Source organism: Actinoplanes flavus (assembly GCF_017592555.1).
Lineage (GTDB): Bacteria > Actinomycetota > Actinomycetes > Mycobacteriales > Micromonosporaceae > Actinoplanes > Actinoplanes flavus.
Genome location: NZ_JAGFNS010000012.1, coordinates 111,952 through 169,211 on the forward strand (window position 1 = coordinate 111,952; position 57,260 = coordinate 169,211).

At 71.0% G+C, this 57,260-nt stretch carries 50 protein-coding genes (2 of these 50 only partly in view); 25 read left to right on the forward strand and 25 right to left on the reverse strand.

Annotated elements, in window-relative coordinates:
- Nucleotides 1-570, reverse strand: partial view of a sulfatase family protein gene (locus J5X75_RS19620; protein ID WP_238488536.1) — the start only. It extends 972 nt beyond the left edge of the window; 570 of the gene's 1,542 nt are visible here — the first part of the coding sequence; its start codon is at nt 568-570; the stop codon falls past the left edge of the window.
- Nucleotides 571-749: 179 nt separating this feature from the next.
- Here J5X75_RS19620 and J5X75_RS19625 point away from each other — a divergent pair, with 179 nt between their 5' ends.
- From J5X75_RS19625 to J5X75_RS19635, 3 genes are all read left to right on the forward strand, one after another.
- Entirely contained in the window at nt 750-908 is a 159-nt protein-coding gene (locus J5X75_RS19625) for a hypothetical protein (protein WP_208468852.1), read from the forward strand.
- Between the two features lie 69 nt (nt 909-977).
- Nucleotides 978-2,159, forward strand: a complete 1,182-nt coding sequence (locus tag J5X75_RS19630; protein WP_208468853.1) for a cytochrome P450 family protein — start codon at nt 978-980, stop codon at nt 2,157-2,159.
- Nucleotides 2,160-2,184: 25 nt separating this feature from the next.
- On the forward strand, nt 2,185-2,781 hold the full coding sequence (locus tag J5X75_RS19635) for an FIMAH domain-containing protein (protein WP_208468854.1): 597 nt from the start codon (nt 2,185-2,187) through the stop codon (nt 2,779-2,781).
- A 1-nt stretch (nt 2,782) separates the two neighbouring features.
- On the opposite strand, the gene J5X75_RS19640 is transcribed toward J5X75_RS19635, so the two are convergent.
- Nucleotides 2,783-3,448 (reverse strand): DUF305 domain-containing protein, encoded by a 666-nt coding sequence (locus J5X75_RS19640; RefSeq protein WP_208468855.1) that lies wholly within the window; start codon nt 3,446-3,448, stop codon nt 2,783-2,785.
- Nucleotides 3,449-3,583: 135 nt separating this feature from the next.
- Here J5X75_RS19640 and J5X75_RS19645 point away from each other — a divergent pair, with 135 nt between their 5' ends.
- Nucleotides 3,584-5,014 carry a hypothetical protein gene (locus tag J5X75_RS19645; RefSeq protein ID WP_208468856.1) on the forward strand — a complete coding sequence of 477 codons (1,431 nt, stop codon included), beginning with the start codon at nt 3,584-3,586 and terminating at the stop codon, nt 5,012-5,014.
- Nucleotides 5,015-5,044: 30 nt separating this feature from the next.
- Here the strand turns inward: J5X75_RS19645 and J5X75_RS19650 are convergent, their stop codons facing one another.
- A complete protein-coding gene (locus tag J5X75_RS19650) occupies nt 5,045-6,190 on the reverse strand; it encodes an RsbRD N-terminal domain-containing protein (protein WP_208468857.1) in 1,146 nt (381 codons plus the stop codon).
- Between the two features lie 88 nt (nt 6,191-6,278).
- On the opposite strand from J5X75_RS19650, the gene J5X75_RS19655 reads away from it, so the two are divergent.
- From J5X75_RS19655 to J5X75_RS19665, 3 genes are all read left to right on the forward strand, one after another.
- Nucleotides 6,279-7,505, forward strand: coding sequence for a YncE family protein (locus tag J5X75_RS19655; RefSeq protein WP_208468858.1), 1,227 nt, complete (start codon nt 6,279-6,281; stop codon nt 7,503-7,505).
- Between the two features lie 56 nt (nt 7,506-7,561).
- On the forward strand, nt 7,562-7,951 hold the full coding sequence (locus tag J5X75_RS19660) for a hypothetical protein (RefSeq protein ID WP_208468859.1): 390 nt from the start codon (nt 7,562-7,564) through the stop codon (nt 7,949-7,951).
- Nucleotides 7,952-8,099: 148 nt separating this feature from the next.
- A complete protein-coding gene (locus J5X75_RS19665; protein ID WP_208468860.1) occupies nt 8,100-8,879 on the forward strand; it encodes a hypothetical protein in 780 nt (259 codons plus the stop codon).
- 261 nt (nt 8,880-9,140) lie between these two features.
- Here the strand turns inward: J5X75_RS19665 and J5X75_RS19670 are convergent, their stop codons facing one another.
- Together J5X75_RS19670 and J5X75_RS19675 are read right to left on the reverse strand one after the other, a co-directional pair.
- Nucleotides 9,141-9,359 (reverse strand): DUF397 domain-containing protein, encoded by a 219-nt coding sequence (locus J5X75_RS19670; protein WP_183224977.1) that lies wholly within the window; start codon nt 9,357-9,359, stop codon nt 9,141-9,143.
- A gap of 40 nt (nt 9,360-9,399) precedes the next feature.
- Nucleotides 9,400-10,248 carry a helix-turn-helix domain-containing protein gene (locus tag J5X75_RS19675; protein ID WP_208468861.1) on the reverse strand — a complete coding sequence of 283 codons (849 nt, stop codon included), beginning with the start codon at nt 10,246-10,248 and terminating at the stop codon, nt 9,400-9,402.
- Between the two features lie 248 nt (nt 10,249-10,496).
- On the opposite strand from J5X75_RS19675, the gene J5X75_RS19680 reads away from it, so the two are divergent.
- Genes J5X75_RS19680 through J5X75_RS19690 form a run of 3 tightly spaced genes read left to right on the forward strand, consistent with a single transcriptional unit; the run spans nt 10,497 to nt 13,368 of the window.
- Nucleotides 10,497-11,138 (forward strand): GOLPH3/VPS74 family protein, encoded by a 642-nt coding sequence (locus J5X75_RS19680; protein WP_204297309.1) that lies wholly within the window; start codon nt 10,497-10,499, stop codon nt 11,136-11,138.
- On the forward strand, nt 11,135-12,730 hold the full coding sequence (locus tag J5X75_RS19685) for an APC family permease (protein ID WP_208468862.1): 1,596 nt from the start codon (nt 11,135-11,137) through the stop codon (nt 12,728-12,730). The genes J5X75_RS19680 and J5X75_RS19685 overlap by 4 nt, the downstream gene beginning before the upstream one ends.
- A 23-nt stretch (nt 12,731-12,753) precedes the next feature.
- A complete protein-coding gene (locus J5X75_RS19690; protein ID WP_208468863.1) occupies nt 12,754-13,368 on the forward strand; it encodes a GNAT family N-acetyltransferase in 615 nt (204 codons plus the stop codon).
- Between the two features lie 22 nt (nt 13,369-13,390).
- Here the strand turns inward: J5X75_RS19690 and J5X75_RS19695 are convergent, their stop codons facing one another.
- Nucleotides 13,391-13,945 carry a hypothetical protein gene (locus J5X75_RS19695; RefSeq protein ID WP_208468864.1) on the reverse strand — a complete coding sequence of 185 codons (555 nt, stop codon included), beginning with the start codon at nt 13,943-13,945 and terminating at the stop codon, nt 13,391-13,393.
- Nucleotides 13,946-14,501: 556 nt separating this feature from the next.
- Here J5X75_RS19695 and J5X75_RS19700 point away from each other — a divergent pair.
- The 3 genes from J5X75_RS19700 to J5X75_RS19710 all read left to right on the forward strand — a co-directional run bounded on the left by J5X75_RS19700 (nt 14,502) and on the right by J5X75_RS19710 (nt 18,191).
- The gene (locus J5X75_RS19700; RefSeq protein WP_208468865.1) at nt 14,502-16,178 is read left to right on the forward strand and encodes a cellulase family glycosylhydrolase; all 1,677 of its coding nucleotides are present in this window, start codon (nt 14,502-14,504) and stop codon (nt 16,176-16,178) included.
- A 115-nt stretch (nt 16,179-16,293) separates the two neighbouring features.
- Complete coding sequence (locus tag J5X75_RS19705) at nt 16,294-16,836, forward strand: SigE family RNA polymerase sigma factor (protein WP_208468866.1); 543 nt, start codon at nt 16,294-16,296, stop codon at nt 16,834-16,836.
- Nucleotides 16,833-18,191 carry a TolB family protein gene (locus J5X75_RS19710; RefSeq protein ID WP_208468867.1) on the forward strand — a complete coding sequence of 453 codons (1,359 nt, stop codon included), beginning with the start codon at nt 16,833-16,835 and terminating at the stop codon, nt 18,189-18,191. Before J5X75_RS19705 ends, J5X75_RS19710 begins: the two co-directional genes overlap by 4 nt.
- Here the strand turns inward: J5X75_RS19710 and J5X75_RS19715 are convergent, their stop codons facing one another.
- The 3 genes from J5X75_RS19715 to J5X75_RS19725 form a co-directional block, all read right to left on the reverse strand.
- Nucleotides 18,192-18,827, reverse strand: coding sequence for a LysE family translocator (locus tag J5X75_RS19715; RefSeq protein ID WP_208468868.1), 636 nt, complete (start codon nt 18,825-18,827; stop codon nt 18,192-18,194).
- A 29-nt stretch (nt 18,828-18,856) separates the two neighbouring features.
- Nucleotides 18,857-21,685 carry a glycoside hydrolase family 3 C-terminal domain-containing protein gene (locus J5X75_RS19720; RefSeq protein WP_307798163.1) on the reverse strand — a complete coding sequence of 943 codons (2,829 nt, stop codon included), beginning with the start codon at nt 21,683-21,685 and terminating at the stop codon, nt 18,857-18,859.
- Between the two features lie 205 nt (nt 21,686-21,890).
- Nucleotides 21,891-23,096, reverse strand: a complete 1,206-nt coding sequence (locus tag J5X75_RS19725) for an ROK family transcriptional regulator (protein ID WP_307798164.1) — start codon at nt 23,094-23,096, stop codon at nt 21,891-21,893.
- 210 nt (nt 23,097-23,306) lie between these two features.
- On the opposite strand from J5X75_RS19725, the gene J5X75_RS19730 reads away from it, so the two are divergent.
- From J5X75_RS19730 to J5X75_RS19740, 3 genes are read left to right on the forward strand one after another with little or no spacing between them, the layout of a single operon-like run.
- The gene (locus J5X75_RS19730; RefSeq protein WP_208468870.1) at nt 23,307-24,980 is read left to right on the forward strand and encodes an extracellular solute-binding protein; all 1,674 of its coding nucleotides are present in this window, start codon (nt 23,307-23,309) and stop codon (nt 24,978-24,980) included.
- Nucleotides 24,977-25,984 carry an ABC transporter permease gene (locus J5X75_RS19735; RefSeq protein ID WP_208468871.1) on the forward strand — a complete coding sequence of 336 codons (1,008 nt, stop codon included), beginning with the start codon at nt 24,977-24,979 and terminating at the stop codon, nt 25,982-25,984. Before J5X75_RS19730 ends, J5X75_RS19735 begins: the two co-directional genes overlap by 4 nt.
- A complete protein-coding gene (locus J5X75_RS19740) occupies nt 25,981-26,916 on the forward strand; it encodes a carbohydrate ABC transporter permease (RefSeq protein ID WP_208468872.1) in 936 nt (311 codons plus the stop codon). Before J5X75_RS19735 ends, J5X75_RS19740 begins: the two co-directional genes overlap by 4 nt.
- Before the next feature lie 409 nt (nt 26,917-27,325).
- Here the strand turns inward: J5X75_RS19740 and J5X75_RS19745 are convergent, their stop codons facing one another.
- Nucleotides 27,326-29,467, reverse strand: a complete 2,142-nt coding sequence (locus tag J5X75_RS19745) for a glycosyl hydrolase family 95 catalytic domain-containing protein (protein ID WP_208468873.1) — start codon at nt 29,465-29,467, stop codon at nt 27,326-27,328.
- Between the two features lie 47 nt (nt 29,468-29,514).
- Between J5X75_RS19745 and J5X75_RS19750 the strand changes: the two genes are divergently transcribed.
- Nucleotides 29,515-31,425, forward strand: a complete 1,911-nt coding sequence (locus J5X75_RS19750; RefSeq protein ID WP_208468874.1) for a beta-galactosidase — start codon at nt 29,515-29,517, stop codon at nt 31,423-31,425.
- On the opposite strand, the gene ftrA is transcribed toward J5X75_RS19750, so the two are convergent.
- Nucleotides 31,410-32,354, reverse strand: a complete 945-nt coding sequence (gene ftrA, locus J5X75_RS19755) for a transcriptional regulator FtrA (protein ID WP_208468875.1) — start codon at nt 32,352-32,354, stop codon at nt 31,410-31,412. The two genes, J5X75_RS19750 and ftrA, sit on opposite strands and share 16 nt — an antisense overlap.
- 71 nt (nt 32,355-32,425) lie before the next feature.
- Between ftrA and J5X75_RS19760 the strand changes: the two genes are divergently transcribed.
- Nucleotides 32,426-32,848, forward strand: coding sequence for a rhodanese-like domain-containing protein (locus J5X75_RS19760; RefSeq protein ID WP_208468876.1), 423 nt, complete (start codon nt 32,426-32,428; stop codon nt 32,846-32,848).
- Here J5X75_RS19760 and J5X75_RS19765 read toward each other — a convergent pair.
- Nucleotides 32,814-33,917 (reverse strand): low temperature requirement protein A, encoded by a 1,104-nt coding sequence (locus J5X75_RS19765; RefSeq protein WP_208468877.1) that lies wholly within the window; start codon nt 33,915-33,917, stop codon nt 32,814-32,816. The two genes, J5X75_RS19760 and J5X75_RS19765, sit on opposite strands and share 35 nt — an antisense overlap.
- 13 nt (nt 33,918-33,930) lie before the next feature.
- Nucleotides 33,931-35,169, reverse strand: a complete 1,239-nt coding sequence (locus J5X75_RS19770) for a D-arabinono-1,4-lactone oxidase (RefSeq protein ID WP_208468878.1) — start codon at nt 35,167-35,169, stop codon at nt 33,931-33,933.
- A 337-nt stretch (nt 35,170-35,506) separates the two neighbouring features.
- Here J5X75_RS19770 and J5X75_RS19775 point away from each other — a divergent pair, with 337 nt between their 5' ends.
- Both J5X75_RS19775 and J5X75_RS19780 read left to right on the forward strand, forming a co-directional pair.
- Nucleotides 35,507-36,418 carry an MHYT domain-containing protein gene (locus tag J5X75_RS19775; RefSeq protein WP_208468879.1) on the forward strand — a complete coding sequence of 304 codons (912 nt, stop codon included), beginning with the start codon at nt 35,507-35,509 and terminating at the stop codon, nt 36,416-36,418.
- Nucleotides 36,419-36,538: 120 nt separating this feature from the next.
- On the forward strand, nt 36,539-37,561 hold the full coding sequence (locus J5X75_RS19780; RefSeq protein ID WP_307798165.1) for a 3-oxoacyl-ACP synthase III family protein: 1,023 nt from the start codon (nt 36,539-36,541) through the stop codon (nt 37,559-37,561).
- 49 nt (nt 37,562-37,610) lie between these two features.
- Here the strand turns inward: J5X75_RS19780 and J5X75_RS19785 are convergent, their stop codons facing one another.
- The 5 genes from J5X75_RS19785 to J5X75_RS19805 form a co-directional block, all read right to left on the reverse strand.
- The gene (locus J5X75_RS19785; protein ID WP_208468880.1) at nt 37,611-37,961 is read right to left on the reverse strand and encodes a PRC-barrel domain-containing protein; all 351 of its coding nucleotides are present in this window, start codon (nt 37,959-37,961) and stop codon (nt 37,611-37,613) included.
- 584 nt (nt 37,962-38,545) lie between these two features.
- The gene (locus J5X75_RS19790; RefSeq protein WP_208468881.1) at nt 38,546-41,140 is read right to left on the reverse strand and encodes a lipopolysaccharide biosynthesis protein; all 2,595 of its coding nucleotides are present in this window, start codon (nt 41,138-41,140) and stop codon (nt 38,546-38,548) included.
- Nucleotides 41,141-41,386: 246 nt separating this feature from the next.
- Nucleotides 41,387-42,532, reverse strand: a complete 1,146-nt coding sequence (locus J5X75_RS19795) for a magnesium and cobalt transport protein CorA (RefSeq protein WP_208468882.1) — start codon at nt 42,530-42,532, stop codon at nt 41,387-41,389.
- A gap of 67 nt (nt 42,533-42,599) precedes the next feature.
- Nucleotides 42,600-43,349 (reverse strand): ABC transporter permease, encoded by a 750-nt coding sequence (locus J5X75_RS19800; protein ID WP_208468883.1) that lies wholly within the window; start codon nt 43,347-43,349, stop codon nt 42,600-42,602.
- A 2-nt stretch (nt 43,350-43,351) separates the two neighbouring features.
- Entirely contained in the window at nt 43,352-44,284 is a 933-nt protein-coding gene (locus J5X75_RS19805) for an ABC transporter ATP-binding protein (protein WP_208468884.1), read from the reverse strand.
- 61 nt (nt 44,285-44,345) lie between these two features.
- On the opposite strand from J5X75_RS19805, the gene J5X75_RS19810 reads away from it, so the two are divergent.
- Nucleotides 44,346-45,299 carry a helix-turn-helix transcriptional regulator gene (locus J5X75_RS19810; RefSeq protein WP_208468885.1) on the forward strand — a complete coding sequence of 318 codons (954 nt, stop codon included), beginning with the start codon at nt 44,346-44,348 and terminating at the stop codon, nt 45,297-45,299.
- Nucleotides 45,300-45,417: 118 nt separating this feature from the next.
- Here the strand turns inward: J5X75_RS19810 and J5X75_RS19815 are convergent, their stop codons facing one another.
- Genes J5X75_RS19815 through J5X75_RS19830 form a run of 4 tightly spaced genes read right to left on the reverse strand, consistent with a single transcriptional unit; the run spans nt 45,418 to nt 48,054 of the window.
- Nucleotides 45,418-46,407, reverse strand: a complete 990-nt coding sequence (locus J5X75_RS19815; protein WP_208468886.1) for a hypothetical protein — start codon at nt 46,405-46,407, stop codon at nt 45,418-45,420.
- Complete coding sequence (locus J5X75_RS19820; protein ID WP_208468992.1) at nt 46,404-46,955, reverse strand: RNA polymerase sigma factor; 552 nt, start codon at nt 46,953-46,955, stop codon at nt 46,404-46,406. The genes J5X75_RS19815 and J5X75_RS19820 overlap by 4 nt, the downstream gene beginning before the upstream one ends.
- Nucleotides 46,956-47,009: 54 nt before the next feature.
- A complete protein-coding gene (locus J5X75_RS19825) occupies nt 47,010-47,516 on the reverse strand; it encodes a GNAT family N-acetyltransferase (RefSeq protein WP_208468887.1) in 507 nt (168 codons plus the stop codon).
- Complete coding sequence (locus J5X75_RS19830) at nt 47,509-48,054, reverse strand: GNAT family N-acetyltransferase (RefSeq protein ID WP_208468888.1); 546 nt, start codon at nt 48,052-48,054, stop codon at nt 47,509-47,511. The genes J5X75_RS19825 and J5X75_RS19830 overlap by 8 nt, the downstream gene beginning before the upstream one ends.
- A 25-nt stretch (nt 48,055-48,079) precedes the next feature.
- Between J5X75_RS19830 and J5X75_RS19835 the strand changes: the two genes are divergently transcribed.
- Nucleotides 48,080-49,483 carry a beta-N-acetylhexosaminidase gene (locus tag J5X75_RS19835; protein WP_307798166.1) on the forward strand — a complete coding sequence of 468 codons (1,404 nt, stop codon included), beginning with the start codon at nt 48,080-48,082 and terminating at the stop codon, nt 49,481-49,483.
- Here J5X75_RS19835 and J5X75_RS19840 read toward each other — a convergent pair.
- Nucleotides 49,446-50,708 carry a cytochrome P450 gene (locus tag J5X75_RS19840; protein ID WP_208468890.1) on the reverse strand — a complete coding sequence of 421 codons (1,263 nt, stop codon included), beginning with the start codon at nt 50,706-50,708 and terminating at the stop codon, nt 49,446-49,448. The two genes, J5X75_RS19835 and J5X75_RS19840, sit on opposite strands and share 38 nt — an antisense overlap.
- Before the next feature lie 91 nt (nt 50,709-50,799).
- Between J5X75_RS19840 and J5X75_RS19845 the strand changes: the two genes are divergently transcribed.
- Both J5X75_RS19845 and J5X75_RS19850 read left to right on the forward strand, forming a co-directional pair.
- Entirely contained in the window at nt 50,800-52,761 is a 1,962-nt protein-coding gene (locus J5X75_RS19845; RefSeq protein WP_238488538.1) for a M48 family metallopeptidase, read from the forward strand.
- A gap of 150 nt (nt 52,762-52,911) precedes the next feature.
- Entirely contained in the window at nt 52,912-53,361 is a 450-nt protein-coding gene (locus J5X75_RS19850; protein ID WP_208468891.1) for a hypothetical protein, read from the forward strand.
- Between the two features lie 49 nt (nt 53,362-53,410).
- Here J5X75_RS19850 and J5X75_RS19855 read toward each other — a convergent pair whose 3' ends face one another.
- Together J5X75_RS19855 and J5X75_RS19860 are read right to left on the reverse strand one after the other, a co-directional pair.
- Complete coding sequence (locus tag J5X75_RS19855) at nt 53,411-54,154, reverse strand: hypothetical protein (protein ID WP_208468892.1); 744 nt, start codon at nt 54,152-54,154, stop codon at nt 53,411-53,413.
- Nucleotides 54,155-54,166: 12 nt separating this feature from the next.
- On the reverse strand, nt 54,167-54,748 hold the full coding sequence (locus tag J5X75_RS19860; protein WP_208468893.1) for a hypothetical protein: 582 nt from the start codon (nt 54,746-54,748) through the stop codon (nt 54,167-54,169).
- A 326-nt stretch (nt 54,749-55,074) separates the two neighbouring features.
- Here J5X75_RS19860 and J5X75_RS19865 point away from each other — a divergent pair, with 326 nt between their 5' ends.
- A protein-coding gene (locus tag J5X75_RS19865) for a sensor histidine kinase (protein ID WP_208468894.1) crosses the window boundary here: on the forward strand, nt 55,075-57,260 show its 5' portion. Its footprint extends 628 nt past the window's final position; only the first 2,186 of its 2,814 coding nucleotides appear in the window; it begins with the start codon at nt 55,075-55,077; the stop codon falls past the right edge of the window.

Sequence of the window (57,260 nt, forward strand, 5' to 3'; positions counted from 1 at the left end):
GAAGTTGTCGTAGGCGTTGCCGCCGCCGAACCACTGGTCCCAGCCCGGCGGCACGTAGGGCTTGCCGGTGCCCATGGTCTTCTTGGGAAAGTACTCGTTGAGGTACTTGCCGAGGAACGCGGTGCGGTAACCGGCCGCCTGGAGGTCGGTCGCGACCGTCGACGTCTCCTCGCCGCGGCTGTGGAAGAGCCGGAAGCCGCCGTCCGACCCGTGGTTCTTCACGATGCCGGTGTTGTGCGGGAACTGTCCCTTGAGGATCGAGGCGCGCGACGGGCAGCAGAGCGAGTCGGTGACCGTGTAGTTGGTGAAGGTGGTGCCGTCCCGCTGCATCCGCTGCACGTTCGGCATGTACTGCACGAGGTTCATCGACAGGTCGTCGACCAGCACGAAGACGATGTTCGGCCGGGTCGGGACACTCTCCGTGGAGTTGCCCGGCCCGGCCGCGGACGGCCCGGAGGCCGCCGGATGGGCTTCGGCGGGGTCTCCGGCGGGTGCGGCGGGAGAGCCGCATCCGGCCATGGCCAGCAGCGACGTGACGGCGGCGAGAACGCCCAGGGTGCGGAAGGACATGGTGGCGCGGCTACTCCATCTACGAGTGGTCCCAAGGAGGGTAATCGGCCGGTGCCCACCCGTCTTGCGGTGGTTGCTTACCTCTTTCTCAGATGATCTTTAAGAAAGTCTGAACAGCCGGGAGCCGATCGTCGTACCGGCGGATAGTGGACACCTTCCCCTGGAGGTGATCCGTACCAGTGGCCAGTACCACCGAACCGCACCGGGCGTACGTCGTCATCGTGGTGGCGTCCCCGGAGCCGCGACCGCGCCGGTTGCGGCGCCCCACCGCCCGCCGCCCGCACCTGCCGATCCGCCCGCCCCGCGCGCCCCGGGTGCCGCGCCGCCCCGCCGCCTGACCGGGGCTGCCGGGAACCTCATCGACACGTATTGTCGGAATTCGGTTCCCGGCGGCCTGGAGGGGCGAAATGATCGATTTCACCGACCCGGTGTTTCAGAACGACCCCCATCCGACGTACGCCGAGATGCGCCGCACCGGCCCGGTGCGCCGCGTCCGCCTGCCCAGCGGCACGGACGCCTGGCTCGTCACCCGGTACGAGGACGCCCGCCGTGCGCTGACCGACCCCCGGCTGTCCAAGTCGGTGGCCGCCCTCGGCTCCTCGCCGGCCGCGGCCGGGCAGTCCGCGGCCGGCGGCCCCCTGTCCCGGCACATGCTGGCCGTCGACCCGCCCGACCACACCCGGCTGCGCCGCCTGGTCTCGGCCGCCTTCACGGTCCGCCGGATCGAGGCGCTGCGCCCGCGGATCGAGGTGATCGCCACCGAGCTGCTGGACGCCCTCGACGGCCGGGACCGGACCGACCTGATCGACGCCTTCGCCTTCCCGCTGCCCATCCAGGTGATCTGCGAGCTGCTCGGGGTGCCGGCCGCCGACCAGGGCTCGTTCCGGGCCTGGTCCAACGTCATCGTCGCGGGCACGATGTCCGGCGACCGGCTGGGCCCGGCCATCGAGGCGATGATCGGCTACATCCGTAGCCTGCTCGCCGAGCGCCGCGAGCACGGCGGCGACGACCTGCTGGCCGGGCTGATCCAGGTCCGCGACTCCGGGGACGGGCTGACCGAGGAGGAGCTCACCTCGATGGTCTTCCTGCTGCTGCTGGCCGGCCACGAGACCACCGTCAACCTGATCGGCAACGGCGCCTACCTGCTGCTGCGCGACCGCGAGCGATGGGAGCGGCTGCGCGCCGACCGCGCGTTGCTGCCGTCGGCCATCGAGGAGTTCCTGCGGTACGAGGGACCCGTCGAGACGTCCACCTTCCGGGTCGCCACCGAGGACCTGGAGATCGGCGGGGAGAAGGTGGCCGCCGGCGACCCGGTCGTGGTGGTCCTGCTGTCCGCCAACCGGGACGACGACCGCTTCCCCGGCGCCGGCGAACTGCGGCTGGACCGTCCGCAGAACCCGCACCTGGCCTTCGGGCACGGCATCCACTACTGCCTGGGCGCGCCGCTGGCCCGGCTGGAGGCGCAGATCGCGTTCACCGCTCTGCTCGACCGTTTCCCCGCCCTGCGGCTGGCCGTCGAGCCGGGCGAGCTGACCTGGCGGCCCGGCACCCTGCTGCGCGGGCTGACCGAGCTTCCGGTCCGCCTCTGACCCCGGGCCTGGCATGATGGCCGCCGTGCCGGATCCTCATGACCTCTACCAGCCGACGGCCCCGATGCCGGTGGTGGAGCAGCAGCGCGGCGTCTACCGGGCCGCCGACCATCGCCGGATGGCCCTGCTCGCCGCCGCGGGCTCCGCGGTCGTCCTGCTGGCGTTCGTGGTCTGGCTGTTCTCCGGCGACGACGAGAGCCCGGCGCCGGTGGCCGCGCCGCCCGCGGTGGTGGTGACCTCGGCGGCGCCCACCGAGGAGCCGTCCCCCACTGAGCAGGCCCCTTCCGAGGAGGCCCCCTCCGAGGAGGCCACGACGACGGCTCCGGCGGTCACCGTGCGCCCGGCTCGGCCGGCCGAGCTGATCGCCGCCCTGCGGACCGTGGTCGACACGCTGGAGGATCAGGGCGAGATCGACGACGACGGCGCCGAGGCGCTGGACCGCCGGCTCAAGTCCGCCGCCGACCGGCTGAAACGGGGCAAGGCGAAGGACGCCGCCCGCAGGATGGACGAGTTCGCCGAGAAGCTCGTCGACCTGCGCGAGGACGACGACATCAGCCGGTCCGCCTTCAACGCCCTGGCCGCCGGCGCCGGTCAGGTCAGGGCGGCTCTGCCGGCCCGCTGACTCAGCTCACGCCCAGCTCGGCCATCCGCTGGATCTCGATCACCTGCTCGATCGCCGTCTCCTTGGCCATCTTGGCGAGCCGCTCCTCCGACCCGGTACGCAGCAGATCGCCCACCATCGTCTCGGCCCCACGGTGGTGTTCGGTCATCATCGCGACGAACCGGCGATCGAAGTCGGCGCCCCGGGCCGCGGCCAGATCGGTGAGAGCGGACTCGGACTGCATGCCGGGCATCGCGGCGTGGTCGTGGGCCGGGTCCGACTCCGGCTCCCCGCGGTCGGCCAGCCAGGTCCGCAGCACCGAGATCTCCGGCCCCTGCGCGGCGGTGATCCGCCCGGCGAGGTTCTTCACGCCCTGGTTCGCGGCCCGGTCGGGCGCCAGATCGGCCATCCGCAGCGCCTGCGCGTGGTGGGCGATCATCATCTGGGCATAGGTGACGTCGGCCCGGTTGTAGGTGGACGCGGCGGGCGCCTGCACGTGATCGGAGTCGGTGACACCGGCCGACTCGCCGGGGCGGCCCGGCACGACGACGCGGACCGCCGAGGCCGAGGCGGCGGGCGCGCTCACCGGATCGGCCGGGCCGGACGCCCGGGCGGCCAGCACCGCGCCCACGGTGCCGAGAAGGACCACAGTTGCGGCGGTCAGAGCCCATGCGCGTCGGTGTTGCATGTATTTCCTTTCCGGCAGGCGACCCCCACGGTCGGGCTTCGACGGTTATCGTAACGACCGACATCGCTGTCACCGATAGTGCGGACGACACGACTCGCCGTGCGTCATCGGTGCTCCGAAACCGGAAGGAGCTTCATGAAGCATCCTGCCTCACGAGGGCGGTTCAAGCGCCTGGCCTGTATCGGGGCGGCGGCGGTCCTGTCCACCCTGGTCGTGGCCGCGCCGGTCCAAGCGGACCCAGCCGGCATCCCAGCCGTGGACCAGATCGTCAGCAGCCCCAACATCAAGCAGATCGCCAACGAGCCGAAGGTGGGCCCGTTCGCCGCGGAGAGCGCGCTCAACAGCGACCTGGCCTTCCAGGGGAAGTACGCGTACGCCGGCAACTACAACGGCTTCAGCGTCTACGACATCAGCAGGCCGAGTGACCCGGTGCCGGTCACCCAGGTGCTCTGCCCCGGTTCGCAGAACGACATCTCGATCTGGGGTGACCTGCTCTTCCTGGCGACCGACTCGATCCGCAACGACGACTCGTGCAACAGCGTCTCGGTCCCGAACGCGGAGCCGTCCACCGCGCCCCGCTGGGAAGGCGTCAAGATCTTCGACGTCAGCGATCCGCGCAACCCGAAGTACGTGAAGGCGGTCAAGACCGACTGCGGCTCACACACCCTGACGCTGGTTCCGGGCAAGGGCCACGATCGCTCGGTGTACGTCTACGTGTCGTCGTACAACCTCGACGTGGTGGACCTGCCGAACTGCGCGCAGCCGCACGACAAGATCTCGATCATCAAGGTGCCGCTGCGGAAGCCGGACACCGCGAGCCTGATCGCCGCGCCGGTGCTCTTCCCGGACGGCGGCTTCCCGGGTGACGCCGACAGCCGGCGGACCACCGGCTGCCACGACATCACCGCCTACCCGGCCAAGGACATCGCGGCCGGCGCGTGCATGGGTGACGGCGTCCTGCTGGACATCTCCCGCCCGGCGTCGCCCAAGGTGATCACCACGGTGCGGGACGCGGAGAACTTCGCGTTCTGGCACTCGGCGACGTTCAACAACGACGCCACCAAGGTCGTCTTCACCGACGAGCTGGGCGGCGGCGGTGGCGCGGAGTGCCTGCCGTCCATCGGCGCGAACAAGGGCGCCGACGCGATCTACGACATCACCGGCAAGGGCCGGCACCGCAAGCTGGAGTTCCGCAGCTACTTCAAGATCCCCCGGGAGAACGCCACCACCGAGAACTGCGTGGCCCACAACGGCTCGCTGATCCCGGTCAAGGGCCGCGACATCATGGTCCAGGCGTGGTATCAGGGCGGCATCTCGATCTGGGACTTCACCAACTCGCGCAAGCCGGTGGAGATCGCCTACTGGGAGCGCGGCCCGCTCAGCCTCGACCGGCTGATCGTCGGCGGTTCCTGGTCGGCGTACTGGTACAACGGCCACATCTACTCCAACGACATCCAGAAGGGCTTCGACGTCCTGGAGGTCAGCGACCGCCGCATCGACAAGGCGGAGCGGGAACGGACGTGGCAGTTCAACGCGCAGACCCAGACCGACTACCGCAAGTGGTGATCGGCTAGAGAGGCCCGGTGTGACCGCCCATCACACCGGGCCCCGCCATGTGTGTAGCGCCCACCACCAGCGGACGGTCTCCAGCACGGTGAGCCGTTCGCCGAACCCGGTCAGCTCCCGCAACCGCCGCAGCCGGTAACGCACCGTGTTCGGGTGCAGGTGCAGCGCACTCGCCGTGAGGTCCAGCCGCTGTCCGTGGTCCAAATAGGCCAGTGCCGTACCGGCCAGCTCCCGGTGGAAATCGTCGGCCGGGTCCAGCGCCGCCAGCAGCCCGTGCCGCAGGAATCCGGCCAGCATCGGCTGCGCCGCCAGCGCCGTCTCCCCGGCCAGCTCGGTCACCTCGCACGGCCCGGTCACACCCCGGGCGCGAGCCGCGTGCAGCGCCAGGCGGGCGAGGCGGTGCGCCTCCGTCGCCTTTTCCAGGGGTACGGGCGGAGTCGTCACCAGCACGGCCGGAGCCACTGTGGTCAGTTCCGGCAGTCGTGGCGTGAGCCCGCACAGCCGGCCCCGTACCGGCCCGAGGATCCCGCCGCACCGGGCGAACGCCTGCTCCAGTTCCCGCACCCGGCCCGGCTCGGCCACGTCCGAGACGGCGCAGTGGTACCGGCCGCCGGGAGTGAGCCCGAACCGGGCCGGATCCACGCCGTCGCTCTCCTCGTCGAGCAGCAGGTGCCGCAGCAGCCGCACGCGGGCGGCCCGCCGGTCGCTGCCGAGCTGCCGCTCCGCCGTCCGGTAGCCGTCCAGCACGTGCCGTTCCAGCGCGCTGCCGTACCGGTCGAGCCGGAGCAGCCCCTGGAGCAGCACGTCGTCGGGCAGGCCGGCGGCCCGGCCGCGGGTGATCGCGATCTCCAGGATCCGGCTGCGGCCGGCGTGCACCCCGGACAGCAGCGCCGCCATCGGCACGCCGAGCGCCGCGCCCTCGGCCCCGAACCGCGCCGCCTCGGTGAAGTCCCCGTCGTCCGGCTCGCCGGGGCGCAGGAAGGTGGCGCACCCGGCCCGGATCAGCGCGGCGACGGACCGGCGGCTCTCCGTCTTGGGCAGCCGGGCGGCCTCGGGGGACTGGGCGCGGGCCGCGGCCACCACGTCGTCGACCAGCCGGGCGTCGTCGGCGAGCCCGTGCACCAGCGCGGCGAGCGGGTCGGGTTGTGTCCGGGCGACAACGGGGAGCGTCCGCATTAGGTCTCACAACCTATCGATGTGAGTCATCCTCTTGTTCTCCTGGTGTTACCGAAAAGTAACAGGCCACGATATCGATGGGAATCACATGAAGACTCATCTCGTACCCCTCGCTCTCGGCCTCCTGCTCGCCGCGGGCACGGCCGTCGCGCCCGAGCCGGCGGCCGCCGCACCCGCTTTGCGCCAGGTCATGTTCGTCGGCAACAACTGGGACGGCACCGTCGACGTCATCGAGGCCGGTGGCTCCTACGGTCGCGTCGGCCGGCTCAACGTGGTGCCGGACCGCACCCAGCGGCTCACCGAGATCTACCTCAACCCGATCCGGCTGGCCTTCTACCTCGGCATCCGGCAGGGGCCGGGGGAGGGGCACGACCAGCTCGTCGACGACATGTACACCACCCCGGCCGGCGACGCCCTGGTCATCTCCCGGCCCAGCTTCGCCGACGTGGTCTCGATCGACCTGGCCACCGGAAGGCTGCGCTGGCGGTTCCCGGTCAGCGGCTTCCGCTCCGACCACATGGCGGTCAGCCCGGACGGCCGCTCGGTCGCCGTCTCCGCCTCCACCGGCAACACCGTGCACGTGCTCGACATCGTCACCGGCCGGCAGCTCGGCTCCTTCGCGACCGGCGACAAACCGCACGAGAACATCTACACCGGCGGCGGCCGCCACCTGTGGAACATGTCCATCGGCGAGGTCAACACCGACCTCGACGACCCCTGGCTGGACTTCACCAAGGGGGACCGGAAGATCACCGTCGCCGACACCGGCACCTTCCAGGTGGTCCGCACCATCGACATGCGCAACCGCCTGGACGCCTTCGGCCGCAACGACCTCTCCGACGCGGTCCGCCCGGCGGTCTTCACCCCGGACGAGTCCAAGCTCTACTTCCAGGTGTCGTTCTTCGCCGGCCTGATCGAGTACGACGTGGCGGCGGACCGGATCACCCGGGTCCGGGAGCTTCCCCAGAACCCGGCCACCGACCCGGACCGCACAACCTGGGTCAACGACTCCCGGCACCACGGCCTGTCGATCAGCCGGGACGGCGCCAAGCTCTGCGCCGCCGGGACCATGGACGACTACGCCACCGTCGTCGACCGGGCCACCCTCACCCCGGGGCCGCTGGTCACCGCGATCAAGCCGTACTGGGCCACGGTGAGCGCGGACGGCCGGGACTGTGTGATCTCCGAGGCCGGCGCCGACAAGGTCACCGCGATCAGCTTCGCCACCGGACAGGCGGTCGCCTCGGTGCCGGTCGGTGACCATCCGCAGCGCGTACGGATCGGCTTCGTCCCGGTCGGCTGGACCGCCCCCTGAGCCGGTGCACGGCGCGCCGAAACGGACTTAAGATCACAATCAGGTACTTTCGGGATATGGCAACGATCCGACGCAGTGCGCTGCTCCGGTCGTTGCCATTCCTGTTCGCGCTCTTCCTCGCCCTGTTCACGGCGGCCGGCCACGGTGCCGGCGCGTCGTACCCGCACTCGGCCCCCGCGGTCCACACCATCGACACCGCGTGCCCGGCTCAGACGACCGGCCTCGTCGCGGATCCCGCCGCCGGTCCGGCCCACGACGCGCGCCCGAACGCCGGCGCCGGCGCCGTGACGCCCTCGGGCCAGGATGCCTCCTACGTCGACGCGGAGCTCGTACGGCGTACCGCTGAGGAAAGCGCGACCCACCGCGTGCCGGACCGGACCGGCACGCCGGCCACCCGGCACGCCGCCGGGATCCTCACCTCCCGCGCGCCGCCCGCCGCCGTCTGACGATCCGTCTCTCCGAGGTCGCGGAAGATCCCGCTGCCATTGATCGTTTCCGGGCAGATCGTCCCGGCGATCCGTGGGCCCGCCACCTCTCGACCGCCAGCTTCGCCCCGATTCACGCCGCGCACCGAGCCGAACCGAACGGACCATCGTGAACATTCTCGCCGACATGCTGCTGTCCGAGCCCGCACCGATCGCCGTCTGGGCCGTCCTGATGGTCCTCGCGCTGCCCGCCCTGGTCGTCCTGGCCAGCCCGGACGGCGTCCGCAACCCGCGCCTCGAGCTGATCGAGACGATCACCTGGGTGCGCCTGACCGGGCGGCGGCGAGCGGAGCGGCGGGCCCGGCGAGCGGCGGAGGTGGCGCACGCGCTGCGGTTCGCCGGAGAGGTGCGGGTGGCGGCCACCCAGGCCGGTGAGGCGGTCGACCGGTGGCAGGGGCACTGGCAGGCGGCCGCCGACCGGGTGGACGCGGCCCTCGCGGCGTGGCAGGCCGCGGACGCGCGCTGGGCTCGCTGCCGGGCGACAGCGGCCTTCGGCACGCCCTGGACCCCGCAGAACCCTTCGGAGTACGCGTCTCGCGAGCGTTTCCTGCACGATGCGGTCCGGGCCGCCGCCGACCGGGGTGAGCTGCCGGCCGCCGCCGTGGTCGGCGCGCTGACCGGCGGCGGCGGGTGGGACGCCTGGCTGCACCCGGCGGAGCAGGAGGTGGCGGTGTCCCGGGCGTCGGCCGCGCACCTGGCTCGGGTCTACCGGGCGGCGGTGGCCGCGGAACGGGCCGCCTGGCACGACGTCCAGCTGGCCCGCCGGAGCCGGGACAGCCTGCGGCGGGAGGCGGCGCTCGCCGAGGCCCGGGCCACCACGGTCCGGTCGGCCGCGCCGCCGGCCGGGGCGGGTCAGTTGCGGCGGTCGGCCTTCGCCCAGGCGGCGTGACCGCGGCCGCTCACGCTCAGTGGTGTGCGATCAACCCGGTGTCAGTGATGCTGGCCGATCCTCATCAGTAACGAGAGAAGCCTTCACGAATAGCCGGGAATGGAAGTGTGAATGGTGATGGCCCTGCCACGGAAAGTGGCAGGGCCGTGCCGATGCCGCGGCGCCCGCGCGAGCGAATCACCGCGATATCCCTCAAGGTGCAGATGACGAAAGTCGACCTTGGCTCAGGCCTTCCATCGGCTCGCACCTATCGGTAGGCTCTCACGAAACGATGTCGAATTCGCCGTCCTTGGCAGAGTCCACGAAGGCGGTCCACTCCGCTGGTGTGAACATGAGGGCCGGTCCACTCCGGTCCTTGCTGTCACGGACGGCAATTCCACCACCGTCGAGGAATGCGACCTCGACGCAGTTGCTGCCGCCTGTACCGTTACTACGGCTGCCCTTCTTCCAGACGGCCCCGTTGATTTGGTGCGCAAGCAACTCAAGCACCTCCCTTCGATGTGATTGTTCGTCGGGAGTGCTAAGCGACGAGCAGACTCTCGATCATCTTGATGGTCGTGCGATGGTCAAGCGCCATGGCGCTCAATCGCTCGAACTCCTGCCGATACCAGTCAACCATGTCTGGTTGTTCCTCGTACAAGTCTCCCGCAAGGCCTTCCATGTAAACAACATCCAAATGGGTGGTCTCTCGGAACTCCAAAAGCGCTGCCGGGCCGCTCAGGAAGGGGTGCCCACCAGCGGTGAAGGGCAGTATCTGCAGGAAAACATTCGGTAATTTAGCTACCTCGATTAAATGGCGAAGCTGCTCCGCCATGACCTCCGCGCCACCGATCACATGGTGCAGTACGGCCTCGTCCATGAAGGCCGACAACTCCAGCGGGCGCTCACTGGTCAGCCGGCCCTGACGGGTCAGGCGCAACTGGATCCGCCGGTCGATGTGCTCCTCGGGATCGGTCGGGCGTCCGCTTCTCATCAGTGACCGCATGTAGGCGGGAGTCTGCAGGAGACCGGGCACGAGCACCGGCTCCCACGTCCGCATCGCCGAAGCGGCGGCCTCGAGACCCACGAAGTTCCCCGGCCGCATGATGTCGCGGTAGTCGGTCCACCAGGTCCGCTCGCGGGACTGCCGGGCCAGCTCGACCAGCGCCTCGCGATAGCTCTGCTCCCGCACGTTGTAGAGAGTGAGCAGGTCACGCACGTCTCGCGGGGTGACCGCCACCCGCGCGGTCTCGATGCGGGTCACCTTGGCCGAATGCCACTCGAAGTGGCGTGACACGTCCTGCTGGGTGAGGCCCGCGGCCTCCCGGCATCGTTTGAGCTCCGCCCCCAGCCGGCGGCGACGCAGCGTCGGACCCTCGATATCGGACACCTGGACTCCCCTACGGTCCTGATGGAGTCGATATTACGACCGCTCCCTGACGATCCGGTAACCCATTCATGATCGCTATTTCGAAAAGATCAATAAAGTGGACCTCGGCACCGAGGACTGAATAAGAAGTCTAGTACTTCTTGTATTGACCTTGGTGTTGGGTACATGATGCTCCGGACATCGAGTTCTGTCTTGTTTCCTACATAGGTAAAAGATCATTGGAACTTGCGTCTAAGGGGCGTGACGCAGTGTTGGCTGACCAGTACTACCTGATCGCGCACGAGGACCGGACCGGGCGCTCCCGCCTCCACCCTCGTGCGACCGGCCTGGGACTGGCCGCCGCATTATTGGCTGAGCTGGTCCTGGAAGGCCGTATCGGAGTAACCGACGGCGACCTCTTCATCGTCGACCGCCACCCACCGCGCGACGCTCTCGGCCACGACATCCTGGACCTTCTCGTCGCGCAGCCGCAACACCGGGACGTTCGGACCTGGCTCGCCTTCCTGTCACAGGACGCGGCGTTGCGGGTGGGCGAGAGGCTGGTGCGACTCGGCGCCGTGGAGCCGGTGACGCGGCGGCGGATGCTCGGGACCAGTCACACGCTCTACATGCCGAACAGCGCCCAGCAGCGCAACGCCGCGGCGTGGGCCTCCACCCGGCTGGCGAACCTGCTCGTCCGCGGCATGGAGCTGAGCATCGTGGACCGGATGCTGGTCAGTCTCGTCTCCGCGACCGGCCTGACCCGTCACGTGCTCTACGGATTCGAGAACTATCCGCACGCGTTCCAGTTCCTGCCGAACGCGGCCGCGTCCCTTCCCAGCGATCTGCGGGAGATCGTCGACTACACCGAGGCCTCGATCGGCTCGGTCGTGACCGTTGGCCGCCGATGACCTCCGGCCGACACGCGCTGCGCCACAACAACCAGGACCAATGGGCCGGACGGCTGCTGATGGACCGCAAGCCGGCCATCGAACCGGACATCATCACCAGAGCCCTGGCCAGTAACCGGATGGGCGTCGCCTCCGTGGTCTTCTTCGGAGTCGCGGGCGCCGCGCCGCTCACCGTGATCATCGGATCCATCTCGGCGATCTACGCCATCCAGGGCAGCACCGCCGTTCCGGTCGCCTACCTGGTGGTCGCCGGCATCCTGTCGCTCTTCACCGTCGGATTCGTCGCGATGAGCCGCCACATCGTGAACTCCGGCGCCTTCTACTCCTACATCAGTCACGGGCTGGGCAGGGTGGTCGGTGTCGGGGCGGCGTTCGTCGCGCTTCCGGCGTACTCGCTGATGCAGATCGGGCTCTTCGGCCTGTTCGGCTCGGCGGCTTCCGGCATCCTCGGCGCGATGGGTCTCCAGGTCTCCTGGTATGCGTGCGCCCTCGTGGCCTGGGTCCTGGTCACCGTGCTCGGCGTGCTCTGGGTCGACCTGAGCGGCAAGGTGCTGGCCGTCCTGCTGGTCGCCGAGATCAGCATCGTGCTCCTCTACGACCTGGTCATGGTCGCGAACCCGGCCGGCGGATCGATCTCGTTCGAGACACTGTCGCCGGCGCCGATGGTCACACCGGTGGTGGGTTCGTTGCTGGTGCTGGCGATCGCCGGCTTCGTCGGCTTCGAGGCGACGGTGGTCCTCTCCGAGGAGGCACGCGACCCGAAGCGGACGATCGCGCGGGCGACGCATCTCGCGGTCATCCTGGCCGGCCTGCTCTGCGGCGTCTCGGCCTGGGCGATGTCGGTGACCACCGGGCCGGACAAGATCCTCTCGGTCGCCGCCGAGCACCAGACGGATCTGGTCTTCACCCTGGTCGGGCCGCATCTGCCGGCCGTCCTCGTGGACATCGGCTACGTGCTGTTCATGACCAGCGTCTTCGCGGCGCTGCTGGCCTTCCACGCCGCCGTCTCCCGGTACCAGTTCTCGCTCGGCCGCGAGGGCGTGCTGCCGTCGGCCTGGGGTTACACGCATCCCCGGACCGGGGCGCCGCTGCTCGGCTCGATCACCCAGAGCGTGCTGGCACTCGGTGTGATCAGCGCCTATGCCTGGGCCGGGGCCGAGCCGCTGCTCTACCTGTTCGCCTGGCTGACGACCATCGGGGGGCTGGGGGTCCTGGTCCTGATGTGGGCGGCGTCCGCATCGGTGATCGCGTTCTTCCAGCAACATCGCCGGGGGGAGAACCTCTGGCGTGCCTACGTGGCGCCGTTCCTGGCGTTCCTGCTGCTCTCCATCGTGCTGGCCGCGACGATCATCGGCTTCGGCGACCTCCTGCAGGTCCCGGCCGGGTCCCCGTTCCGCTGGGTGTTCCCGGTCGCCTACCTCGGGATCGCGGCGCTGGGCTTCGGCTGGGCACTGATCATGCGGACCGTCCGTCCCGAGGTCTACGCGGCGATCGGCCGCGGCGCCGACGTGCGGGTCACCGCACTCGTCGAGAACGACTTCCCACCGCCGTTGCCGCCGACCCCCGTGGGCACGCACGGCTACCGCTACTGAACTTCAGTCCAGAAAGGAAACCGATGACGTACGCCATCCAGGAACTCGTCATCCGGGATGTCACCCCGGTCGACACCGACGAGATCACCGACCTCGTCGCCGAGGCGATGCGCGACGGGCCGGTCGCCCGGTGGCTGCACTCCGATCCTGACGTTCGTCGCCGGGAGGCGCCCGCCTACTTCTCGATCTTCGTGGAGCACGCCACGCGGCACGGCGAGGTCTACGCCACCGCCGACGCACAGACCGGTCGCCTCTCCGGAGTGGCCCTCTGGTTCCCGCTGACGTCACTGATCCCGCCGCCGATCGACTACGAGCGCCGCCTGAAGGAAGCGGCGGGCGATGCCTTCGACCGCGCCTGCCGGCTGGACGCCGCGATCGAGGAACACCACCCGCTCGAGCCACACCACTACCTGGCGTTCCTCGCGGTCCGCCCGGACGAGCAGAACCGCGGCATCGGCAGCGCCCTGCTCGACCGTCACCACGCCCGGCTCGATCACGCCGGCATCCCGGCCTATCTGGAGGCCAACGACCCCCGCAACCGTGACCTGTACCTCCGGCACGGCTACCAGGTGCGGTCCGTGATCGAACTACCCGACGGGCCTCCGCTCTGGACGATGTGGAGGGCGCCTATGGCTTGATGACGACGATGAACAGCCGCGCCTATGCGGCTGAGGGGAACTCGTACAGCCAGAAGGATTGTTGATCGATCTGGTTGAAACGCATGTTGTTGTTGCAGAGGCGGCCCACCATCAGGCGGAACCGCTTCGACATGCGCTTGACCTCGTCGTTGTAGGTGCAGATGTCCAGGCCGACCATGCCGTTCTGGGTGGCTGCCACGAGGTACATCTGCTCGACGATCTGCGCGAACGCGTCTCTGCCCTTCCCTAGCGGGTTGGCGGCGACGAAGACGATGTACCAGATTCGCCTCGCCGCGAAGTGCTCGGGCCAGTGCCGCTCGAAATACTGTGGCGAGATCAGTGGGATCGCCTCGAGGACGTTGGTGTAACAGGCGATGCCGGACAGCGTGCCATCGGCTTCCAGGGCCAGGTACTTGTCTATCCGGGTGTCCCGCATGACCTCGTCGAACTCGGAGCGGTACATCAGGTGCCGTTGGGCGGCGAGGGCGTTCAGCTCCTCGAACGCGTCCAGGTACAGAGTCCAGGCGGCCTCCAGCAGATGGTCGTCGGTGATCTGGTCGAGCACTTTGACAAGCATGGCTGCTCCCCTCCGGGCCCCGTGACAGCCGGCCCGCTGCATCGTACTTACGAAGGTCGATTGCAGTTGACCATCAGAGTACGAACTGTAATAGGGCTACGACAATGCGTTGCCGAGAATTCGACGTGCCAATTCCAGTTAGGAGGGATGGTTATCGGATGATCTTGTGCAACTTGCAAAGTTGCAGGTAGCAGCGCTGGACGAACCCGCCGGAGTTCTGGTCGGCAATTCTTGCGAGAGTGGCTGGAATCGGTTGTGGAAAGTGCATGATTCCGTGAGTCCGCCTTTCTGCGGAATGCACCGAGTACTAGCCTCCGTGCAATTGGCGTCGTGTTGACGCCTCGCCGCCGGGACATCCCTTCGACGACGCGGCGGGCATCTCCAGCGAGTCTGCGGGCCACCGCCGGGCGAGGAGCGCATCCCCCGCTCGCCCCGGGTGGTCCGCAGTCATGTGTGGACATCGATTGACATAGTTTGGCGTTCATACATAGTCTGCCGAGGTGAAGCGGGAGCGCTCCCATTCCCCGTCCTCCCGCGCGTCCTAGCTAGGAGCGTCATGACGCGACTGTTCGGCAGGCTGCTCGCGCTCGTCCTGATCCTCGGTGGGATGACGTGGGCGAGCCCGGCCCAGGCGGCGCCCACCGCCGCCGCCATCACGAAAGCCATGCAGCCGGGCTGGAACCTCGGCAACACCCTGGACGCCACCGGCGCCGACGAGACCTCGTGGGGCAACCCGCGCGTCACCCGGGAGCTGCTGAGGGGCATCCGCGCCCAGGGTTTCAAGAGCATCCGCATCCCGGTCACCTGGGGCCAGCACCAGGGCCCCGCCCCGGACTACACGATCGACCCCGCCTACCTGGCCCGCGTGCGGGAGGTCGTCGGCTGGGCACTCGACGAGGGCCTCTACGTGATGATCAACATTCATCACGACTCGTGGCAGTGGATCAACACCATGCCCACCGACCACGACAACGTGCTGGCCCGCTACAACGCCGTCTGGACGCAGGTGGCCGGCGCCTTCCGGGACGCCTCGCCCAAACTGCTCCTGGAGAGCGTCAACGAGCCGCAGTTCTCGGGCAGCTCCGGCGACACCGAGAACTACGCGCTGCTCGCCGAGCTGAACGCGTCCTTCCACCGGATCGTGCGCGGCACCGGCGGCGGCAACGCCAAGCGGTTCCTGGTCCTGCCGACCCTGCACACCAACGCCGACCAGGGCCGCCTCGACGCGCTGGCCGGCGAGTTCACCGCGCTGAACGACCCGAACCTGATCGCCACCGTGCACTACTACGGCTACTGGCCGTTCAGCGTCAACGTGGCCGGCGGCTACCGGTTCGACGCGACCGCGCAGCAGGACCTGCTCGGCACCTTCCAGCGACTCCGCGACAGCCTGATCAGCAAGGGCATCCCGGTGATCCTGGGTGAGTACGGCCTGCTCGGTTTCGACCGGCACACCGGCACCATCGAGCAGGGCGAGAAGCTCAAGTTCTTCGAGCTCTTCGGGCAGCAGGCCGCCGCGTCCGGCGTCACCACGATGCTCTGGGACAACGGCCAGCACTACGACCGTACGGCCGGGGTCTGGCGCGACACCGAACTGTTCGGCCAGATCTCGTCGAGCTGGCGCACCCGCTCCGGCACCGCGGCGAGCGACCTGGTGTTCGTCCGGCGATCCGCGCCGGTCACCGCGCAGACCATCACGCTCAACCTCAACGGCCTCGGCTTCACCCACGTCCGCCTCGGCGGGAGCACGCTGCGCCGCGGCCCCGACTACCAGGTCTCCGGCGATCAGCTCACCCTCACTGCCGGGTTGCTCCAGCGTCTGACCAGGACCGAGGGGTACGGGGTGAAAGCGTCCCTGTCGCTGCGGTTCTCCCGCGGCGTTCCGTGGCGGCTCGACGTGGTCTCCTTCGACACGCCGCGGTTGGCCGCCGCGACCGGGGAGACCGGTGCGTTCGCGATCCCCACCACGTTCGACGGGGACCGTCTCGCCACCATGACGGCCACCTACGTGGACGGCGGTAACGCCGGGCCGCACGGCTGGACGCCGTACAAGGAGTTCGACCGGGCCTTCGCCCCCGACTACCCGGCCGGCGTGATCAGGTTGACGCCGGACTTCTTCGCCGAGGTCACCGACGGCGCCCCGGTGAACCTGCGGTTCTACTTCTGGAGCGGGGCGACCGTGACGTACCAGGTCACCCGTACCGGAACCGTGGTGAGCGGAACGCTCGCCGGGTGAGAGATCGTCCGGGCGGCGCGGTGGTTGGGCCACCGTCGCGCCGCCCGGCGCTGAAATACCGGCCGCCGGCCCCCAACCAAGGGGCCGGCGGCCGGCGTTCAAGAAGAATGTGAATGTGGAAGCCGGTGAGGATCGGTATCCGGGCTTCCGGGACTTCGTCTCGGCGCGCGGGCCGGCCCTGTCGCGTGCCGCCTATCTGCTGACCGGCGACCACCATGCCGCCGAGGACCTGGTCCAGTCGGCACTGGCCCGGGTGCTCCGGCACTGGCGACGGGTCCGCGACGGCGATCCCGAGGGTTACGTCCGCCGGACCATGTACCACCTCCAGATGTCCTGGTGGCGCCGCCGCCGGGTGCCGGAACGGCTGGCCGCCGCCCCACCCGATCACGGTGGCCCGGATCCACACCGCACCACCGCCCTGCGGATGACCCTGGACCAGGCCCTCGGCGGGCTCAGCCCGAGGCAGCGCGCCGTGCTCGTGCTGCGTTTCTACGAGGACATGACCGAGGCGCAGGCGGCCGCGATGCTCGGCTGCTCGATCGGCACGGTCAAACGGCACACCCACGACGCCCTGGCCCGGCTGCGGACCACGGCGCCACATCTGGTCGACGAGGATCGGCCGGCGCCGGCCGGACGAGCCGTGAGGGGACGATCGTGACAGCCCGGTTGCGGGGAGCCCTGCGGGAGCGGGCCGACCAGGTCGAGCCCTACGACCTCTACCGTGGCGCGATCGACCTGGCCCGGCGCCGTCGCCGCCGGGGCCGGATCCTCGCCGCGGCGGCAGCCGTCCTGGCCGTCGCGCTGACCGTGATCGCCCCGCTGAACCGGCCCGGACGTGATCTCCCGGCGGCGCCGGCGGCCGCACCGGGCTCCCTGCCGGACCGGGTCGGGGTCCCGCTCTGGGGCACCTCCGAAGTGGAGGACCGGCCGATCGGTGCGGCGAGTGTGGTGTTCGGCGCGCCGGACTGGTGGCTGCCCGGCAGCAAGGACGATCTGGCTCTGGTCGGCGCGCACGAGGACGTCTACGGCATCTCCCACGATCCCGGGGTTCTCCGGTACGCGGGGGAGCAGGCGGTGCTCTCCCCTGACGGGACCCGGCTCGCCACCGTCGGCTCGGTGATCGATCTCGGCACCGGCGACCACACGGCCCTGCCGGGTCTCGGCGCCGACCGGGTCGTGCCGCAGGCCTGGTCACCGGACGGCCGGTTGCTGGCGGTGACCGCCTACACGACCGACGGCGAGACTCTCACGAGCGCCTCTCTGTACCTGGTGGATCCGGGGGCCGGCACCTCCCGGGTGATCAGCGACCTCGACCCGCGAACCGACCGGGACGGCTACACGGTGGCGTTCTCCCGCGATGGCGGGCGGCTGGCCTTCCAGTCGGGCGCCATCGTCACGGTCATCTCGATGGACGGGCAGGTGATCAACCGGTTCACGGCGGCCGACGGCAGCCACCTGGCGGGGAAGGGCGCTTGGACCCCGGACGGTTTCGGCCTCACCCTCCTCCGGCAGAGCCGCTGCTGCGACGGCGCTGACTACCCGTCCCGATGGAAACTGATCATGGTGGATCCGGCCACCGGCGCGGAGCGGTCCACCCCCGCCATCCGTGAGCTGACCGACCTGGTGGCGGTTCGGCTGCTCGGCTGGTCGCCCACCGGGGAGGCGGTGGTGACGGCGTCGCACCCGTTCGCGGGAATCGACGTCACCGGTTTCGAGACCGGCGGCGCACGTCTCGGGGAAGGGCACACCGCATACGAGTGGATCCGCTCGACCGAGGTGTGGGCGGTCGGCCCGTTCACCGCTCCACGAACCCTGCTCACCGGCCCCGACCTGCACATCCGCTCAGTCGACGTGGCCGACGACGTGATCAGTGCGGGGGTGGTCCGCGCCGCCCGTCCCCCGAGCGGCCTGGGCCCCCACCTCCGTCACGCCCTGCTCGTCACGATCGCGACCATCCTGACGCTGATGGTGTTCCGCCTCCGAGGGCGGCGGCTCGGCCGACCCCGGCCGTGATCACGGGGCGGGGGAGACGGCGAGGCGAATGCCGATCGTGACCAGGACGGCGCCGGTGACGGCGTCCAGGGCGCGGCGCACCACCGGCCGGGACAGCACCCGGCGCAGAGCCGCGACCAGGTTCGCCACCACGGCGAACCAGGCCACCGTCACCGCGACCGCCACCACCGAGAGCAGCAGCACGTCGGCGGCGGCGCCGTCCACCGGCGCGAACTGCGGCAGCACCGCCACGAAGAACACGCCGCACTTGGGATTGAGCACGTTCGTCACCAGCCCGTCCCGGAACGACACCCACAGACGCTTCTCCGGACGCCCCTCCGCTGCCGGTTCGATCCCACCGCCGCCGCGCCGGGCCGCGAGCAGCGCGCTCACCCCGAGCCAGAGCAGGTACGCCGCACCGGCCAGCTTGACCACGGTGAACGCCACGGCTGACGCGGCGAGAATCGCGGCCACCCCCATGGCGGCGGCCACCGACCAGACGAACACCCCGGCCGCCACCCCGGTGGCCGCGGCCATCCCGTGCCATCGCCCGGCCGCCACCGACCGCCGCACCACCACCGCGAAGTCCGGCCCCGGCGACACCGCCGCCAGCCCGATGACCCCTGCGAACGCCAGCACCTGCCCCAGATTCGTCATCGCCCCATCCTCACACCCGGCCGGAGAGGTCAGCGGTCGAAAGTGATGGTGGTGACTGTGGTGTCGGGGGTCTGGTAGAGGACGAACAGGTTGTGGGTGCCGGTCACCGGGGGGATCGGGGCGGCGGAGTCGGCTGCCGTACTCAGGGTGGCCAGGATCGGGCCGGAGAGCGGGTCGTCGAGGCGGAGGACGATCTCGCCGGGAGCGTCGGCGGCACTGAGAGCGGCGCGGACCCGGGACGGGCCGGTGACGCCGAAGTCGACCTCGTCGAAGACCGCCCACGCGCCGGGACGGTCACCACGCAGGGCCTCGCCGGGGTGCTCCGGCACGGCTACGGGAGTCGTTTCCGCGTACCCGTCGTTGTCGATCAGATGGAGCGGTGACCAGGGTGAGCGGGCCGGGATGCGCTCGCCGTCGACGCGAAGCGTCCCGGTCAGGCGCCAATCGATGCTGGACCGGCCGACCGCGATGGTGTGGGTGGCCTCCTCGATCACCCAGCGGGAGCGGGTCACGTCCCAGAACGCCAGTTCGGCGGCGGGCAGCAGGAACTCCACGGTGGAGCGTTCGCCGGGGGCCAGCCGGACCTGGCGGTAGCCGCGCAGGCGCCGCAGCGGCTGCTTGACCCGGGAACGCTGCTGGCGGGTGTAGAGCTGCACCGTCTCGACACCGGGGCGGTGCCCGGTATTGATCACGTCGACGGTGACCGTGACCTCGCCGCCGGGGCCGGTCGACGCCGCGCTGACGCGCAGATCCTCGTAGCGGAACGAGGTGTACGACAGCCCGTGCCCGAACGGGAACAACGGCGTGCCCCGGTAGTAGAGGTAGGTGGCGTCGGTGGCGATGATGTCGTAGTCGAGCAGCTCAGGAAGGTCGCCGGCGCTGTCGTACCAGGTCTGGGTGAGCCGCCCCGCCGGATCGACGGGCGCGCCCGACGGGTCGCTGCCGAAGAGCACGTCGGCGAGGGCGGTGCCGTGCTCCTGGCCGCCGTGCGACGACCACACGATCGCCGGCAAAAGATCAAGAGCATGACCGATCGCGTACGGGTACCCGCTGCTCAACACGAGCACGGTCCGCGGGTTGGCGTCCCGGGCGGCGCGCAGCAGATCGTCCTGGGTTCCGGGCAGCGCCAGATCCCGGCGGTCGGCGGTCTCCCGGCCGGTGACCAGCGGATGGTTGCCGAGCGCCAGCACCACCACGTCGGCCCCGGCGGCCACCGTGGCGGCCGCCGCGACCCCGTCGATCAGCAGGTCGACGGTGAAGACGGTGGCGTCCGCGGCCCGGGCGGCGCCGGTACGGACCAGCCCGTCCCCTCCGGCGAGCAGGTACCGCCCGCTCTGCACGTGGAACAGCACCACACCGTCGCCGGCCGGCTCGAAGCGGAACGTCTCCCGCACCTCCCAGCCGTTGGGGCCGGGCCGGTCGTTGATCAGCAGGTGCGCCTCGGGGCCGAATCCGTCGGCGCCGACGCACCGGCCGTTGACGACGGCCCGCAGCGAGAACGTCTCCTCACCCCAGTCCAGCACGTCGAACAGCGTGGTGTCCGCGTCCTCGCCGACGCGCAGCGGACCGCCCGCCGGGTCCGCCGACAGCAGGCCCGCCGGGCAGCGCAGCGCCACCCGGTCGGCGCCCTCGTGGAAGACGACCGCGTCCGCGCCGACCCGCTCGACGAGGGCGTCGCGCAGTGTCCGGCGGTACGGCGGGGTGCCGCTGTACCAGTCGTCGAAGGTGGTGTCGCCGAGCGGGCCGAGAACCGCGATCCGCCGGGTGGCCGCCGGGTCGAGGGGGAGCAGGCCGTCGTTGCCGAGCAGCACCACCGAGGCGCGGGCCGCCTCCCGGGCCAGCGCGCGGTGCTCCGGGCAGTCGATCACCTCGGGGCCGGTCTCCCGGTACGGGTCCTCCTCCGGGTTGAACTCGCCGAGGCGTACGCGTACCGACAGGATGTGCCGGACCGCGGCGTCCACGTCGGACTCGGTGATCAGGCCGCGGTCCAGGGCGGTGGTGAACGACTCCTCGGACAGCGGCCCGGGTTCGGTGACGCAGTCGATGCCCGAGCGCAGCGCGGCCGCGAACCCGGCCGGGTGGTCCTCGAACAGGTTCTGGTCGCCGGCCAGGTTCTGGACCGCGTACGCGTCGCCGACCACCATCACGTCGTCCTCGGCCCAGCCGCGCAGCACCTCGTTGATGAGCGGGCTGAGATGCGTGGGCCGGCCGTTGATCAGGTTGTAGGAGGCCATCACGGCGACCGCGGCGCCGGCGGCCAGGGCCGGTCGGAAGGCGGGCAGTTCGTACTCGTGCAGCACCCGTGGCGGCAGGTTGCTGGAGGTCAGGCACCGGTCGGTCTCGTTGTCGTAGGCCAGGAAGTGCTTCAGCGTGGGTGCGGTGCGCAGCCAGCGGGGGTCGTCGCCGCGCAGCCCGTTCGCATACGCCGTGCTCAGCACTCCGGTGAGCCAGGGGTCTTCGGCGTACCCCTCCTCGTTGCGGCCCCAGCGCGGGTCGCGCAGCAGGTTGACCACCGGTGCCCAGACGTTGAGGCCGACGTTCTCCGGGTCGCGGTGGTGCATGGCGCGGACCTCGGTGCCGACCGCCGTGCCGACCCGGCGGAGCAGGTCCGGGTCCCAGCTGCTGGCGAGCCCGACCGCCTGGGGGAAGGCGGTGGCGACGCCGAGCCACGCGACGCCGTGCAGCGCCTCGGTCCCGGTGCGGAAGGAGGCGACGCCGAGCCGGGGGACGGCGGCCTGGTGCTGGTGCAGAAGGGCGATCTTCTCCGCCAGGTCGAGCCGCCCCAGAAGGTCGGACACCCGGTTGGCGAGCTTCTGCTGCGGGTCGCGAAAGACGATGCGAGAGGGGGATGCGGTCACAACGTGTTCCTTCGGGCCAAGCCGGTCGTCGAAGCGCTTCGACTACGCGGCGAAAGAAGCCTCCGCGAGTGGTTTCGCGAATGTTTCGAACGGAGTTCCCTGAGGCTCGCACCACAGTCACGCCTCGGTCAAGGCGCGCGGGGCATGTTCGGTCATCGATTGTTACGTGTAGATCCGCCCGGGGTGCGGCCCCGGGCGGATCCGGTCACCGCTTCGGCGGCAGGCTGCCGGTGTCCACCCGGTCCAGGTGGGACACCGCGCCACCGAGAGCGGCGGCGTGCAGGCCCAGACCCGAGGCGGTCAGCCGGACCCCGCCCGCGTCCGGCGCCAGGGTGTTGCGGGTCAGCTCGGCCTCGGCCGCCGGGATCAGCCACTCGGCCAGTGCCGCGTAGTGGTCGCCGAGCACGATGAGCTCGGGGTTCACCAGGTTCGCCAGCAGCGCCAGGCCCTGGCCCAGATGGCGGCCGGTGTCGCCCAGGGCGGCCAGCGTGCCCGGGTCACCGGAGCGGGCCTGCGTGGCCACCTGCTCGACGGCCGGCGCCAGGTCGGTCAGCGACTCCGGGTCGAAGCCGGGCAGGGCGCGCCGGACCAGCGGCTCGACGCCGGCCAGGTCCTGCAGCGTGGGCGAGCCGGCCGCGCCGAGCGCGAAACGGCCGATCTGGCCGGTGAAGCCACGGGAGCCGTGCAGCAGGCGGCCGTCGACCACGATGCCGGCCTCGACCCCGGCCGCGCCGGAGACGTACGTGAGATCGAGCTCGACCTGATGCCCGCCGTAGCGCAGCTCGGCGACGGCGGCCAGGCCGGCGTGGTTGGCCACCGCGACGTCCAGCCCGGGCTGGCGCAGCGAGCCGGAGAGCAGGCCGCGCAGGTCGACGTCGGACCAGCCGAGCGGCGGGGAGAGGCGGACCGTGCCGCCGTCGGCGACCAGGCCGGGCACCGCCACGGTCAGGCCGAGCACCTGACGGCCCTGCCGGCGCACCCGGGTCGCGGCGCGCTGGGCCAGGGCGGCGATGGCGCTGACCGCCCGGCCCGCCCCGGTGGTGGCCGGCTCGCCGTCGAACGCCCGGTGCCACAGCAGCAGCTGGTCGCCCGCGAAGTCGACGGCCAGCGCGGTGAGCCGGTCGGCGGAGACCTGGAGGCCGATCGCCGCGTACGCCGAGCCGTCGAGGGCCAGCGCCGTCCCGGGGCGGCCGATCCGGTTGCCGCTCAGGCCGGTCTCGCGCAGCAGCCGCTGCCGGATCAGGTCGCCGGTCAGGCTGGACACGGTCGCCTTGTTGAGCCCGGTCGAGGCGGCGATCGCGGCGCGCGAGCTGGGGCCGTGGGCGCGCAGGTGCCGCAGCACCACGGCCAGGTTGGTCGCACGCACATCGGTGAAGTCGGCCGGTTGTGGATCGGCCCGGGTGGTCTTCACATCAAGCTCCGCTCTCGGCCGGGCGCCTGCTGTCCGCCTGGTCATCTTGCCGCATCACCGCGGTTCGTCGTCTCCCCTGATCGGTGCCCGCCGGATGGGTGCGCTCCCATTTGCTTCTTGTCGGGCCGTCACCGTGTCGGTTAGCTTGTCTTCGATGTACTTAGTTTAGACGCTAACCAAACTAAACCCATAACGGAAGGGTGGTGCGCCGTGGCGAATACGCTTCCGGGCGCGTCGACGAACAGGCGGAACTTCCTGGGGCTGGTCGGCCTCGGCGCGGCCTCGCTCGCCGGCGGCGGGATGCTGTCCGGGTGCAGCAAGGAGCCGGGCACCAGCGGTTCGGCCACCAACGCCGAGCAGGCCGCCGGGCTGGTCCCGACCTTCAAGGACTCCACCCTGGTGCAGCCCGACGTCAAGGGCGTGCGGCCGATGGCGGACGGCTACCTCAAGTACCCGACCTCGCTCGCCGACGCCGTCTCCGAGAAGGCGATCACCAGCGGCAAGCCGGTCACCGCCAGCACCCCGTGGTGGGGCCCGGCCCCGCCGACCGCCAACAAACTGGTCGAGGCGGTCAGCGCCGACATGGGCGGCACGATCCAGTTCAGCATCCAGGACGGCAACACCTACGGCGACAAGCTCAACACCATGCTCGGCGCCCGCGACGTTCCCGAGCTGACCTGCATCCCGGGCTGGGAGGTCGACAAGCTGGCCCGGTTCTCCGAGGGCGTGCACGCGATCTTCGAGGATCTGACGCCGCACCTGGCCGGGGACAAGGTGAGCGCCTACCCGCTGCTCGCCGGCCTCGACTCGGTCGCCTGGCAGGAGTCGGTGTGGGGCGGCAAGCTGATGGGCGTCCCGTTCCCGGTCGACGCGCCCTTCCCGTCGGTGCTGTTCTACCGCAAGGACGTCGCCGACGAGCGTGGCATCGCGGCGCCCACCACGCTGGCCGAGCTCCACGAGTTCGGTAAGAAGTTCACCAACGCCGACAAGGGCGAGTGGGCCTTCGGCGACATCTGGCTTGAGGTGCAGCAGATCTGCGGCGCCGGCGGCTCGGAGAACGGATGGCTCAAGACCGCGGACGGCAAGGTCGTCCACCGCATGGAGCTCCCGGAGTACAAGCAGGCCGTCGAGTTCATGGCCAAGCTCTACGCCGAGAAGCTGGTCCACCCCGACATCGCCAGCAGCAAGGGCGGTGACGTCACCACCCTTTTCAAGGGCGGCAAGGTCTTCATGTACGCCACCGGCGGCGGCTCCTGGAAGGAGACGTGGCGCCCGGCCGTGCAGACCAACCCCACGTTCAACATGCAGGCCGTCAAGGTGTTCGGCGCGGAGCAGGGCAAGGCGCCGGTCCGCTGGAAGGCCCGTTCGGCGATCATCTGGACCTTCATCAAGAAGGGCCTCGGCCAGGAGCGCACCCAGGAGCTGCTGCGCGTGCTCAACTACACCGCGGCGCCGTTCGGCACCAAGGAGTGGGAGCTGCAGAACTACGGCGCCGAGGGCACCCACTTCAAGCGGGACGCCAACGGCACCCCGGTCACCAACGACCTGTGGGTCAAGGAGTTCGCGAACCAGTACATCTTCCTCGGTGGGCGCCCGCCGGTCGTGGTCGGTGGCCCGGACATCCCCACCTACGCCAACGACTTCGTGACCTGGGGCAACGACGCCACGCAGTACCTGGAGAAGAACCCGTGGGAGGGCATCAAGGTGGAGACGCCGAGCTCTCAGGCGGCCCTCGCCAAGCCCACCGAAGACAAGATCACCGACGTCCTGCGCGGCCGGACCCCGGTGAGCGAGTTCGACAAGATCGTCTCGGACTGGCGGGCCGCCGGCGGCGACGCGGCCCGCGACTTCTACGCCAAGGTCCTGGCTGACAACGGACGATGAGCGCGCCACCGGTCGCCGCTCCGCAAGCACAGGTGGAGAAGGCGAAGAAGAAGGCGAAGCCGGTCTCGCGGCAGCGGCTGTCCTTCGGGCAGCGGCTGCGGCGGGACTGGCCGCTACTGCTCATGTGCCTGCCGGCGATGTTGTTGCTGCTGGTCTTCCACTACATACCGGCGCTCGGCAACATCATCGCCTTCCAGGACTACAACCCGTTCGTCGGGGACGACCCGCTCGAGGCGTTCCTCTACAGCGAGTGGATCGGGTTCGGGAACTTCGAGTACCTGTTCAAGAACGCGGCCTTCTGGGACTCGGTGGTCAACACCCTGTCGATCACCGCGTTCCAGCTGGTGTTCTACTTCCCGATCCCGATCTTCCTGGCCATGCTGCTGAACAGCATCATGTCGCCGCGCATCCGGTCGCTGGTGCAGAGCGTCGTCTACCTGCCGCACTTCTTCAGCTGGGTGCTGGTGGTCTCGCTGTTCCAGATGATGATCGGTGGCGCCGGCCTGCTCGCGCAGACCCTGCGCCACGCCGGGTACACGCCGCCGGACATGATGACCAACCCCGAGACGTTCATGTTCCTGATCACCTCGCAGGCGCTCTGGAAGGACGCCGGCTGGGGCATGATCGTCTTCCTGGCGGCGCTCGTGGCCATCGACACCTCCCTGTACGAGGCGGCCGCGGCCGACGGCGCCGGCCGCTGGCGGCGGATGTGGCACATCACCCTGCCCGGTCTGCGGTCGGTCATCATCCTGCTGCTCATCCTGCGCCTGGGCGACGCGCTCAACGTCGGCTTCGAGCAGTTCGTGCTGCAACGGGAGATGGTCGGGCGGGAAGCCGCCGAGGTCGTCGACACCTACGTCTACTACCAGGGCATCGCCGTCCAGCAGTGGGGCGTCGGTGCGGCCGCCGGCCTGTTCAAGGCGGTGGTCGGCATCCTCCTGATCGTGGGCGCCAACAAGCTGGCACACCGGTTCGGCGAGCAAGGGATCTACTCCAAATCATGAGCGCAGACACCGCGATCCGGCCCCGCCGCACCTCGCTCCGCCCGGCATGGGAGGAGAAACCCACACTGATCGGCCAGTTCGGCAAGGGCACGATCCTCACCCTCGTGGTGGCGGCCGTGCTGATTCCGCTCTGGACGGTCCTGGTCACCAGCCTCTCGTCGGAGAAGACGATCAACGAGGCCGGCGGCTACGTCTTCATTCCGCGTGAGTTCAACCCCTCAGCGTACGTGGTGATCTTCTCGGGTGGGCAGGTCACCGACGCGATCCTGGTCAGCACGTTCGTCACGGTCGTCGGCACGGCCCTCAGCCTGGTCGTCACGGTGCTCGCCGCCTACGGCCTGTCCCGGCCGGGCACCCTGTGGCACCGGTCGATCCTGTTCTACTTCCTGCTGACGTTCCTGATCTACCCCGGCATGATCCCGAGCTACCTGGTGGTCACCGGCCTCGGCCTCAAGGACAACCTGCTCGCCCTGATCCTGCCGACCGCGATCAGCGCGTTCAACCTGGTGGTGCTGCGGGCGTTCTTCATGAGCATCCCCGGCGAACTGTACGACAGCGCCCGCATCGACGGCGCCGGCGAACTGCGCATCCTGTGGCGGATCGTGCTGCCGCTCTCCAAAGCGGTCACCGCGGTGGTCGGCCTGTTCTACGCGGTCGGCTACTGGAACGCGTTCTTCAACGCCATCCTCTACATCGACCGCAACGACCTGCAACCGGTCCAGCGGGTGCTCCAGCAGTTCATCCTGGCCGGCCAGTCCCCGACCAGCTCCGGCACGGCGGTCGCCATCCCGGGCCTCGGCTCGACGATGCCACCCAGCCTGGCGATCAAGATGGCCGTCGTCGTCGTGACGATCGTGCCGGCCCTGATCATCTACCCGTTCATCCAGCGCCACTTCACCAAGGGCGTGATCATCGGCGCCGTCAAGGGCTGAGTTGTGCCTGATTGCTCAGCTGTGCTTGATTGCTTCGCTGTGCTTGATTGCTTCGCTGTGCTTGATTGCTTCGCTTCGCTCCGCGGCAAAACGCCTTGTAACCGGTGACGAGGCAGCTGGTTTTCCGCCACCGCAAACCCCGCGGCGTCGGAAAACCAGGTGCCTCGTCACCGGCGGCGTTTTGCGGGGTCGTCCCGTGACTACTACCTCGCGTTGACTAGGGGCTTGAGGTTGTTTCGTGACTACGACCTCGCGTCGACTAGGGGCTTGAGGCTGTCCTGTGACTATGGCCTCGCGTTGATCAGGTGCTTGGGGTTGTTCTGTGGCTGCGGCCTTGCGTTGGCTAAGGGCTTGGGGTTGTTCTGTGGCTGCGGCCTCGCGTTGATCGGGTGCTTGAGGTGTTCTGTGGCTATGCAGTCGCGTTGGCTGTGTGGTGGGGGTGACCGGCCCGGAGGTGGATCGTCTTCGTGCCGGTCGGGCTGCCGAGGTGGACCGTGCGGTCGGTGGGGGAGGTGAGGGTGGCCTCCCAGCGGGTCGGGGACCAGGTCAGGTCGATGGTGACCGGGCCTCGGGCGATCAGGCCGTGGATGCTGCCGGAGGGCCAGGACGAGGGCAGTGCGGGGAGCAGGTCGATGTGGGCCGTCCCGTCCGGGCCGACGTCGCGGCTGCGCAGGAGCATCGCGACCACCAGGGCCGGGAGGCCGCCGGCCAGGTCCACGTTGAACATGTGGTCCCGGTTGTGGGTGGGCACCCGGTTGGCCCGCCAGTACGCCTCGGAGATCCGTTCCAGGGCCGCGTACGCCTCCTCGCCGAGCCCCAGATGTGCCGCCGCGACGCCGAGCAGCGCGAGCCCGTACCCCATCTCGTCGGAGGCCTCGCTCAGCCACCACCGCAACCGGGACCGCACGGCCCGCACCGCGGCGGCGCGCAGCGCCGGATCGTCCTCGAACGCCGGATCGCCGCCGTAGAGGAACGGGAACAGGTGGCTGCAGTGCCGGTGCTCGTGGTTGTCCGGAAAGCGCGGGTCGATCCATTCGGCGAGCTCACCGGCGTCGTTGACGCGGTACGACGGCAGCGCGGCGAGCAGCCGCCGCCAACGACCCTCGTCCGGGTCGTGGACGCCCAGCGTCTCGGTGATCGCCAGCAGGCCGCGGAGCAGGGCGGACACCGCCTGCACGTCCAGGGTGGCGTCCACCGAGGCCTGGTGACGGCCGTGGCCGGGGTCGTTCTCCGGGGAGTAGGACGGGCTGAACCGGGCCCGCCCGTCGACGATCTCGGCGAACCCCAGGTGGAACTCGGCGACCTCGCGCAGGAACGGCAACGCCCGGTCGGCCAGAAACGCGCGGTCGCCGGTGTGTTGCCAGTGCTCCAGGTAGAGGCGACCCAGCCAGGCGGCGCCGGCGATCCAGAACGTGAGGCACCAGACCGGGCCGAAGTGGTTCTGCCGGCCGTGCGTGCCGAGGTGGGCGGGCGCGTACAGGCCGGGCTGACCGTAGAGCCGGCGCGCGTTTTCCCGGAAGTCCGCACGCAGGCTGTCCAGCAGGTCGAACAGCGGTGGCATCAACTCGGGGACGCCGGTCGGGTGGACCGCCAGCAGGGCCGCCTGGAGGTTGCCGTCGATGGTCCAGCCGCTGCGCCAGGGCGGCGACCAGGTGCCGCTCCAGACGCCCTGGAGCGTGGGCGGGCGGGTTCCGGTGCTGCTGATGATCGCGTACCGGCCGGCGTCGAAGAGGTGTTGCGCCCGGATTCCGCCAAGGTCCAGGGAGACCCGCTCGAACAGGTCACGGTGGATCGCGGCGTGCTCGCTCAGCAGGTCCTCGAAACCACGGTCGGGCAGTGCGGCGAGGGCCTCGGCGGGCGAGCGCGAGCCGGGTGCCACCCGGGCCAGGATCAGGACCGATTCCGGGGTACGCCGTACGCGTACCGCCACGGTCCAACCGGCCGGCGCGCCCGGCCAGAGGTCGCCGCCGAACCGTCCGGTGAGGACCAGGTCCTCGCCGCGGTGGTCGACGGTGAACGCGATCGGGCGCTCCGGGACGCCGTCGACCGGGGCGATCCGGACCGTGCCGCCGGTGCCGGTGATCCGGACCGCCAGCACGTCCGCCGACCGGGCGACGACCGCGTCGGCCACCACCCCGGACCATTCCTGCCGCACTACGCCCGTAGTGAAGTCGGTGCCCCGGGTGTAGCCGTCGCCGGGCCGGTCCGGGACGAAGGTGATCGTGCCGGCGCCGATGAGCGGATCGATCCAGCGCGTCTCGGCGTACCCCGGATGGTCCTGAACGGCGAGGTCGCAGACCGCCCGCGCCGCGTCACCGAAGCGCCCGGTGGCGAGCAGCTCGCGTAGCCGTGGCAGGGCCGCGGCGGTGGCCGGGGCCGGAAGCGGTTCGGTGACCGGCTGGAAGAGGTCCTCGTGGGCGAGCGTGAAGCGCAGCGCGGCGGGCGAGCCGTAGCAGAGCGCGCCCTGGCGCCCGTTGCCGCTGATCAGGGCATGTTCCCAGTCCTCGGTGCACGTGCTGTCACGGAAGGACGGATTGACTTGGCTCTCCACGAGTGAATACTTTGTTTAGACGTCAAACTAATGTCAAGGGTGGTGCGATGCTCTTCTTCGGCGGCGACTACAACCCGGAGCAGTGGCCGGAGGAGGTCTGGGCGGAGGACGTCGCGCTGATGCGGCAGGCCGGGGTGAACATCGCCACGGTCGGCGTGTTCGCCTGGTCCAATCTGGAGCCCGAGCCGGGGCGCTACGAGTTCGGCTGGCTGGACCGGGTGCTGGACCGGCTGCACGAGGGCGGCGTCCGGGTCGCGCTGGCCACCCCGACCGCCTCGCCGCCGCCCTGGTTCACCCTCGCCCATCCGGAGGCCCTGCCGGTGAGCGCCGACGGGGTCCGGCTCACCCACGGCAGCCGGGACACCTACTGCGTGTCGGCGCCCGCCTACCGGGCCGCGGCCCGGAACATCGCGGAACGCCTGGCCGAGCGGTACGCCCACCATCCGGCGCTGGCCATGTGGCACGTGCACAACGAGTACGGCACCGACTGCCGCTGCGACACCACGGCCGCGGCCTTCCGGACCTGGCTGGCGAAGAGGCACGGCGACCTGGACACGCTGAACGCGTCCTGGACCACGGCGTTCTGGAGCCAACGCTACTCGGACTGGGCGCAGATCACGCCGCCGCGGGCCACCCAGTACCTGCCGAACCCCGCGCAGGTGCTCGACTTCCGGCGATTCCTCTCCGACGAGCTGCTCGAGGCGTACGTGGAACAGCGCGACCTGCTGCGCGCCGCCAACCCGGACGTGCCGGTCACCACCAACTTCGTGCAGGGCGGCTGGGTGAGCGTCGACCACGCGCGCTGGGCGGCCGAGGTGGACGTGGTCGCGGTCGACCACTACCCGGACGACGCCGGCCCGGGCGCCGAGGAGGAGACCGCCTTCGCCGGCGACCTGGCCCGTGGCTGGGGCGGCGGATCGTGGCTGCTCATGGAGACCGCGCCGAACCTGATCTACACGCGCGGCCGGATGCACGCCAAGGAGCCGGGGCGGCTCACCCGGCACAGTCTCGGCTACGTGGCCCGGGGATCGCGCGGCGCCATGTACTTCCAGTGGCGGCAACCGCGCGGCGGGGCGGAGCTGTTCCACTCGGCGCTCGTCCCGCACGCCGGCCCGGACAGCCCGGTCTTCCGGGAGGCGGTCGGGCTCGGCCGGACCCTCGAGCGCCTCGCGCCCGTCGCCGAAGCCCCGCCACCCGTCGCGCGAGTGGCTCTGACCTGGGACGCGCCGTCCTGGTGGGCGTTGCAGGCGCCGGCCCTGCCGTCCGCCGACATCGACTACCCGGGCGCGGTCCGGCAGGCGCACCGGGCACTGTTCCGCGCCAAGATCCAGACCGATTTCGTCTTCCCGGGGGTCTCCACCGACCTCGGCGGCTACCGGCTGATCGTCGTGCCGCATCTCTACCTGGTCTCGGACGAGGCGGCGGGCGCCTTCCGCGACTTCGTGGCGGCCGGTGGGCATCTCGTGGTGACCCACCTGAGCGGGATCGCCGAACCCGACACGCGGATCCGGCTCGGCGGATACCCGGGCGCGTTCCGTGAGGTCCTCGGCGTCCGCGTGGTCGAGTGGCATCCCCAGCCGGCCGGAACGGTCTTCGCACTGGACGACGGCACACCGGTGAGCCGCTGGATCGAGCGCGTCGAGACGGCCGGGGCGCACACCGTCCACCGGTACGCGGACGGGCCGATGGCCGGCGCGCCCGCGATCACCCGCAACCGGTACGGCGAAGGCGCCGCCTGGTACGTGTCCACGGCGCTGACGGACGACGGTCTCCAGGCCCTGCTGAGCCGGATCGCCGCCGAGGCCGGGGTGAAACCGGTGCTGCCCGCCCTGCCCGGCCAGGTGGAGGCGGTGCGCCGCGGCGACCTGGTGTTCCTGTTCAACCACGGGATCACCCCGGCCCGGGTCGGTGCGGTCACCATCCCGGCCGGCGGCGTGACGTTCTACTCCGGCGCGTGAAAGGCCCGCCGGTAGGCCGACGGTGACGTGCGCATCGTCTGTCCGAAGTGGTGGCGGTAGGTGACGGCGGTCTCGAAGCCGACCGTCGTGGCGATCGCCTCGATCGGGGTCCGGGTCGTCTCCAGCAGCGGCAGGCTGGCGTGCACCCGCCGGTCGATCAGCCAGCGGATCGGCGTGGTCCCGGTCGCGCGGGCGAAATGCCGCAGGTAGGTGCGCTCGGACATGTGCGCGTGCCGGGCCAGCGTGGCCACCGTGATCGGCTCGGCCAGGTTGCCGAGCGCCCAGTCCATGCTGCGGGCCACCCGGGCGTCCTCCGGGTCGGCCGCCACCGGCGCCTCCACGAACTGGGCCTGGCCGCCGTCCCGGTGCGGCTGGACGACCAGCCGGCGGGCCACCGCGTTGGCGATCGACGGGCCGTGGTCGAGGCGGATCACGTGCAGGCAGAGATCCAGGCCGGCGGCGCTGCCCGCGCTGGTCAGCACGTCGCCGTGGTCGATGTAGAGGACGTCGGCGTCGACCTCCACGGCCGGGTGGCGCTCGCGGAGGGCGTCCGCGTACCGCCAGTGGGTGGTGGCCCGGCGGCCGTCCAGCAGACCGGCCGCGGCCAGGGCGAACGCACCCGAGCAGATGGACATGATCCGCGCGCCCCGGGCGTGGGCGGCCCGCAGTGCGGCGATCAGCTCCGGCGAGACACCGGCGTTGACCCCCGGAACGATCACCGTTTCGGCGGCGGCGAACACGTCCAGCCCGTGCTCGGTGTGCAGGGTCGCGCCGCCGACCACCCGCACCGGGCCGGGCTTCTCGGCGCAGATGGTCAGCTCGTACCACGGCCGGTCGAACTCCGGCCGGGGCAGCCCGAAGACCTCGCTCACGATGCCCAGTTCGAAGACCGACATGCCGTCGTACGCCAGGACCGCCACCGTTCGCATGGCGGGATCTTAGCGGTCGGCGTCGTCCACGCCACTGTGCAGGTTTCCGCGCGGGCGGCACGATCAATGCCATGACCAGCGCGATCGAGCACTTCCAGAACCGGCTCCGCTTCGAGACCGACGTGAGCGACGTCCACCACGACCTGGAAGCCGGCACCCCCGGCCTCGTGGTGATCGACTCCCGCGGCGCCGAGTCGTGGGACCAGGGACACATCCCCGGTGCCGTCCACCTGCCGACCCGCCAGATCGCGGCCCGCGCCGCCGAACTCGTCCCGCCGGGCAGCGCGGTCGTCACCTACTGCTGGGGTCCGGGCTGCAACGGCGCGACCCGGGCGGCGCTCGAGTTCGCCAAGCTGGGCTACCCGGTCAAGGAGATGATCGGCGGTTACGAGTACTGGGTGCGGGAGGGCTTCCCCACCGACGGCCCGGCCGGCCGGACCAGCCGCCCGGTCGACGACCTCACGGCGCCCGCTGGGCTCGCGTGCGGTTGCTGACCGCCACCGCCTCGGCGACGTTGAGCACCACCAGCACCAGGACCAGTGTGGACAGCGCCACCACCGCGGGCAGCAGCACGGCCGACGGCAGCAGGAGCAGCGCGGCCAGCGCCGCGGCGGCCCGGCCCCAGCCGACGATCCGGAACATCCGCCATCGGGTGTAGGCGAAGGTGCCCAGGTAGAGCGCGGCGCCGCCGAACAGCAGGCCGGCGGCGTCCAGGTGCAGATGGTCGGTGGGATGGCTGACCACCTCGGCCAGACCCACCGCCACGGCGATGACACCGCCGATGAAGAGCAGATGACCGTACGCCAGGACGGCCCGGACCACGTCGGTCTGCACCTCCGTGGTCGCCAGCGCGTGCCGGATGCCGTCCGCGGCGTACGAGAAGTAGACCCACCACAGGCCGCAGACCAGCGCGAACGCGGCCGCTACGGCGAACAGGCGGGAGCTGGTCAGCGGCTCGCCCGCGGCCACCCCGCCGACCGCCACCACCGACTCCCCGAGCGCGATGATCTGGAACAGGCCGAACCGCTCCGGCAGGTGGTGCGCGTCGAACCGCACCAGGGCCAGCCGCCGCCGTACCAGCCGCGGGGTGAGCAGGTCGATCACCGCGGCCGTGGCCCACAGCGTCACCCGGAGCCACCCGTCCGCCAGACCGCCGGCCAGCATCAGCGGGCCGGTGACGACCACCGAGACGCTGAACGTGTTGACCGGGATGCCCCGCCAGCCACGGAACACCAGAGCCGCCAGGACCAGCCGGGCCGCCCAGTAGGCGGCGCCCAGCAGGACGCCGAGGTCGTCGTACGCGTGCGGCAGCGCCAGCGCCATGAAGAGGCTGGCCAGACCGACCCCGAACAGGCCGATCCGGTCCACCGGGTTGTCCACGTCGTGGGTGTTCGCATGCACCGAGGTGCCGACCCAGGCCCAGTAGAGCGGCACGAAGACGATCAGCGCGCGGCCCACCCCCGCCCACGAGTGATCGTCGTGCAGAAGGTGCGAGACCTGCGTGACCGCGAAGACGAAGACCAGATCGAAGAAGAGTTCAGCCCAGGTGACCCGCTTCTCCACGAACGACTACTCCCTACCCCAGCAGGCTCTCCAGCCAGGCGTTGCGGAACATCCCCTGTGGATCGAAACGGTCCACCAGCTCGGCGAAGTCGCCGAATCGCGGGTAGGCGCCGCGCACGTCGGAAGGGGCGGTCGTGAATATCTTGCCCCAGTGCGGCCGGGCGCCGTACGGGGCCAGGGCCTTCTCCAGGTCGGCGACGACCGGGAGCACCGCGTCGGCGTCGGCGATCCAGGTGAAGTGCAGGGCCAGGCTGTCCTGTTCGTGGTTCGGGCTGAGCCAGAGGTGGTCGGCGGCGATCGTCCGGATCTCGCACACCTGGAGGACGGCCGCGACCCGTTCCCGCAGGCCGGCCACCGCCTCGATCGCGGCCCGCCCGGCCGTGCGCGGCACGTGCCACTCGGACTGGAGCTCCTCGCCGCTGCTCGGGGTGAACTCCATCCGGAAGTGCGGCAGCCGCTCGTGCCACGGACCGGGGACGCCGCCCTGCCCGGTGCAGTTCCCGGCCGGCATGGCGGGCACCGGGTGGCGGGGGCCGTCCGCGGGGCGGGCGCCGAACAGGTCCCCGGTCAGCGGCGTCTCCCGTTTCAGCCACACCTGGTCGATGTCGGTGCCGGTCCAGCGGGTGAAGAGGCTGACGCTGTACCCATTCGACAGGATCTCGTCGAGGTGCTCGTCCAGGGCCGCGGCGGGCAGGTTCTCGTAGACGTACTGCCGCAGCTCGAAGGCCGGGACGACGTCGAGGGTGAGCACGGTGACCACGCCCAGCGCGCCGAGGCCGACCACGGCGCCGGCCAGGTCCGGATGGTCGCGGTCGAGGACGGCCGTCGAGCCGTCGGCACGGAGGATCTCCAGCCCGGAGACCGCGGTCGCCAGGTTGCCGTTGCGCACACCCGAGCCGTGGGTCGCGGTGGCCACCGCGCCGGCCACCGAGATGTGCGGCAGCGACGCCATGTTGTGCAGGGCCAGGCCCTCGGCGGCGAGACGGGCGGCCAGTTCGCCGTACCGGATTCCGCCGTCGATCCGCACGCTCCGTCGATCCGGCGCGATCTCGACGTGGCGGGGGAGACCGGCCAGCGAGACGAGATCGCCGTCGGTGTCGGCGAGCCGGTTGAACGAGTGGCCGCTGCCGAGAACCCGCAGCCGGTCGGCTCCGGCGATCACCGCACGCAGCTCGTCCAGCGAATCCGGACGGTGCAGCCGCCGCGCCCCGAAAGTGATGTTGCCGGCCCAGTTCGTCAGACGCTCCCGCATCAGCACACCCTATGTCGCCCCGGCCGATGGACACGGTGTGTGACGAGCGAGACTTCGGGCGCCGGTACAAAAATCTTCGTCCCGTCCGGACGACGCTGTCTTATTTCATGAGTGTTACGGAACGTTATATAGGTTTCTTTGTGTCTGTGTGATCACTGTCAGGTGTATCTGTACCGATATGGCCTGAACACGGCCACGCAATCCCGCAGCAGATCCAAATCGAGACGCGCTGCTCGTTCTCTCGTAACGCAACCTGCGTCACAATCAGTCACGCCCATGGCGGGGGTGAGGGCAGGATTCAGCCCGGCGGAATCGCGAACGAGAGGAACGGCGCGAGATGGCGCAGATCCATCATTTCGAGTACGGGGCCCTAACCCCCACGGTCAGCTACATCCTCTCCGTGCTCGGATCACTACTGGGGCTCACCAGCGCGGTGCGCCTGCGATCGGCGCGCAGCGGCGGCGAACGGTTCTGGTGGCTGGTCCTGGCGGCGGTCGCCATCGGCGCCACCGGCATCTGGAGCATGCACTTCGTCGCGATGCTCGGCTTCGACGTGGACGGCACGCCGATCCGGTACGACGTCGGCCTCACCGTGGCGAGCGCGGTCATCGCCCTCGCGTCGGTCGGCCTGGGCCTGGCGATCGCCCTGCTCGGCACGTCCGCGCCGAAGACCCGGATCCTGATCGGTGGCGTGCTCGCCGGCCTGGGCGTCGGCGCGATGCACTACACCGGCATGGCCGCCATGCGGCTGCGCGGCGAGATCCACTACTCCGGCCGCGAGGTGATCGCCTCGATCGCCATCGCCGTGGTCGCCGCGACCGTCGCGCTCTGGCTCACCCTGATCGTCAGCAAGCCGATCGCCATCTTCGGCTCGGCCCTGCTGATGGGTGTCGCCGTCAACGGCATGCACTTCACCGGCATGCTCGCCATGTCGGTGTCGCCGGAGGGCGAGGAGTTCGGCTCGGTCGAGGGCGCCACCGCCACCAGCCTGCTCGTCCCGGTCGGCGCGGCGGTCGTCTTCGCCATCGTCGGCATGGGCTACGCCCTGGTCTCCGCGCCCACCGACGAGGACCGGGACGCCGCCGAGTACCTGCGCCAGCGGATCGAGAACCGTACCGCGGCCCCGGCCGCGCCGACCCAGGTTCCGTTCGGCGGGCAGCCCGCCGGCCAGCAGCCGCCGAACCGTTCCACCGGTCGCGGCACCCTCGGTGACGCCTCGTGGACCTACCGGGACCGGGGCCGTCAGTAGCCCGACTCGCGGCCGATGACCCTCTGACGGACTGTCCGGCATTTATCAGCCGAACCGTCAGCTGTTCGATCCGCATGTTCCCGCCCCGCGTCGATAGGGTTTGCAGGGCGGGCGTGAAACGTGAAAAGCAATGAAGGCAAGACCTGGGGGATGGGTGTGGCAGTAGGGATTCTCGGAACCGGCTCCTATCTACCGGCGCGGGTCGTCACCAATGTGGACCTGCTGGCCCTGGTGCCGGACGCGGATCCGGAGTGGGTGTCCCGGAAGACCATGATCGAGGCGCGCCGGTTCGCGGCCCCCGGCGAGGCGGCCTCCGACCTCGCGGCGAACGCGGCCCGGGCGGCCCTCGAACGGGCCGGTGTCACGGCGGCCGACATCGACTACATCGTCCTGTCGACCTCGACCGGTGACTCCCCGCAGCCGCCGACGTCCAATCTGGTGCAGAACGCGATCGGCGCCACCCGCGCCGCGTGCATGGACGTCAACGCCGTCTGCGCGGGCTTCGTCTTCGCCCTCGGTGTGGCGAACGGTCTGATCGCCACCAACCCCGATGCTCTGGTCCTGGTCATCGCGTCGGACATCTACTCGCGCATCCTCGACTTCGGCGACCGGCGGACCGCCGTGCTCTTCGGGGACGGCGCCGGAGCCGCGGTGGTCGGCCGGGTCACCGACGGACACGGCATCCTCGACCTCGATCTCGCCTCGCGCGGCGACGCCAACGACCTGATCTACGTCAAGGGTGGCGGCAGCCGCCTGCCGGCCTCGCCGCAGACGGTCGCCGACGGCGACCACTACTTCCGGATGAACGGCCGCGGCGTCCGTGACTTCGTCGCCACCGCCGTGCCGCCCGCGCTCGACGCGCTGCTGCGCCGCAACGAGCTCAAGGCCGAGGACGTCGACCACTTCGTCCCGCACCAGGCCAACGGCATCATGCTCCAGGAACTGGTCGAGTCGGCCGGTTTCCAGAACGCGCACACCCACCTCACCCTGCCGTGGTACGGCAACGTGGGCAGTGCCTCGCTGCCGGTCACCCTCGACGACGCCGCCCGTAACGGGTCGCTGCGCGACGGCGAGGTGGTGCTTCTCGCCGGATTCGGCGGCGGCATGTCGATGGGCGCGTGTCTCCTGCGCTGGGGGCGCTGAGATCCGATCGCCATCCCGGCCGGGTCCGCACGCGCGGGCCCGGCCGGCGTCATTTCGGCTGGATCAGCCAGTCCCACGCCCGGCGCAGTCCGGTGGCGTGGCTCTCGGCCAGGCCGGCCGGTGTGTCGGCGCTCGGCTCGGCGAGGCGGATGGCCGGCTCGGCCACGATCACGCCGCGCTCGAAGAGCCCGTCCACCTGGTCGCCGCCGGCGAAACGCGGACCGACCGGGGTCGCGAGCAGCAGACCGTGGAAGACGTCCTCCCGCTCGTCGGCGAGCACGTGATCGATCGTGCCGACCGGGTCCCCGGAGGGGTCGTAGACCGGCATCCCGTCGGTGAGCATCAGGTAGGAGACCGGTGCACCGAGGTCTTCGGGCGCGGTTTCGCTGTTCTGCGTCATGCCGGTCGGTTACCCGGCCACACGGCGATTCAGCCCCGGAAGGCCAACATCATCTTTTCGGCCGAGCGGCCGCTAAACATTTTGTACCGTTTTCGGTTTCTCGCGGCGAAACGCGCGTGAATCCGCACGGTGTGCGCTGAATTGCCATATTGTCCGTTTTGCCAGTAGGGCGTCTCGTACGGCGAGTACGGGAAGACGCGCACCGCGGCGTGCTCGCCGCCGGTGCCGCGAAACACCTGGTCGGGTGGCCACGACGGTCCGGGCGATCCCGGACACGGTCACCCGGGCGGGCTGGGCCAGGACGGCCCCGGCGGTCCGGGGAACGGAGGCTCAGGCGAGGCCCGAAGGGTCCGGGTCAGGGCGGCCCTGGCCACCACGCCCCCGGTGGTGGCCAGGGCAGTGCCCGAGCAGCGGCCGGCAGGCCGGGTGGGGCGATGGCCCGCGTCACCGACGGAACAGAAACGCGATGCCCGGCCGGACGGAATCCGGCCGGGCATCGCATTTGCACACGGCGTACGAAATGGTGGTTCGGAAAAGGGGGCGCCCGGCCGGTCCGGGGGGCACACCGGCCGGGCGCCTGCTCGTCAGCGGTTCGCCATGATGAGCCCCGCCGGGTCGCTGCAGACCAGGTACAGGGCCCGGTCGATGACCGCCGGGTCGTAGGTGGTGCCGTGGAACGTCGCCTCCAGGTGCAGGACGCCGTTCATCTCGCTGGTGGTCAGGGTGATGCCCTCGGGGCCGTTGAGCGTGGGGACGCTCTGGTTGACCCGGCCCGCCGGGTCGACGGCCCACGGCAGGTCACCGAGCATGTCGTGCCGGCCCTGGTTGCTGAACGTCAGCCGCGGCTGCGGCTCGACCGCCACCTCGGCCGGGTACGGATCCGGCATGCCGGGCGCACCGGTCAGCATGATCTTGCCCTCGCGCAGCAGCATCATGGTCAGGATCCGGCCGGTGGCCAGTTCCGCCTTCAGCGTGGTGTGGATCGCCACCGGGTCGGTGAGGCTGGCCGGCGTCAGGAACGGGCCCATGCAGAAGTTGCTGTCGATGCTGACGCCCTTGTCCAGGTAGCGGCGGGCGTCGGCGAGGAACGTGCCGCCCCGCAGGTCCGGCTTGAGGCCCAGCTCGATCAGCGCGGCGGTGAACGCCGCGAACGTGATCGCCGAGGTGGTGACGCCGGGAGCGTGCTGGTCACGCCAGGCCCGCATCTGGCCGAGCACCTGGGCCGAGCGCGCGGTCCGCACGGTGAGGGCGGCCTGCCACGGACGGGTGGGGCCCTCCTCGATGTGCGGCGGGCGGGCGAAGCTCAGGCCCTCCTTCCAGCGGCCCGGCTTCAGGCCGAACTGCTTCCACCAGGCCTTCGGCAGCGCCGTCTTGTGCCGCTTCGACGGCGCGATCCGGGCCGCCCGCTGCTCGCTCGCGGCCAGGACGATCTCCCGGACCAGCGTGTTCACCGGGCCGGCGTCGCCGTACGCGTGCGACACCTTCAGCGCGAAGTAGCCGCCACCGACGAGGATCCGCACCGGGTGGTGGGCCCGCTGCTCGGACTGGAGCTGACGGGTCATGGCGTCGAAGTCCACCGGACCGGGGCCGAGGTCGGTCACCGCGTCCTGGACGTACCGGGCGAACGAGGCGCCGTCCATGTGCTGCCAGTTGGCGCCGGAACGGTCCAGCCGGGAGACGGCCCGGTGCGTCGGATCGGCGGTGTGCAGGCCGATCAGCGCGTCGCGCACCCGCTCGGCGTCGACCCCGGTGAGCGGGCCGACGGTGCGGATGTACTCCAGCGGCAGCCATGCGCGCTCGCGCAGGGTGAGGCTGGTGGTGGACATGACGTTAACTCCCTCTGCTACCGCGGACATGTCGACGACCGGAGCGAAGACGACCTTCAGCACGGTCGGGGCGACCAGCACCGTCTCGATCGCCATCACGATCGCCACGGCGGTGACCAGATCGTTCAGGTCACCGTGGGTTCCGGCCCACCAGGCGGCCAGCAACTCGGCCACGCCGGCGAAGACCGAGAAGATCCCCGCGCCGCGCAGTCTGCCCTGCACGCGGGAGATGGCCAGGAAGAAGTGGTGGAAGACGAACGGGACGTAGGTCAGGGTCAGGATGGCCAGGGCGTCGCCGGCGGTCTTCGCGTACTCCGCGCCGAACAGTCCCATGATCGTGTCGGACAGGAACAGCACCACGAGCGACGCCGGGAACCCGGCGCCCAGGCAGATCAGCAGGCCCACCCGGACCTTGCCGCGCAGCGCGCTCTTGTCGCCGGCGGTCACCGCGAACAGGGTGAGCGCCACGTTGCCGGGCACCATGGCCATGAAGGACAGCACCATGAACGCGGTGTAGAAGGCCGCGTTCGCCTCCGCGGACAGGGTCGCCGTGACGATCAGCGGCAGCGCGGCCCGGGGCAGGTAGGTGGCCAGGTTGAGCAGGTTGTGGTCGAAGGTCGCCCGGCCGCGCCCGCGCATCAGCGAGGGTCGCGGGCGCAGCGAGTCGATCATGCCGCGGCGGTTCAGCACCCGGAACAGGATGGCGGTCGACGCCACGATGCCGGCCACCCAGGTGAGCAGCAGCACGGTGCCGGTCAGGGCCAGCCCGGGGATCACCGCGACCACACCGAGCAGCACCAGCTTGAGCAGCGAGAACCAGGCGTTGCGCATCAGCTGGAGCGGGCCCTGCAACAGACCGACCATGGCCTCGTCGAGGACCAGCGTCATGGCGTTCAGCGCGATGCCGAGGACCAGGAGGAAGGAGCCGAAGGTGCCGCCCAGCGCCTCCTGGAGACTGGGGATCCACAGGGTGGCCACCAGGACGTAGAGCAGGCCGCCGACGGTCGCCGCCGAGCCGGCGGTGAGCAGGCAGGTGGAGATCAGGTCCCACTTGCCGCGGGCGATGGTGGGCAGCTCGGAGATGAGCATGGTGCCCATGCCGAACATGCCGATGGTGCCGATCAGCGTCATCGCCGAGACCGCCGCGGAGGCCTGGCCGACCGCCGCCTGCGGGGCCACGTGAGCCGCCACCCACCAGTAGGCGAAGCCGAACACCGAGGTGATGAGCGTGGTCGCCATGAGCGAGCCGGCGTTCAGGAACAGGTCGACGTGACCCTTGAGGGCCGCGAGGATGCCGCCCCTGCCCGTCGACTCCGGCCCGGTGTGCTGCGGTGCGGCGTCGGTTGCCGTCACTCTGATATCCCCCCAAAGATCGACGCAGTCAGAAAACTAGTAACTCGCCGTATTTGTGGGCTAGGGCAGGACGCCCGAGCTTCGGCGACCGTCCGGTGTGGTAACCGGCCGTATCGGTGGTTGACAGGACCCGTTGGGTGGAATGACCACACCATATGAGGGGTCTTCACCGCGTTGATCGGCGCCGAATCAGACCGCGCGGCAGATTGTGATTTCCATCTCTATAACTCTGAGTGACTGCGCCGATCACAGCCAACCCGACTTCTTGAGGCGGTGGTAGACGCCCCCGCCGATCAGCAGCATGGCCGCGATCGAGACGTAGAAGCCGTACGTCGCCCCGGTGCCCGGCATGACGTCGAAGTTCATCCCGAAGACGCCGGCGATCACGGTCGGCACCGCGGCGATCGCGGCCCACGCGGCGATCTTGCGCATGTCGTGGTTCTGGTCGACCGACACCTGGGCCAGCCGCGCCTGGAGGATCGAGTTCACCAGGTCGTCGAAGCCGCCGACCCGGTCCGCGGCCCGCCCCAGCCGCCCCCGCACGTCCTCCAGGTACGGCCGCAGCCCGGGCGGCAGGACACGCGATTCGAGCAGCCGGGTCAGCGGCTCGGCCAGCGGCAGCACCGCCCGCTTGAACTCCACCATCTCCCGCTTCAGCTGGTAGATGTGGGCGAACTCGCCGGTGCGCTCGGAGGCGAAGGTCTCCTCCTCGATGCGTTCCAGATCCCGTTCGACGTGCTCGGCCACGTCCAGGTAGCTGTCCACCATCCGGCTGCCCACCGCGTACGCCACCGACCACGGGCCCTGCCGCAGCACCTCGGGGCGGGCCTCCAGCTCCTTGCGCACCGCCCAGAGCGGGCCGACCGGGCCGTGCCGCACCGTGATCGCGAACCACGGGCCGACCAGGACGGTGACGTCCCCGGTCTCCACCACCTCGGACGTGGCGGTGAGACGGTCGTGCTCGACGTACCGCGCGGTGCGCAGCACCAGCCGGGTCACGTCGCCCAGGGTCTGCACGCCGGGCCGGTGCCCGCCCGCGACGGCCTGCTCGACCAGCAGCTCGTGCAGGCCGAACACCTCGGCCACCGGCCGCATCGTGGCCAGATCCGGTTCGTGCAGGCCGAGCCAGAGGAAGGTGCCGCGGCGGCGCCGGGCCTGCCGGGCCGCCTCCGGGTAGGAGACCGGCGCGGAACCGCCGCGCCGCAGACCGTTCGCATACACCGCGCAGTCGACCACCGCGTCCGGGTTGCCACCGCGGGGAACCGGGCCGGCCACCGCGACCGGCCGGGTGATGCCGCTCAGGAGACGGCCGATCGCGTGCGGCAGGTCACCGAGGCGGGGCGGGCGCACCAGGCGCCGTCGTCCGGCTGAGTCGTCACTCCGACCGAGCATCGGCCCGCCACCTTCCCGCACGCATTCGACTGCGAGGCACAAGGTAGCGGGCCGGGGAAAGCGCGGCTCAGTCGGAGCGCCGCATGGCACGGACTCCGACGGCCAGGCCGAGCAACCCGACCAGTACGGCCGCGACCAGTCCGTCGAGCGTGGTGCGGGCCAGCACCTCGCCGTTGAACAGCGCCCGTTCGGCGTCCACCACGTACGTCATGGGATTGATCCGGGACAGGGTCTGCAACCAGCCCGGCCCGTTCTCGATCGGGAGCAGCACGCCGGCCAGCAGGAGCAGCGGGAACAGCAGGGTCTGCTGGACCGTCCAGAAGAGCCACTCCTTGTTCTTGGAGGCCAGCGCCAGCGTGTACGACAGCGCGCCCAGCCCGACGCAGAACCCGGCCAGGACGACCAGCCCGAGCAGCGCCCCGGCGAGGTGCAGCTCGAAGCCGAACGGGACGCAGACGGCCACGATGAGGGCGGCCTGCGCGATCATCGGCACGATCTCCTTGAGCGCCCGCCCGATCAGCAGCGCGGGCCGCCGCAGCGGGGTGACCAGCATCCGCTCGTGCGAGCCGGTCTGCATCTCGAAGAGCAGGTTGGAGCCGGTCATCGAGGAGCCGAAGAGGCAGGACATCACGATGATCCCGGGCACGAACCACTGCAACGAGGAGCCGCCGTCCGGTGCATCGGGCAGCAGCGGCGCGAACAGGCCCAGGAAGAACAGCGGCTGGATCATCGAGAAGATCACGGTGAACGGGTCACGGAGGACCGGCCGCAGCTCCCGGCTGAAGACCACCCGGGTGTCGGTGACGAGCGATGTCATGATCAGGCCTCCACGAGTTCGGATTCCGGCGTGCTGGCGTCCTCGCGCAGGCTGCGGCCGGTCAGGGTGAGGAAGACGTCGTCCAGGGTCGGGCGGACGACCTCGATCGAGTCCGGACCGAGGGCGGCCAGGCGGGCGGCGAGCCGGGGCCCGTCGTCGGTGGTGATCCGCACCCGGTCGCCGCGCTGTTCGCCGCCGGACGCGCGCGCCGCCGCGGCCGCCTCGGCGGGGCCGGCGAAGCCCAGGATCACCCGGTCGCCGACGTGCTTCGCCTTGAGCTGCCGGGGCGTGTCGTCGGCGATGATCCGGCCGTGGTCGATCACGATCACCCGCTCCGCCATCGAGTCGGCCTCGTCGAGGTAGTGCGTGGTGAGCACGATGGTGGTTCCGTGCTCGGCGCGCAGCCGCAGGATGTGCTCCTGGAGGTTGGCCCGGTTCTGCGGGTCCAGCCCGGTCGACGGTTCGTCGAGGAAGAGCAGCTCGGGCGCGTGGATGAGGCCCATCGCGATGTCCAGCCGGCGCCGCTGGCCGCCGGAGAGGGTGGAGACGGTCCGGTTCGCCACCTCGGCGAGGCCGAGCGACTCGATCAGCTCGTCGGCGCGGGCCCGGGCGGCGCGGACCCCCATGCCGTACGCCCGGCCCTGGCTGATCAGCTCGTCCCGGCCGCGCTGACTGTGCCCGGCGCCGTTGCCCTGGCCGATGTACCCGATGCGGAGCCGCACCTCGCGCTGGTGGCGGACCACGTCGAAGCCGGCGACCTCGGCGCTGCCGCTGGTCGGGGGAATGAGGGTGGTCAGCATCCGCAGGGTGGTCGACTTGCCGGCCCCGTTCGGGCCGAGCATCGCGACCAGCTCGCCCCGCGCCACCGTCAGATTGATGCCGTCGACCGCGCGCACGTCCTTGAAGTGCTTCGTCAGCTCTCGCGTCTCGATCATTCCTCGACGGTAGGGTTCACTGCGGCCACTTTCTGACCGCAATCCGATGGAGTCTGGCGCCATGGCGAATACGAGTGCACGGATGCTGCGGCTCCTGTCGCTGCTGCAGACACATCGCTACTGGCCCGGCTCGGAACTCGCCGAGCGCCTCGAGGTCAGCGCCCGCACGCTGCGCCGGGACGTCGACCGGCTGCGCGAGCTGGGCTATCCGGTGGACGCCTCACGCGGGGTGGCCGGCGGCTACCAGTTGCAGGCCGGCGCGGCCATGCCGCCCCTGCTGCTCGACGACGAGGAGGCGGTCGCCATCGCGGTCGGGCTGCGCAGCGCCGCCGCCGGCGCGGTGGCCGGCTTCGAGGAGACCTCGGTCCGCGCGCTCGCCAAGGTGATCCAGCTGCTCCCACCCCGGCTCAGGCGCCGGATCGACGCCCTCCAGGCGGTCACCGCCCCGGGTGTGTTCGGTGGCGGCCCGGTCCTCGACGCCTTCACCCTGACCACCTGCGCGATGGCCTGCCGGGGTGAGGAGAGGTTGCGGTTCGACTACACCCCGCGGCAGGGCGAGTCCGCCCGCCGCCACGTCGAGCCGCACCGCCTCGTCTCGCTGGGCCGGCGGTGGTATCTGATCGCCTGGGACCTGGACCGTGGCGACTGGCGTAGTTTCCGCCTGGACCGGCTGACCGGCCCGCAGCCGACCGGCGCCCGGTTCCGCCCTCGCGAGCTGCCCGGCGGCGACCCGGTGCGGTGGCTGCGCTCCCGGATGCGGACCATCCCGAACCGGTACGCGGTGTCGGTCGTGGTGCAGACCGACGTGGCCACGATCCGCGGTTTCGTCGGCAACTGGGGCGAGGTGGAGGAACTGCCGGAGGGCGGCTGCCGGTTGCGGATGAACATCGACGACCTGGGCTGGCCGGTCATGGTGCTCGGGGTGCTGAACGCGCCCTTCACCGTGGAATCCCCGGACGAGCTGCGGGAACGGGTGCGCCGGGCGGGCGAGACGCTGCTGCGTGGCGCCGCATAGGCGGCTGTGGACGGACCGGCGCCCCCGTGGCGCCGGTCCGCAGTGAAGAAAATAGCGACCGGGTACGACAAGACTCCGTCACCTTTAACCGGGCGCTTATATAAATCTCGATGAAAATCTAGCCGGCGCGCCGAACCGACTCGGCGACCTCGAGCGCCTGCTTCGCGGTGAACGACCGGGGCGTCATGACCCGGACGATCGAGCGGTCCGCGAGCCGCGCCTGAACCATCCAGAACTCGTAGGCCTGGAAGAGGTCGGCCGGCCGTCCCTGGACCGTCACCCGCCGCTGCCTCTGGAGACCCTGCACCTGCTCGTCCTGGAAGAGCGGCGCCGACTCCGGCGCCCACTGCACCTGGAGGTCGATCTCCGGATGGGCCGGATCGCGGTACATCAGGATGCTCTCGTTCTTGAAGGCGGCCAGCTCCCAGCCGTCCGGGACGAGGCCCACGGTGACCTCGAACCGCAGCCGCTGCGGCTTGTCCTCGACCCGTCCGGCCAGCTCGATCAGCGCCTCGTCGGTGGCGTACCGGCCCTGACCGGTCAGGCGCAGCCACTCACCGGGCCGGTGCTCCCAGACCAGGACCAGCGGCAGAGCGCCACCGTCGGCCGACGACCCGGTGGACTCGATGATCCGGCCCGGGCGGCCGCCCACCTCGACGTCGTGCTCGCCGATCCCCAGGAATCTCTTGTCGTAGTCCTTCTCCGTGCTGGTCAGGTAGACGTCGCTGCCGTCGCCGGCCAGGTAGACCGCGATCACCGGGTCGCCCGGGTTGGCGGTGAAGGTCGCCTCGCCGAGACCGGACAGCGTGTACGGGAACTCCGGGGCGCGCGCCGCCACCAGCCGGATCGGGCCGGCCTCGGTGGTGGTGGCGGTGGTGGGCGCCGGGTCCGCGGGACGGCCCCAGCGGGGCAGCGTGACCCCGGCGACCGCCACGGCCATCGCCAGGCCCAGCCCGGCCAGCGCCACGCGCCTGGTGAACGGGCGCCGGGCGGCAAGGGGGCGGGGGGCCTCGGCGTCGAGCAGCCGGGCGCGGGCCGCGTTCAGCACGGCGTCCGAGGGCGGAGCGGCGTCCGGGCCGTACGCGTCGAGCAGTTCGATGTCGTTCACTTCTCCACCTCCAGGGGCGCGAGCACGGCACGGGTCACCTTGCGGGCCCGGTTGATACGGGAGCGGACGGTGCCGACCGGGATGTCCAGGGCGGCCGCGATCTCCGCGTACGAAAGCTGGGCATAGGCGAGCAGCAACAGCGCGTCGCGGTCCCGGGCCTTGAGTCTCGCCAGCGCCGCGGCGAGGTCGGCGCGCAGCGCCACGGCGTCCACCCGGTCGTCGGCGGAGTCGTCGGTGTGCGGGCGCGGCTGTTCCCCGGCGGCCCGGGCCAGCGCCCGGTAGTGCCGCTCCTCCTGCCGGACGTGCCGGTGCAGCACGTTGGTGGCGATGCCGAAGAGCCAGGCGCGGACCTCCAGGCCGATCGGCCGGTACGAGTCGCGCCTGCGGAAGGCGATCAGGAACGTCTCGGCGAGCAGGTCGTCCGCGGGCGCCCCGATCCGGCGGGCGAGATAGCGGTGGATCGCCACCGCGTGCCGGTCGAAGAGCGGCGCGAACTGTTCCGGATCCCGTAGCGATTCCCGGATCAGCACGTCGTCGGCGATGTGCATCAGGTCGGTCACACCAGTTGATGCCCGCGGCGCGGGATCGGGTTCACGAAATCTTCAGATGGTCCGGGAGAAGCGCCAGGACCAGGCGTTGTCGGCCTCGGTGGAGCCGTAGGTGCGGCGCCGCTCCACCCGGCGGAAGCCGCGCGCCTCGTAGAACGGGATGCCGAGCTCGTTGCCCTCCAGCGCGGCCACCCACATCTCGGTCGCGCCCAGCTGCCGGATCTGGTCGGTGATCCGGTCCAGCAGCAGCGTGCCGAGACCGCGACCGCGCTCGTCCGGGTCCAGGTAGAGCACGAACAGCTCGCCCACGCCGGGCGCGGTGAGCCCGCCGCCGGCCGCGCCGACCACCCGGCCGTCCTCCTCGGCCACCTGGTAGCCGAGCCAGCCCGGGGGAGTCGCGGTGATCTCCCTGGCCACCCGCTCGGCGTTGTAGAACTCGATGAGCATCCGCTCGATGAACTCCGGCGACAGCAGGTCCGGGTAGGTGGTCAGGTAGCCCCGCGTACAGATGTCGCGGATCGCCGCCACGTCGGAGCCGGTCGCCGCCCGCACCTCAGCCATGGACGGAGGATAGGCCGCGCTGCCGGATGTGGTCGTCGTGCCACTCGGAACCGACCCGGAACCGTTTCACCCCTACCACCTCGAAGCCGTGCTTGGCGTAGAACCGGGCGGCCCGCTCGTTCCGCTGGTTGACGCCGAGCCAGCAGGTCGCCGCGCCGGTCTTCGCCGCGGCGTGCAGGGTGCCGGTCATCAGCTCGGCCGCCGCGCCGCCGCCGTGCCGCTCCGGCGCCAGATAGAACTTGCTCAGCTCGATGCTGGTCGCCGCGTCCACCACCCGTGCCACGTCCGGGTCGCCGATCGGGCCCCCGACCAGCATCGAATAGCCCACCGGATGATCGTCGACCGACACCAGCAGCAGAATCCGCCCCGGGTCGGCGAGGTAGCGGCCGAAGCTCTCCACCGACAGGTGCGCGGCCACGAACGCGTCGATGTCGGCCTGCGCCGTCCCGGGCGGACAGGCCAGGCCGAACGTGCGGGCGGCCAGATCATGCAGCGACTGCTCGTCACCCTGGGTGGCGAAGCGTGTGGTGATCGTCATGGGAAAACTGTTTACAATCTTCAGAGTGAGCGAGCGGACGGTGCAACTCGGCGATGTTATCCCTCGGCCGGCCTCGGTGCGGCCCGTCTCGGACGCGACGTTTCCCATCAATTCCGGTACGGCCGTCAGCGCGCCGCCGGAGCTGACGGACGTCGCCGCGCACCTCGGCCTGCCGCTGTCGCCGGACGGCGCGATCCGCCTGAGCCTGGACCCGGAACTGCCCGCCGAGGGCTACCGGCTGGAGATCACCGCGGACCGCGTGACCCTCGCCGGCGGCGCCCCGGCGGGCGTCTTCTGGGGCGTGCAGACGCTGCGCCAGCTCGGCCCGGTGCTGCCCGGCGGTGTCGTCGAGGACCACCCGCGGTACGCCTACCGGGGCGCCATGCTCGACCTGGCCCGGCACTTCTTCACCCCGGACGAGGTGCGGGCGCACATCGACCTGCTGGTCCAGTTCAAGATCAATCATCTGCACCTGCATCTCACCGACGACCAGGGCTGGCGGCTGGAGATCCCCGGCTGGCCCCGGCTCACCGAGGTCGGCGGCGGCCCGGGCACCGGTGTGGACGGGGCCGGCTCGGGTTTCCTGACCTGCGCCGAGTACTCCGGCCTGGTCGCCTACGCCGCCGACCGGTTCGTCACCGTGGTGCCGGAGATCGACATGCCCGGCCACGTGAACGCGGTGCAGGTCGCCTACCCCGAGCTGACCGCCGACGGGCAGCCGGTCGCGCCGCGCACCGACGCCGAGGTGGGTTACAGCTCGCTGGTGGCCGGCAAGGAGGAGACGTACACCTTCGTCGAGGCCGTCCTGAAGACGGTCGCCGACCTGACCCCCGGCCCCTACCTGCACATCGGCGGCGACGAGTGCATGGCCACGCCGCCGGGCGACTACCGCGCCTTCCTGGACCGGGTGCTGCCGATCCCGGCCGCCCACGGCAAGAGCGTCATCGGCTGGCACGAGATCGCCGCCGTCGACCTGCCGGAGACCGCGATCGTGCAGTTCTGGCGGATCGAGGAGTCCGACGAGGCGGTGGCCCGGGCCGCGGCGTCCGGCCGGCGCGTCATCGTCTCCCCGGCCGACCGCACCTACCTCGACATGAAGTACGACGCCGCGAGCCCGCTCGGGCTGGACTGGGCCGGGCACCTGACGGTCGAGCGGGCGTACGACTGGGACCCGGCGGAGCGGCTGCCCGGAGTCGGCGAGGAGGCGATCCTCGGCGTCGAGGCGCCGCTCTGGTCGGAGACCCTGCGCAGCGTCGACGACGTGCGCTACCTGACCTTCCCCCGGCTGCCCGCGGTGGCCGAGGTGGCCTGGTCACCGCGCGGAAGCCGGGACTGGACGTCGTTCCGGGAGCGGCTGGCCGCCTTCGGGCCGCGCTGGACCGCCGCCGGGATCACCTTCCATCGAACGCCCGAGATCGACTGGCACTGACCGGGCGGATCACCGCGTGCTCCGGGACGACCACCTGGATCCGGTCGCGGGGCAGCGCCGGAATCCGGGACAGGTCGATCGCGGTGTTCTGCGGCGGCAGATAGTGGTCCAGCGCCGCGAGCCGCCGGACCAGGGCGCCGAGCACGGCGACGGTGATCTTCTCGCCCGGGCAGCGGTGCCCGGTCCGGGGATCCCCGCCGCCCTGCGGGATCAGGTCGAAGTCGCCGGTCTCCCGGCCGAGGAACCGCTCCGGCGAGAACGCGTACGGGTCCGGCCACAGCTGCGGGTCGTGGTTCTGCCCGTAGACGTCGAGCAGCACCAGCGTCCCGGTCGGGATCGGCTCGCCCTGGAAGAAGGCGTCCCGGACGGCCCGGCCACCGAGGAACGGGGCGAACGGGTAGAACCGCCGCACCTCCTGCACGAACGCCTCGGTGTACTCCTCGTCGCCGGAGCAGATCCGGGCCTGGTGACGCGGCCACATGTCCATGGCATGCGCCGCGAACACCAGGTACCAGGCCACTGCGATGGTCGGGCGGATGATGTTCAGCAGCTCGACGGCGGCCACCCGCGGATCCAGCCGGGCGCCGTCCTCGGTGTGGTGCGCCACGGCGGACAGGGCGGTGTCCGAGCGAGGCTTCGCCCGTACCGTTGAAATGATTGTGGAAAATCGCCGCTCCTCCCGGCGGCGTGCCGCGAAAGCCCGCGCGGTGCGCGGCCCGACCGTCGCGAACCCGTCGACCATCGACGCGCAATGCCTGGCCAGGGCATTCACCTCACGCTCCCGCAGGGGTACGCCCACCCAGCGCGACACCGCGGCGGCGATGATCCGGGTCGACTCGTCGAAGAGCCGCACCGGCGGACCGCCCCGCCACCGTTCGGCGGCCGAGTCGAACTCCTCCCCGGCCAATTCCGCCAGCCGGTCGGCGCCGTCGTCCGTCAGCAGCGACGTGAACAGCGCCTTCCGGTGCCGGTGCGCCGACCCGTCCAGGGTCTGCACCCCACCGCGGCCGAAGAGGGTCCGCACCGCGAGTTCCGGCAGCGCCGTGTGCCGCTCCACGTTGCCGGTGCCGTAGAAGAACTGCGCCGCGGACGGGCCGCAGATGCCGACGGCCGGCCGGCCCAGCACCCGGGTCCGCACCGCGCCGCCACCCGCCCGGCGGCGCAGATCGGGCAGCCACGCGTACCCCTTCAGGGCGACGGCCAGTGTCTGATCGAGGTCAGCCATACCGCTTCGTATAACCAGCAGTCCGGGCACGAAACGGTTACGTACGGTTTTGGCCCTACGCTGGGTGGCCGATCTGCGGGAGGAGTGCGGCTTGAGTAGGAATGCACCACCGGTGGCGGCGCGGTCGGCCATCGCGCTGGCCGGGTTCCCGGTCGTCGCCGGGCTCCAGCTCGCCGCCGTGCTGCTGCTCCTCTGGACGGTCCTGTCGGTGCTGCCCGGCGCGGTCGCGCTGCGGGCCGGGATGCCGCTGAGCATCGCCACCGTCGGCGCCCTCGGGTACGGGACCTGGCGGGCCCTGCACACCCGCCGGCGTACCCCGGCCGGGGTGGCGGTCACCCGGCAGCAGGCCCCGAAACTGTGGGAGCTGATCGACGGTGCCGCCGTGGCCGCCGGGGTCCGCCCGCCGGACGGGGTCACCGTGGTCGCCGACGCCACCGCGGTCCTCGGCGAGCGCACCCGGGTGCTCGGCCTGATCGGCGGGCGCCGCGACCTCTACCTGGGCCTGCCGCTGCTCCAGGCGCTTCCGCCGGCCCGGCTCCGGGCGGTGGTCGCGCACGAGCTGGCGCACGGCTCGCCGAAGCTCGGCCGGTGGGCGCCGCTCGCCTACCGCGGGCGGGTCGCGGTCGGCCGGACGGCGCCGCGGATCTCCCGGCGCAACCCGGCCGGGGCGGTGCTCCGCGCGTACGCGGCGTTCTACCGCCGGATGGACGCCCCGTTCAGCCGCGCTCAGGAACTGGCCGCCGACCGGATCGCGGCCGACCACGCCGGGGCGGACGAGACCGTGGCCGCGCTACGGGACCTGCCCGCGCTGGCCGGGATGCAGCGCCTGTTCCACGCCGAATACGTGGGGCCCGGGTGGCAGGCCGGTTACGTGCCGGACGACGTGTTCGGCGGGCTGTTGCGGGTGCTGGCCGCCCGGTCGGTGGAGATGAGCATGCTGCGGGCCACCGAGCCGGAGCCGAGCGGTCCGTGGGACACCCATCCGCCGCTGGCCGAGCGGGTGGCGGCCCTGACCCCGCGACCCTCCCCGGCCGATGCCGCTCCCGAAGAGCCGTCCTCCGCGGAGGACGCCGCCGAGGAGAAGGCGGAGGAGAAGGACGAGAAGGCGCAGGAGAAGGCCGGGGACGAACCGGTGGAACCGGAGGAGGAACTCGTCCCCGATCTGCCGGCGCTCGGGCGGGCACTCCAGGCGGTGGCCTTCCCGCCACGCGGCCGCACCGTGGTGAGCTGGGACGAATGCCTCAGCTTCGCCCGTACCACGGAGATGGAACGGGAAGCGGAAGCCGCCCTCGCGGCGATCTCGCGCGCCTCGGACGCGGCCGTTCCGGACGCCGCGCATCTGCTCACCCTGGTCGCCGACGGCCGGCTGCGCGCCGCGGCCGGCGCCGTCTTCCCGGACGCGTCACCGGAGGAGATCACCGGGCGGATCGTCGACCTGCTCGGGCTCATGCTGGCCCTCGCCGCGCTGCGCGGCGGCGTGGCCCGCTGGCGGCACAGCTGGACCGGCGCGGCCGAGGTGGTCGCCGTCGACGGCGCCAACCTGAACCTCGCCGAACTCGCCGCCGCGGCCGCCGACCCGGAGACCACCGAGGCGGTCCGGACCTACCTGACCGAGAACGGCTTCGACCTGGCGGCGCGCGCGGACCAGCGCGCCGCGGCCCGCGCCCGGGTGCTCGGCGGTCTGGTCAACCTGTCCGCGGACGGCACGCGTACCGATCTGCTGATCACCGACCTGGGCCTGCTGCTGGTGCCGGGCCTGCCGCGCGGCCGGGGCGTCGAGGCGAAACGCCGGCTGACCCGGATCGCGGCCGACGGTGTCCCGGCCGGCGCCGAACCGCCCGCCGAGCCCGATTCCGATCAGGAGCTTCGCCGTTTCGTGCCGTTCGCCGACGTCGCCGGGGTGACCGTCCTACCGGGACGCCGCAAGGGGTGGGTGATCGGCCTGCGGGACGGCGGCAACCTGTCCCTGCGCCCCGCCCTCGACGCCGATGAGCTGCCCGGAGGCTGGGCGGCCTGGGACGAGGCCGTCACCTTCCTGGCCGGAACCCGCTGACCCGAGTCGCCTGTACGACGAATCCGCAACCGTTACGTCACTTCGGGTCACAATAACTCCAGCGATTGTCTGCTTGGCCGGCGTCCGAATTGGGTAGCAGGTGCCGGAGTGAGGCGCGACGATCGTCTCGGGCGCGGGGGAGGGGCCGTCATGGAACGAGGTCCGTTGGCACTCTTCGGGGCGATCGTGTCGGTCGGACTGGGTCCCGCCCTGTGGCTCGGCGCGCAGCTCGGTGCGGTCAACCTGGCGCCCAGCCAGCGGCCCGCCCCGGTGAACGAGCAGTTCCCCGGCGTCGACATGGACTTCGGCGGCGCCGGCGCGGGTGACCCGGCCGTCGATCCGATGTCCACCTTCCCGTTCACGCCGTACCACCGGCCCACGTCGACGGCGCCCGCGAAGCCGAGGCACGCCGCCACGGCGAGTCCCACGACACTCGAACCGGTGCAGCCCTCCCCGCCGCCGGCCTCGCCGTCGTCGTCTCCGCCGGCGTCGCCGTCGACCTCACCGTCCGCGCCGCCGCCCAGCACCGCGCCGGTGTCGCCGTCACCCGAGCTCTCCGGGCCGGAGACCAGCGCCGAACCGGATCCGTCGGCACGATGAAGGGGAGCCGTTCGCGGCTCCCCTTCATCGTGTTCCTCGTGCGCGGCGGTCAGAGGCCCAGCAGCCGGTCCAGAATGTCCCGGTAGCTACGCAGCTCGACACGCAGCGCCTCGGTCTCGTCGGTGCCGGTGGACAGCGAGCCGCGGTGGTCGCGCAGCGCCTTGGCCAGCTTGTCGACCGCCTCGTCCACCAGTCCGGCCGCCTCGCCGGTGGCCGCCTTCGGGTCGTCGACGAAACGCAGCTGGATGTCGCGCCACCGCTCCCGCAGCGACTCGACGTCGCCGCCCGGGAAGAGCGCCACCGGGCCGGTGACCGGCTCGTCCGCGGTGCGCCGCGGCTCCTCCACAGCGGAGTCGTCCTCCTCGGGCAGGTGCGGGTCGTCGAAGGTGCCCCGGTCCTCGAGCGCGCCGTCCACCACGGCGTCGTCCTTGTGCCCGTCGTCCTTGTGCCCGTCGTCCTTGTGCCCGTCGGCCTTGGCGGTGCCGTCCTCGAAAGCGACGGTACGGTCGGCGGCCGGCTCGGCGGCGGCGGTGGGGATCCGGTCGGTGCGGTCCGGGTCGTCACCCACCGCGGCGGGCTGCCGGTCGGGCTCGACAGCCTGCTGGTCCGGCCCCGGCTCCCACGGGGATCCGGCCCGCTGCTGCGGGACCGGCCGCGGGGCGGTCCCGTTCGCGCTGTCGTGTTCCTTGGCCTGGTCGGCCCGGTCGGTCTGGTTGGTCCGGTCGGTCGGGTTGGTCCGGTCGGCCTGGTCGGTCTCGTCGGCCTCGTTGGCCTCGTTGGAGAAGAAGCGCATCGTGGGGGCTCCTCAGCGGCTGGTGGCGTCGGTCTCGGGGGCGGTGGGGGTGGGGTGCGCGACCGGGTCCTCGCCGAGCAGATCGGCGAAGAGGGCGCGGTAGTGGACGAGCGCCTGGCGCAGGTCCTCGGTCTCGGCCCGGCCGTCCCGGCTGCGGACGCTGATCTCGTGGGCGGAGCGGTAGTGCTCCAGGGTGGCGGCGTGCTCCACGGACAGGTCGGCGAGCCGCTCGTCGTAGTCGCCGGTCGGGTAACCGCGCTCGGCGATCAGCCGGGTGACCAGCTCGTCGGCGGTCGCCACCGCCTCCTTCGGGCTGTCCACGAACTGGATCTGAACCTCTTCCCAGGCCGCCGAGTACCGGGTCCGCGACTCGGCGGAGAGCGGCCGGATCTCCAGCTTCGCGTGCCGCTTGGTGCGTTCGAGCAACTCCTTCTCGGCCTCGGAGCGGCTGCCGGTGTCGGCGACCACGCGGTCGTACTCCGGGCCGAAGGTCTGCCGCAGCCGGCGGCGGCGCGCGGCCTGGACACCGACCACGACCGCGGCCAGCACCAGGAGGACGACGACTATCAGGACGATGGTGGCGGTGGTGGACATCAGGTTCCTCCTTCTTCCACCGCCTGTATTCCCACCCGATACCACGCGCCAATCACCTCGCACGGAATAAGGGGACGACCGAACCGGGAGCGGGACGCCACTGTCGTAAGACCGACGATCTAGCGAAAAAGATCGTGAGGGCGTTCTGGCTGGACAAACAGGAGCAAGACGGCCGGTGGAGCGGTTTCGGGAACTAGCTGAGACGGACGTCATTACGTATTCTTCCGCAAGCGTGCCCACGGGTGTGCCGGTCATCCCCCTCCGACCGGCCGGTGCTACGGGTGGCGCGCTGGTCGTTCCCTGCCGAACCCCTCGGGCGGAGCCTGATGAGAAGCCGTAACTGGTCGATCCGTTCGAAGATCATCGCGATGGTCGCGGTGCCGCTGTCCGCGGTGCTGGCCCTCTGGATCTTCGCGACCTCGGTGACCGCGGGACCCGCGACCCATCTGCTCGACGCCCGCGAGTCGGTTCTCACGCTCGGCGACCCAGGGATGCGGCTGATCAACCAGTTGCAGCGCGAACGCCACTACTCCGCCATCTACCAGGCCACCACCCGTCCGGCGAAGACCGAGCTGGCCCAGGAGCGGGTGATGACCGACCGGCTGGTCGGCGAGGTGCGGGCCGCCGCCCGGAAGGCGGACGCCAGCGAGGACGTCACCGTCCGCGTCGACGCCCTGCTCGCCGAGCTGGACGAGCTCGGCCGGATCCGCCAAGAGGTCGACGAGCGGAAGACCAGCTACTTCTACACCGCCCAGGATTTCGACCGGATCATCGAGTCGGCGTTCGAGGTCTCCCGGTCGGCGGCCGTCTTCTTCCACGACCGGGTCGACCGCGAGGTCCGTGGCCTGATCAACGCCTTCCGCGGCCTGGAGTACCTGAGCCGGATCGATGCTTTACTGGCCGGCGCCAACGCCGAGGGGCGGATCGACGCCAAGACCCGGGAAACCGTGATCCTGTACGTCGGGACCTCCCGCTACCTGATCAGCGCCGGTGTCGCGGACATGCCCGAGCGGGCCAAGGGCGACTACGCGCGGCTGATCACCCACCCCAGCTTCATCAAGATCGACGAGCTGACCAACGCGCTGCTCGCCGAGCGCTACTCCGGCGGTCCGCCCCCGGTGAACGGCGTCACCTGGCAGGCCGAGTACGACTTCGTGTCCCAGGAGATGCGCGACTTCACCATGCGGGTGGTCGACGACGTGGCCGAGGACGCGATGCCGTACGCGATCGACATCATCGGCAAACTCGCGGTCGGCGCCCTGCTCGGCCTGTTCGCGCTGGGCGCGTCCGTCTACGTCTCGGTCCGCCTCGGCCGCTCGATCGTGGGCCGCCTGATCCGGCTGCGCCGCGACGCGCTGGAACTCGCCTCGGAACGCCTGCCGTCGGTGGTCCGGCGGTTGCAGCGCGGCGAGACCGTCGACGTCGAGGTGGAGACACCCCCGCTGGAGTACGGGCTCGACGAGATCGGCCAGCTCGGGACCGCGTTCAACGACGTTCAGCGTACGGCCGTGCAGTCCGCGGTCGAGGAGGCGAACGTCCGGCGCGGTATCAACGAGGTGTTCCTCAACATCGCCCGGCGCTCGCAGACGCTGCTGCACCGTCAGCTCTCGCTGCTCGACCGGATGGAGCGCCGGGAGACCGACCCGCAGGAGCTGGAGGACCTCTACCGGGTCGACCACCTGGCCACCCGTATGCGGCGGCACGCCGAGGACCTGGTCATCCTGGCCGGCGCGGCGCCCGGCCGGGGCTGGCGCAACCCGGTTCCGGTGATCGACGTGGTTCGTGGCGCGATCAGCGAGGTGGAGGACTACAAGCGGGTCGACATCCGCTCGATCCCGACGGCCGCCCTGTCCGGCCGCGCGGTGGGTGACGTCATCCACCTGCTCGCCGAGCTGATCGAGAACGCCGCCTCCTACTCGCCGCCGCACACCCGGGTCCAGGTCATCGGCCAGATGCTGCCGAACGGGTACGCCGTCGAGATCGAGGACCGCGGCCTGGGCATGTCGCCCGAGGCGCTGGAGCAGACCAACCGCCGCCTCGCCGAGCCACCGGACTTCGACCCGGCGGACAGCGCCCGGCTCGGCCTGTTCGTGGTGGCCCAGCTCGCCCACCGGCACGGCATCCGGGTGTCGCTGCGCGCGTCGGCGTACGGCGGGGTGACCGCCGTGGCGCTGATCCCCGGCGACCTGGTGACCGGCGGACCGGGCGGCGGACGGCCGGCCAACGGCTCCACCCCCGGCCCGCTGGTCGGCACCGGCACCGAGGACCCGTCCCGGTCGCTCGCGGCACTCCAGTGGCAGGGCACCGGCGAGCTGAAGCAGATCACCACGTCCGGCCGCCGGGCCGCCGTCGAGGGCGAGAAGCCGGCGTACGACGGCGTCGCCGTGAACGGGCACCACCGGGCGGCCGCCGAGCTCACCGGACCGGCGCCGAGCACGGTCGCGGCGGAGTTGAGCGCCGAGGGCCTGGTGCAGCGCAAGCGCACCCGGAAGTCGGCCACCCCGCCGCCCGC

Bases quoted from the DNA above. Each gene is read 5' to 3' on its own strand.
- J5X75_RS19655 (WP_208468858.1), top strand. From the start codon at position 6,279: ATGAAGACTCATCTCGTACCCCTCGCTCTCGGCCTCCTGCTCGCCGCG.
- J5X75_RS19820 (WP_208468992.1), bottom strand. From the start codon at position 46,955: ATGCACATCGCCGACGACGTGCTGATCCGGGAATCGCTACGGGATCCG.
- ftrA (WP_208468875.1), bottom strand. From the start codon at position 32,354: ATGCGAACGGTGGCGGTCCTGGCGTACGACGGCATGTCGGTCTTCGAA.
- J5X75_RS19700 (WP_208468865.1), top strand. From the start codon at position 14,502: ATGACGCGACTGTTCGGCAGGCTGCTCGCGCTCGTCCTGATCCTCGGT.
- J5X75_RS19630 (WP_208468853.1), top strand. From the start codon at position 978: ATGATCGATTTCACCGACCCGGTGTTTCAGAACGACCCCCATCCGACG.
- J5X75_RS19800 (WP_208468883.1), bottom strand. From the start codon at position 43,349: ATGACATCGCTCGTCACCGACACCCGGGTGGTCTTCAGCCGGGAGCTG.
- J5X75_RS19855 (WP_208468892.1), bottom strand. From the start codon at position 54,154: ATGCGCTTCTTCTCCAACGAGGCCAACGAGGCCGACGAGACCGACCAG.
- J5X75_RS19840 (WP_208468890.1), bottom strand. From the start codon at position 50,708: ATGGCTGACCTCGATCAGACACTGGCCGTCGCCCTGAAGGGGTACGCG.
- J5X75_RS19645 (WP_208468856.1), top strand. From the start codon at position 3,584: ATGAAGCATCCTGCCTCACGAGGGCGGTTCAAGCGCCTGGCCTGTATC.
- J5X75_RS19770 (WP_208468878.1), bottom strand. From the start codon at position 35,169: ATGCGGGAGCGTCTGACGAACTGGGCCGGCAACATCACTTTCGGGGCG.
- J5X75_RS19825 (WP_208468887.1), bottom strand. From the start codon at position 47,516: ATGGCTGAGGTGCGGGCGGCGACCGGCTCCGACGTGGCGGCGATCCGC.
- J5X75_RS19660 (WP_208468859.1), top strand. From the start codon at position 7,562: ATGGCAACGATCCGACGCAGTGCGCTGCTCCGGTCGTTGCCATTCCTG.
- J5X75_RS19775 (WP_208468879.1), top strand. From the start codon at position 35,507: ATGGCGCAGATCCATCATTTCGAGTACGGGGCCCTAACCCCCACGGTC.
- J5X75_RS19795 (WP_208468882.1), bottom strand. From the start codon at position 42,532: ATGCTCGGTCGGAGTGACGACTCAGCCGGACGACGGCGCCTGGTGCGC.
- J5X75_RS19810 (WP_208468885.1), top strand. From the start codon at position 44,346: ATGGCGAATACGAGTGCACGGATGCTGCGGCTCCTGTCGCTGCTGCAG.
- J5X75_RS19695 (WP_208468864.1), bottom strand. From the start codon at position 13,945: ATGCTTGTCAAAGTGCTCGACCAGATCACCGACGACCATCTGCTGGAG.
- J5X75_RS19805 (WP_208468884.1), bottom strand. From the start codon at position 44,284: ATGATCGAGACGCGAGAGCTGACGAAGCACTTCAAGGACGTGCGCGCG.
- J5X75_RS19735 (WP_208468871.1), top strand. From the start codon at position 24,977: ATGAGCGCGCCACCGGTCGCCGCTCCGCAAGCACAGGTGGAGAAGGCG.
- J5X75_RS19685 (WP_208468862.1), top strand. From the start codon at position 11,135: ATGACCTCCGGCCGACACGCGCTGCGCCACAACAACCAGGACCAATGG.
- J5X75_RS19785 (WP_208468880.1), bottom strand. From the start codon at position 37,961: ATGACGCAGAACAGCGAAACCGCGCCCGAAGACCTCGGTGCACCGGTC.
- J5X75_RS19740 (WP_208468872.1), top strand. From the start codon at position 25,981: ATGAGCGCAGACACCGCGATCCGGCCCCGCCGCACCTCGCTCCGCCCG.
- J5X75_RS19830 (WP_208468888.1), bottom strand. From the start codon at position 48,054: ATGACGATCACCACACGCTTCGCCACCCAGGGTGACGAGCAGTCGCTG.
- J5X75_RS19760 (WP_208468876.1), top strand. From the start codon at position 32,426: ATGACCAGCGCGATCGAGCACTTCCAGAACCGGCTCCGCTTCGAGACC.
- J5X75_RS19750 (WP_208468874.1), top strand. From the start codon at position 29,515: ATGCTCTTCTTCGGCGGCGACTACAACCCGGAGCAGTGGCCGGAGGAG.
- J5X75_RS19650 (WP_208468857.1), bottom strand. From the start codon at position 6,190: ATGCGGACGCTCCCCGTTGTCGCCCGGACACAACCCGACCCGCTCGCC.
- J5X75_RS19715 (WP_208468868.1), bottom strand. From the start codon at position 18,827: ATGACGAATCTGGGGCAGGTGCTGGCGTTCGCAGGGGTCATCGGGCTG.
- J5X75_RS19690 (WP_208468863.1), top strand. From the start codon at position 12,754: ATGACGTACGCCATCCAGGAACTCGTCATCCGGGATGTCACCCCGGTC.
- J5X75_RS19640 (WP_208468855.1), bottom strand. From the start codon at position 3,448: ATGCAACACCGACGCGCATGGGCTCTGACCGCCGCAACTGTGGTCCTT.
- J5X75_RS19860 (WP_208468893.1), bottom strand. From the start codon at position 54,748: ATGTCCACCACCGCCACCATCGTCCTGATAGTCGTCGTCCTCCTGGTG.
- J5X75_RS19850 (WP_208468891.1), top strand. From the start codon at position 52,912: ATGGAACGAGGTCCGTTGGCACTCTTCGGGGCGATCGTGTCGGTCGGA.